Source organism: Cellulophaga baltica (assembly GCF_900102165.1).
Lineage (GTDB): Bacteria > Bacteroidota > Bacteroidia > Flavobacteriales > Flavobacteriaceae > Cellulophaga > Cellulophaga baltica.
In genome coordinates this window covers 346,029-403,361 of sequence record NZ_FNBD01000002.1, presented here as the reverse complement: position 1 = coordinate 403,361, position 57,333 = coordinate 346,029, and the positions used below count along the sequence as shown (strand labels likewise).

Genomic DNA, 57,333 nt, shown 5'->3' with positions numbered 1-57,333 from the left:
AGGAATACGCTGGTATTAATTTAGATAAGTTGCAATTACTTGTAGATAATGGTATCGCTAAAGATGCTATTAATTTAGATGTATTGGTTCAAAATAGATTAGCCCGAAAATCTGATTTAGTTAAAATATTAGGTGGAGGTGAATTAAAAGCGTCTCTTAAAATATCAGCACATAAATTTACTGCTACTGCTAAAGCGGCTATAGAAGCTGCTGGTGGCGAAGCAATAAGTTTATAAGAAATACACTATGAAGAAATTTTTCGAGACATTATCTAATATTTGGAAGATTGAAGAGTTAAAAGGAAGAATCCTTGTTACTCTTGGTTTATTGTTAGTATACAGATTCGGGGCGCAAATTGCGCTCCCGGGTATTGATACAGCGCAACTAGGAGCCTTAACTTCTGGTACAGAAAACGGAATCTTTGGAATATTAAATGCTTTTACAGGGGGTGCTTTTGCAAAAGCCTCTGTTTTTGCATTGGGTATTATGCCTTATATCTCTGCTTCTATTGTAGTGCAATTAATGGGAATAGCTATTCCTTACTTGCAGAAACTTCAGAAAGAAGGTGAAAGTGGAAGAAAGACTATCAATCAAATTACAAGATGGTTAACTATCGGTATCTGTATCTTACAGGCTCCAACTTATTTATTAGGTTTAAGTCAGTTTGGTGTGCCGGATAGTGCTTTTGTTCTTGGTAAAGGTCTTGATTTCATGATTCCTGCGGTTATTATCTTAGTAACTGGAACTGTATTTGCAATGTGGTTAGGGGAGAAAATTACGGATAGAGGTATCGGTAATGGTATTTCTTTATTAATTATGATTGGTATTATTGCTACATTACCTCAAGCCTTTGCTCAAGAAGCTATTTCGAGATGGGAAGGAACAGGAGGTCCAATGTTAGTTTTAATTGAAGTTATTATCTGGTTTGTGGTAATCCTACTAAGTGTTTTATTGGTAATGGCTACTAGACAAATACCGGTGCAATACGCTCGTAGATCTGCTTCTGGTGGATATGAGAAAGATGCTATGGGAACTAGACAGTACATTCCTTTAAAGCTTAATGCTTCTGGTGTTATGCCAATTATCTTTGCACAGGCAATTATGTTTGCTCCTGGATTAATTGGAAAGACATTTAATGAAACAGCATGGGGGCAATGGATGGAAGTTCAATTCCAAGATATTTTTGGATTGGCTTACAATTTGTTATTTGCATTTTTGATAATTGTATTTACATATTTTTATACGGCAATCACGGTTCCGACAAATAAAATGGCTGATGACTTAAAAAGAAGCGGCGGTTTTATCCCTGGAATTAGGCCTGGAGCAGAAACTGGCGATTTTTTAGATAAGATTATGTCTTTAATTACGTTACCAGGATCTATTTTCTTAGCTTTGCTGGCTGTATTGCCTGCAATTGTAGTTAAGTTAATGGATGTTCAACCAGGTTGGGCCATGTTTTATGGTGGTACATCACTATTAATTATGGTTGGTGTTGCAATAGATACAGTACAACAAGTTAATTCGTATTTGTTAAATCGTCATTATGATGGGTTAATGAAGACAGGTAAAAATAGAAAGGTAGCGTAAGTTATGGCTAAGCAATCAGCAATAGAGCAAGACGGTAGCATAATTGAAGCATTATCAAATGCAATGTTTCGTGTAGAGTTAGAAAATGGACATGTTGTTACAGCCCATATTTCAGGCAAGATGCGTATGCATTATATAAAATTACTTCCAGGTGATAAGGTAAAATTAGAAATGAGTCCTTATGATTTGAGTAAAGCAAGAATTACATATAGATATTAAGATAATAGGATGAAAGTTAGAGCATCATTAAAGAAAAGAAGTGCCGACTGCAAAATTGTTCGCAGAAAAGGTAGATTGTACGTAATAAACAAAAAGAATCCTAGATTTAAACAAAGACAAGGGTAGTTATGGCAAGAATTGCAGGTGTTGATATACCAAAACAGAAAAGAGGGGTAATTGCTCTTACTTATATCTTCGGAGTAGGTAACAGTAGGGCTAAAGAAATTTTAGCAAATGCCCAAGTAAGTGAAGATACAAAGGTGTCTGATTGGAACGATGATGAAATCAGTCGTATTCGTGAGGCAGTTTCTGCTTTCACTATCGAGGGTGAACTTCGTTCTGAGACTCAATTAAACATTAAACGTTTAATGGACATTGGTTGTTACAGAGGTATTCGTCATAGATCTGGTCTTCCGTTAAGAGGACAGAGAACGAAGAATAATTCTAGAACTAGAAAAGGTAAGAGAAAAACTGTTGCTAACAAGAAAAAAGCAACTAAATAAAAATTAGACAGTAGTCATTAGTATTTGGACGTTAGAAGAATCTGCTTGAAATCGAAAGGTTTAGGATTCCAATAACTCAGAACTAACAACTAGAAACTTAAAAATATGGCAAAGTCAAATACAAAAGTTGCAAAGAAACGTAAGGTTATTGTAGAATCTGTTGGTGAAGCTCACGTAACAGCATCTTTCAATAACATTATTATTTCTTTGACAAATAAAAAAGGTGACGTAATTTCTTGGTCGTCTGCAGGTAAAATGGGATTCAGAGGTTCTAAGAAGAACACTCCTTATGCAGCTCAAGTTGCTTCTGAAGATTGTGCTAAAGTAGCACATGAAGCAGGATTAAGAAAAGTGAAAGTTTACGTTAAAGGACCAGGAAATGGTAGAGAATCTGCAATACGTTCTTTACATAATGCTGGTATTGAAGTTACAGAAATTATTGATGTAACACCAATTCCACATAATGGTTGTAGACCACCAAAAAGAAGAAGAGTTTAATTATAATTACTAATAGTCCTTTTAAAATAGGATATTTCACAGAAAGTATTGATACGATTATCGAAGGATAAGCCTTAATTCATAATCATACTTTCAAACAACAAGAAGATGGCAAGATATATAGGACCAAAAACTAAAATTGCTCGTAAATTTGGCGAAGCAATATTCGGAGATGATAAATCTTTTGAAAAAAGAAATTTCCCTCCAGGACAACACGGAAACGCTAGACGTCGTGGAAAAAAATCTGAGTATGCTGTTCAGTTAATGGAAAAGCAAAAAGCTAAGTACACTTACGGTATATTAGAAAAACAATTTAGAAACATTTTCGCAACTGCAAAGAGAAAAGAAGGTGTTACTGGTGAAATTTTACTTCAATTATGTGAATGTCGTTTAGATAACGTTGTTTTCAGAATGGGAGTTTCTAATTCTAGAAGTGGAGCTAGACAATTAGTATCACACAGACATATTACTGTTAACGGAGAGTTAGTAAATATTCCTTCGTATTCTTTAAAAGCAGGTGATGTTGTTGGTGTTAGAGAAAAGTCTAAATCAATTTCTACAATACAAGATTCGTTAGCTGCTAACAGTAGTGTTTACGAATGGATGACTTGGAATACTGAAAAAATGGAAGGTACTTTTGTTGCTGTTCCTGAAAGACTTCAAATTCCAGAGAATATCAAAGAACAATTAATCGTCGAGTTATACTCTAAATAAACAACACTGATCCAATTATGGCATTATTTAATTTTCAAAAACCCGATAAAGTTATAATGATTGATTCGACAGATTTCGAAGGGAAGTTTGAATTCCGCCCTTTGGAACCTGGTTATGGATTGACTGTTGGAAATGCTTTAAGAAGAGTATTACTATCTTCTTTAGAAGGTTTTGCAATTACCTCTATTCGCGTAGATAAAGTAGAGCATGAATTCTCTGTTATATCTGGTATCGTAGAAGATGTAACTGAAATTATTCTAAACCTTAAGCAAGTTCGTTTTAAAAGACAAATTGAAGATGTAGATTCTGAAACTGTTTCTGTTTCGGTAAGTGGTAAAAACCAACTTACAGCAGGGGATTTTCAAAAATTTATTTCTGGATTTCAAGTACTTAATCCTGATCTAGTAATCTGTAATATGGATGCTAAAGTTAACTTCAATATGGAGTTAGTTATTGAAAAGGGTAGAGGTTATGTTCCTGCAGAGGAAAATAAGAAGTCTGGTGCTCCAATTGGTACGATAGCTATTGATTCTATCTTTACACCTATTAAGAATGTAAAATATAGTATTGAAAACTTCCGTGTAGAACAAAAGACCGATTACGAAAAATTAGTTTTCGAAATTGAATCTGATGGTTCTATTGCTCCAAAGGATGCTTTAACAGAAGGTGCTAAGGTTTTAATACACCACTTTATGTTATTCTCTGATGAGCGTATCACTTTAGAAGCTGACGAAATTGCACAAACTGAAACTTATGACGAAGAGTCCCTACACATGCGTCAGTTATTAAAAACAAAATTAGTAGATATGGATCTTTCGGTTCGTGCTCTAAATTGTTTGAAAGCTGCGGAAGTAGATACTCTAGGAGACTTAGTTTCTTTTAATAAAAATGATTTAATGAAGTTTAGAAACTTCGGTAAAAAGTCATTAACAGAGCTTGAAGAACTTGTAATCAATAAAGGTTTAAGTTTCGGTATGGATCTGTCAAAATATAAATTAGATAAAGATTAATTTTACTTCTGTTGGAAGAGAAAATCTCGGATAAGGAAGAAAATAGAATAAAGTAATGAGACACGGTAAAAAAGTTAATCACTTAGGTAGAAAGAAGGCGCATAGAGTTGCAATGCTTGCAAATATGGCTTGTTCTCTTATCGAACACAAAAGAATAAACACAACTGTAGCAAAGGCTAAAGCTTTAAAGCAGTTTGTTGAGCCATTGATCACTAAGGCTAAGACTGAGAATAATCAGACTACTGAGAAAGGAACACACAATAGACGTGTTGTTTTCAAGAACCTTAGAGATAAATATGCTGTAACTGAGTTATTCAGTACGGTAGCAGAAAAAATAGCTGACCGTCCAGGTGGTTATACTAGAATTATTAAGTTAGGTACTCGTTTAGGAGATAACGCTGATATGGCGATGATCGAGTTGGTAGATTTTAATGAGCTTTACAATGCTTCTAAAACTCCAGCTAAGAAAACTACTAGAAGAGGAAAGGCTAAGAAATCGGACGCTCCGGCGGCTGAGGCTTCTCAAGAAACTAATCAACCAGAAAGTTCAGAAGAATAAGATGGTTTATAAGTATTAATATTAGAAAAGGATAAGTTGAAAAGCTTATCCTTTTTTTTGTGTTATTTTGTAAAATATTTAATATAATTCCTAAAAATGAAGTATCAAACTAGAAAAAAAGCTCTTATTTTATTAGCTGATGGAACTATTTTTTATGGTAAAGCAGTAGGTGATAAAGAAGGAACAGCATTCGGGGAAGTGTGTTTTAACACTGGAATGACGGGGTATCAAGAAATATTTACGGATCCATCTTATTTTGGTCAATTGATGGTGACAACCAATGCCCATATTGGAAATTATGGAACCAATTCTGAAGAAATTGAATCTGATAGTGTTAAAATATCTGGTTTAATTTGTAAAAACTTTAGCTATACTTTTTCTAGAGCTATAGCAGACCTAAGTTTAGAAGAATTTTTAGATAATAATAAATTGTTTGCGATATCTGACGTTGATACACGAGCTCTTGTGAGTTATATTCGTGACAACGGAGCACAGAATGCAGTTATCTCAACAGAGGTTGATAATATTGATGGTCTAAAGGAGCAATTGAAAAACATTCCTAGTATGGAAGGTTTAGAATTGGCTTCTAAAGTTTCTACTAAAGAACCTTATTTCTATGGTGATGAGAATGCCCCAGTAAAAATATCAGCCTTAGATATTGGGATCAAAAAGAATATTCTTAGAAACTTAGCTAAAAGAGGTGCTTATATAAAAGTATATCCATACAATACTTCTTTTAAAGAAATGCAAGATTTTGAACCAGACGGATATTTCATTTCTAATGGCCCAGGTGATCCTGAGCCACTAACAGACGCGATTCAAACAGCTAAAGATATCATAGCAAATGATGAAACTTTGTTCGGAATATGTCTAGGACATCAAGTTATTGCCTTGGCTAATGGTATTTCAACCTATAAAATGCATAATGGTCATAGGGGAATTAACCATCCCGTTATGAATTTAATTACAGGTAAGGGGGAAATTACTTCCCAGAATCATGGCTTCGCTATTAATAGAGAAGAAACAGAGGCTAATACAGCGATTGATATTACCCATGTACATCTGAATGATAAAACTGTAGCAGGAATTAAAATGAATGCTAAGAATGTATTTTCTGTTCAATATCATCCAGAAGCGAGCCCTGGACCTCATGATGCAGAATATTTATTTGATCAGTTTTTTGATATGATTAAAGTTAAAGCCAACTAAAACGTTATAGTTTAAATAAAGGTTATTTGTCACAGTTTTTAAGGGATTGAGGGCGTTTTCTAACACCTTACTTTTGTATATTTGCTGTGTATTTCAACATTAAAATATAAAAATATATGAGTATCATAATTAGCATTCATGCAAGACAGATTTTAGATTCAAGAGGTAACCCTACTATAGAAGTAGATGTGTTTACTGAAAATGGTGTAATGGGAAGAGCTGCGGTTCCTTCTGGAGCATCAACTGGAGAACATGAAGCTGTTGAACTTCGTGATGGAGGTAAAGCTTTTATGGGTAAAGGTGTTACAAAAGCTATTGCTAATGTAAATACTGATATAGCAGAAGAAATTATCGGAATGTCTGTTTTTGAGCAAAATCTTATCGATCAAACAATGATTGAATTAGATGGAACGCCAAATAAATCAAAATTGGGTGCTAATGCTATTTTAGGTGTTTCTTTAGCGGTTGCAAAAGCAGCGGCAGAAGAATTAGGTATGCCTTTATATAGATATATTGGTGGGGTTAGTGCTAATACATTACCAGTTCCTATGATGAATATTATCAACGGTGGATCGCACTCAGATGCTCCTATTGCATTTCAAGAATTTATGGTAATGCCAGTTAAGGCAGAAAGTTTTTCTCATGCAATGCAAATGGGAACTGAAATTTTCCATAATCTTAAAAAAGTATTACATGACAGAGGTTTAAGTACTGCGGTTGGTGATGAAGGTGGTTTTGCACCAAATTTAGCCGGAGGTACAGAAGATGCTTTAGATACTATTGCAAAAGCAGTAGATAAAGCAGGATACAAACTTGGGGATGACGTAATGATCGCTTTAGATTGTGCTGCAGCTGAGTTTTATGTAGACGGAAAATACGATTATACTAAATTTGAAGGTGATACAGGGGTTATTAGAACTTCTGAAGAGCAAGCACAATACTTAGCAGATTTAGCGGCTAAATACCCAATCATATCTATCGAAGATGGTATGGATGAAAATGACTGGGATGGTTGGAAATCTTTAACAGAAAAGATTGGCGATAAAGTTCAATTAGTGGGTGATGATTTATTTGTAACTAATGTAGAGCGTCTTTCTAAAGGGATTGAAAATGGAATAGCAAATTCTATTTTGATTAAAGTAAACCAGATTGGTACCTTAACAGAAACAATTGCTGCAGTAAATATGGCTAAAAATGCAGGTTATACTTCAGTAATGTCTCACCGTTCAGGAGAAACAGAAGATAATACAATTGCAGATTTGGCTGTAGCCTTGAATACAGGTCAAATTAAGACCGGTTCTGCTTCGAGATCTGATCGTATGGCAAAATACAATCAATTGTTAAGAATTGAAGAAGAGTTAGGTAGTGTTGCTTACTATCCGAAGGATAAAGCTTTTAAGCTAAAGAAGTAATTTTATAATTATTTAAAGCCTTTCTAATTTAGAAAGGCTTTTTTTTTGAGAAAATTTTAATCTATGAATTATTATAGGAATTAAATAATTATCTTGAACATAGATTCTAATGCAATATCCTCCTAAATGAATAATTTTCTTTTTGTTGCCGCTGAAAATGATGCTATACCTAAATGTAAAGCAGGTGGAATGGGTGATGTGGTCAGAGATGTTCCGCGTCAAATTTCACGGAAGGGTGATAGTGCCCATATTGTGGTTCCCGCATATTCAAGGCTTCATAAGGATGGCGTTTTCCTTATGCATTTAAATTTTCAATTAAGAGGGCAAGATTATACGGCAGAATTGTATAGAGTTCAACCTAAAAAGGACTTTGAAAATTTAACACATTATGTAATTCATCATCCTGAAATTCAACCAGGTGATATTGCGCATATTTATCATAATGATCCTACGGAGCCTTTTTTCAATGATGCTGTAAAATATTTTATATTCTGTACAGCTGTAGCAGAAGCTGTAAACCAAAACGCATTTGGTGATTTAGATATTGTTCATCTGCATGATTGGCATTCAAGCTTACTTTTGTTTTTAAGGAAATACCATCCATCTTATGAAAAACTTAAGCAATTACGCTTTGTGTATACCATTCACAATTTGGCGATACAAGGCATAAGACCTTTTGGAGGTAATTATTCGTCTATTCAGAACTTCTTTCCGGAAATTCCTATCGATTATGATAATTTAAGAGACCATAGGTATTGGGATTGCATCAACCTAATGGCTGTAGGGGTACGGCTTGCAGATGCGGTGCATACAGTGTCTCCGTCTTATAAAGAGGATATTTTGGTGCCAAGTAATCCACCAGATTTTATTGGAGGAGAGAGTTTAGAGGCGGATTTGCAAAATGCGGACTTAGAAGGTCGGTTATTTGGTATTCTCAATGGCTCCAATTATAATAATATTAGGGCTGCTGAAAAAGGCAGGCTATATCGTAATATTATAAGAGCTTTATTTGGTTGGTTACAAGAAGAATCAAAGAAATATAAGTATGACTTTTTAGCGCATACGGGTGAGAAGATAATGGACTATGTAGAGCATAAGCCAGATTTTATTGTGTCTAGTGTAGCTAGACTAACAGAGCAGAAGTTTTATTATATTAAACATTCTCCAGAAGCTTTTATTAAGATCTTAGAAAAGTTAGCGAAGGTCAATGGTGTATTTATGTTGTTAGGAACAGGTGCTCCGGAATATGAGGAAATGTTTCGCGAAATTAGCTACAAGCACAAGAATTTTATTTTCACGAATGGCCAGTCAGAAGATCTAATCGATAGCATCTATTTAGAGTCCGATCTTTACTTTATGCCTAGCCTATTTGAACCTTGCGGAATAAGTCAAATGCTCGCTATGAGAAATGGACATCCTTGTCTAGTTCATCACACAGGAGGGTTAAAAGATACCGTTCAACATTTAAAAACAGGCTTTAGTTTTGATGGGACAACTACCGATGAGAAAATTAGAAACATGGTAGATTCTTTTGATTTGGTGTTAGATATTTTCTTAAATGATAAACCTCAATGGAAAAAAATTAAAGCGAATGCAAAAAAAGAGCGCTTTACCTGGGATAAAAGCGTCGATGAATATTATAAATTTCTTTATGCTATAACGATATAGTAGACTTTGGTCTCTATTTGTTCAAAATAAGCAAAAGAATTCTTTATTTGTTAATAATACAATAAATGATTTTTTTTGAATTGTTAATGGCACGCCTTTTTCTTAAATTTACGGAGTACTAAAAGTTAAAAAAACACATGTCAGACAAAGCTATATTAGAATACAAAGGGAATACTTATGAATTCCCTGTTATAAAAGGTACAGAGGAAGAATTAGCAATAGATATCAAAAGTTTAAGAGCAGTAACTGGAATGATCACAATTGATCCAGGCTACAAAAATACAGGCTCTTGTGAAAGTGCTATAACCTTCCTTGATGGTGAAAAAGGAATATTGCGTTACCGTGGATATTCAATTGAAGAATTAGCAGAAAAAGCAGACTTTTTAGAAGTTGCTTATTTACTAATATTCGGAGAACTTCCTAATAAAGAACAACTAGAGAAATTTCATTCAGATATAAAATCTGAGTCTCATGTAGATGAGGAAATGAAAAAAATCTTAGATGGTTTTCCTAAGTCAGCACATCCAATGGGTGTATTATCTTCTTTAACAAGTGCATTGATAGCTTTTAATCCAAGTTCTGTAAATGTAAGTTCTGAGAAAGAAATGTATTGGGCAATAGTTCGTATTATGGCTAAATTCCCAGTTTTAGTAGCTTGGACTTTACGTAAGAAAAAAGGATTGCCATTAGATTACGGAGATGACTCTTTAGGGTATGTTGAGAATATTCATAAAATGATGTTCAAGAAGCCTAATCAAGAATATAAAAAAGATAAAACTATTATTGACGCCTTAGATAAGCTTCTAATCTTACATGCAGACCACGAGCAAAACTGTTCTACTTCTACAGTACGTATAGTAGGTTCTTCTCATGCTGGTTTGTTTGCATCATTATCTGCAGGTATCTCTGCATTATGGGGACCACTTCATGGAGGTGCTAACCAAGCAGTATTAGAAATGTTAGAAGCAATTGAAGCTGATGGTGGTGATACTAAGAAGTACATGGCTAAAGCAAAAGATAAAGAAGATCCTTTTAGATTGATGGGCTTTGGTCATAGAGTATATAAAAACTTTGATCCTCGTGCTAAAATCATCAAAAAAGCAGCGGATGAAGTTTTAGGTGATTTAGGTATTGAAGATCCAATTTTATCTATTGCTCAAGGTTTAGAGAAGGAAGCATTAGAAGATCAATATTTTGTAGATAGAAAACTATATCCTAATGTAGATTTTTATTCAGGAATAATTTACAGAGCATTAGGAATCCCAACAGAAATGTTTACAGTAATGTTTGCTCTAGGTAGACTTCCGGGTTGGATTGCTCAATGGAGAGAAATGAGATTAAATGGAGAGCCAATAGGTCGTCCAAGACAAGTATATGTTGGAGAAAACTTAAGATCTTTTGTTCCGGTAGAAAAGAGATAAATTTTCTTAAAATAATATAATTCTAAACTGCCTTTTTGTTTTTTACAAAAAGGCAGTTTTTTATTATTAGATTCTTATTTTTGCGCTCAATAATTATTAATTATTCAATTTATATTTTTTATGCTTGATTTGAACATTAAGGATGAAACTTCAAAACTAAAGGCAGTCATTTTAGGAACTGCTAAAAGTTGTGGACCTACTCCAAAACCAGAAGAAGCTTACGATCCAAAATCACTAGAACATATCTTAGCAGAAACTTATCCTGTAGAAGCAGATATGATATTGGAAATGGATGCTTTTGAACACGTTTTGAAAAAACACGATGTTCAGGTTTTTAGACCAAAAATTTTGAAAGATTGTAATCAAATCTTTTCAAGAGATATAGCCTTTGTCATTGATGACTTCTTCTTTAAGGCCAATATATTACCAGACAGAGAGGAAGAGTATTTAGCTATAGGAGATGTTATTTCTCAAATAGATCCAGCAAAAGTAATTCAGCTTCCAGAAGAAGCCCATATTGAGGGTGGTGATGTAATGCCTTGGAATGATTATATTTTTATAGGAACCTACACCGCTGAAAACTATTCGCATCATATTACGGCAAGAACAAATAAGATTGCGGTAGAACATATTACGGAACTTTTCCCTCATAAGACCGTAAAAGCTTTTGAGCTTAGAAAGTCAACCAATGCAAGAGAAAATGCATTACACCTAGATTGTTGTTTTCAACCTATAGGAAAAGACAAAGCCATCTTGCATAAAAATGGTTTTCTAATAGAAGAAGAATACCAGTGGTTGCTAGATTATTTTGGAAAAGAAAACGTTTTTGAAGTTACGAGCGATGAGATGTACAATATGTTTAGCAATGTATTTTCAATTTCTCAAGAGGTCATAGTTTCAGAAAAGAATTTTACGAGATTAAATACTTGGTTAAGAGAAAAAGGCTTCACGGTAGAAGAAATACCGTATGCCGAGATTTCTAAACAAGAGGGATTATTACGCTGCAGTACGATGCCTTTAATTCGGGAATAAATTAAGTGAATTTCAATAAGAAAATGCACTTAAAAGTATAATTTTACAAGATATATTAAGGAAATTTATGCAAGTTACCAACACTATTTTAATGATTAGACCTGTCGCTTTTCGTATGAATGAGCAGACGGCTGTAAATAATTTTTTTCAAGAAGATCTTGATCTTAAAAATGTAGAAATTAATAAAAAAGCGCAAGTAGAATTTGATGCTTTTGTTGTAGCTTTAAGAGATAAAGGGATACACGTGGTCGTGGTTGACGATACTTTGAGTCCGGATACTCCTGATTCTATCTTTCCAAATAATTGGATTTCATTTCATAAAGAAGGTATCGTTGGTCTGTATCCAATGTTTGCAGAGAATAGAAGAAACGAGCGTCGTGAAGATGTCTTGGATATTTTAGAGGCAGAAGGTTTTAAAATAAATGATATTGTTGATTATACTTCGGCAGAAGACGATGATTTCTTTTTAGAAGGAACCGGTAGTATCTGTTTAGATCGATTAAATAAAAAAGCTTACTGTGCATTGTCAGACAGAGCAGATGAAGAGCTATTTATTGAGTTCTGCGAAGATTTCGATTATTTCCCTGTAATTTTCACGGCCAATCAATCCGTAGACGGTAAACGTATGCCTATCTATCATACCAATGTAATGATGGCTCTAGGGGAAACGTTCGCAATCATATGTTCTGATACTATTGATGATAAAAAAGAGCGTAAAAGTGTTTTAGATCACCTTCATAATGATGGCAAAGAGATTATAAGAATCACAGAACAACAGATGCACCAGTTTGCAGGGAATATGCTTCAAGTATTAGGAGGAGATAATAAGCGCTATTTGGTCATGAGTTCTGCGGCCTATACTAGTTTAACAGCAGATCAACTAAAAGCAATTAATGCACATTGTGAAATTATTCACAGTTCTTTAGATACGATAGAAACTTGTGGTGGTGGTAGTGCACGTTGTATGATGGCAGAAGTGTTTTTACCTAAAAAATAAAGAATTACTTTTTCTTCAAAATATCTTTTAAGAATACCCGTGCCATAAAAATGCTAAAAAAAGCAAAAGGCAAAGAGGTAATAATTAATAGTTTTTGAACGGCGGTAAGTACATCAATTTCAGGTTTTACATTCCCTAAAACTAATAATGCTATAGTGGCAATCAGAATAATTGCAGACCATAATAATCTGTGTTTTTTACTCGGGTTCTTTTTGCCACTATCCGTAAACATACTCAATACAAATACCGCAGAATCTACAGAGGTTACTAGAAAGCTAGCCAGTAGAAAAAGAGTCACCATATTTAGCATAAAGGCAAAAGGATAATTTTCGAGAAACACGAAAATGGAAGAAAAAACATTTCCAAACTCATTGTTATAACTTCCCCATGTTTCCACAAGTTCAAAAGCAGAGGATCCAAATACCGCAAACCAGAAAAAAGTTCCTAAAGAAGGAATAATTAATACCCCTAATAAAAGCTGTCTAAGCGTTCTTCCTTTTGATATTCTAGCAATAAATATTCCAGTAAATGGTGCCCATGCCAGCCAAAATGCCCAATAATAAAATGTCCAATCAGATAAGAAATTCATTCCAGGGTTATAACTTCCCAAAGCTAAACTCATAGGGATGAAATCTAGTATATAGTGATAGGTGGCACTGAAAAAGTTACTTAGAATTAATGGTATATCACTAAAAACAAACGTAAATACAAGAATACTTAGGGCTGTAATAATATTTAATTTTGATATCATCTTAATTCCTTTATTTACACCCATCCAGGCACTATAGGCGGCTATAATAACAATTATGGTGGTAAGGCCTATAGTTAGACTCAAATCAAAATCTCCCTTAAATACATGATTGATACCTCCTTTAATTTGGGTGGTTCCTAGACCTACCGCTGCAATTAATCCAAAAATGGTGGTGAGTATGGTCAGGATGTCAATTCCGTATAACAGTTTTTTGTTAGGTAAGGTATTAGAAACCGTTTCGCTAATTAAGGTCTTCTTCTTTCGGACAAATAATGCATATGCTATGACCATTGCAAACAAACCATAAAATGCCCATGCTGTAAAACCCCATTGGTAAAATGTGAATTCTAAGGCAAGAATTTCTGGAGCTAAATTTGAGGCGTACGGTGGATTTTGTTGCATATAAATAGGCTCCTGTACTGCTCTTAATAAGATTCCTGCGCCCATTCCTGCGCTATACAGCATAGCTATCCACGACCATAAAGAATATTCTGGCTTTGCATCTTCTTTGCCCAATTTTATTTTGCCTATGGGAGAAAAAGCAATAATAAGTAAGAAAAAGACACAGGCTAAGCCTAAGTATAAATAGAAATACCCAAAATAGGTGCGTACCCATAAAGACCAATCACTGATGATATTATAGCTGCTTTCTGTAGCGAAAAAAGCAATTAGGGATAATAGCAATAATATACCAATAGAAAATGGTAGTAATGGGTTTTTTGTGCGTGCTTTAGGTGCCAAATTAGATGTTATTTTTAGTCGCAATTCCTCGAAGCATTCCTCCAAAAATAAAAAAGTGAAAAGGTAGCACACTATACCAATAGAGCCTACCGCGAAGTCCGCGAGGTCTAAATGTCGCAGTTTGGTGCAACACATTACTTTCGTCAATTTCAAATTCTAACCAAGCTTCTCCTGGTAAGCGCATTTCTGCAAATAAAAGCAAGCGTTTATTTTTTTTATCGGCAAGTAAAACGCGCCAAAAATCAAGGGCGTCACCCGTATAAATCCTGTCTGGATGTGTTCTTCCGCGGCGCAACCCAACACCGCCAGAGAGTTTGTCCATAAAACCCCTTAGTTTCCACAACCAATTGGCATAGTACCAACCTGTTTCGCCGCCAATTTTCCAGATGTTCTGCAATGCTAATTCAGGATCATCAACTTTCATTGATTTTTTATCGGTAAGGACACCGTATTTGGGAACTTGTATATGTTTTTCTAAATTTTTTCTGAAACGCCCACTAATCATACTATCCTTCCAGCTACTCACTACTAAATTCTGTTCAATTTTTTTGAACGCCATGTCTATAGCCTCCATGTAGGAGAAAGGAGTTATTTCTAATAGGTCTTGAAGACGCTGATCTTTTGCAACAACTTCCATTTTCATACTATCTACAAGATTAATAGCAAGCTTGTAAGAAGTAGACGTAACAAAATATAACCAGTAGGAAGATAGTTTTGGAGTCATGATTGGTACCGTAACAATCCAATTTTTAAAACCTCTAGCTTTTGCGTACTGGTGAAGCATTTCTTTATAGGTGAGTACATCAGGGCCCGCAATATCGAAAGAATCGTTATACGTTTCTTTATGACCAATTACGCCTGTTAGGTAGGAGATTACATCTCTTATGGCAATAGGTTGTGTTTTTGTCAGTACCCATTTTGGAGTAATCATAAAGGGTAATTTCTCACATAAATCACGGATAATCTCAAAAGAGGAACTCCCTGATCCAACAATTATTCCGGCTCTTAAAACGGTAAGATTAAAATTCCCATGGTAGAGAATGTCTTCAACATTTTTTCTAGAACTTAAATGTTTGGATAGTTCTGTGTCATTAACTATTCCGCTTAAGTAAATTACTTGTTGCACAGTTGTTTCTGCTAAATAAGCATTGAAATTGTGTGCTGTTATGGCTTCTTGTTTATCAAAATCTTGAGTAGAAGAACTCATAGAATGTATTAAGAAGTAAGCAATATCTATATCTTTTGGTATTTTTCCAGACGAAAAATCTTCTAGTAAATCTAATTCTATAACTTCTATTTGTGCTCTAGTTTCTTTATCTACAGATAAGCGGCGCTCATTACGTACAGCACATACTACCTCATGACCTAACTCCAAAAGCTGTGGCAATAATCGCATGCCAATATAGCCATTTGCGCCAGTGAGAAGTATTTTCATAGGGTAGTTTTAAAGATCTGTTATAGAAGTGGGGGTATTTTCGATTTTAAAATCGAGGATTTTTTTAAAATAATTTTGGATTGCTTTGGTGTCAGATTTCACTTTAATGAAATAATGATCTTTGTAAATAGAATATACCGCAAAATCTCCTTTGTAAATGGTGAGTTTGTAATATGGAATTACTAAAGCAAAAGTTTCTAACAATGATCTAAAGCGAACAATGATTCCCTTTGGTCGCAACTCTACGTTGCAAGAATCTGTATTGTTATCTAGAAGTAATAGATTACGTATTTCAATGCTTGTTTCCGTAATAAATAGCTTAGGAGAGCCAATTCCTTTCATAGCCCACCGCTCTTTTAGCGTAAAAGGCTTACCTACTAGTTTATCTACTTTGCGGGTAATTTCTTTGTTATTGTAGGATACATTAACAAGCATAGATTAGAGTTTTCTGTTTACAGGAACTTTTCTGCCATCAACACGTTGCGCTATGTATTGAACTTTCTTACCAGATGAATCGTTGTCGTCTTTGCAAAATGATGCTATAATCTCATTGAAAAAAGTAGCTATTGATACTGCTATCTGCCTTAAACGAGAAGAACTTAGTTGCGCAATTACTTTTTGTATATCTACCATGATGCAATTTTTCTTATAAAGTTACGCAATTAGGAGTTGTTTAAGTCTTAATATACTATTAAAAGGACAAAAAATGTTTAGTTTTGCAGATTGATAAGTCAAATAATCATGAATATCCAGAACGTATTAGAAACTAAGGTAAAAGAAGCGGTTTCAACATTATTTAAAGCAGAATTACCATCGGTTGAATTTCAACCAACACGTAAAGATTTTGAGGGCGATATCACGATCGTTGTATTCCCAATGTTACGTGTTGTAAAAGGTAATCCGGTACAGATAGGAAATGATATTGGTGCTTATTTAGTAGCGCAAGTTGAGGAAATTATTGGGTTTAATGTAATCAAAGGATTCTTAAATCTGGTAATTAGCGACGCATATTACTTGGCAGATTTTAAAACGATTGATGCGAATACAACTTTTGGTCATGTAGCTCCAGATACGGCAAACGCTGTTATGGTAGAATATTCTTCACCAAATACAAATAAACCCTTGCATTTAGGGCATATCAGAAATAATTTATTAGGTTATTCTGTTGCGGAAATATTAAAAGCATCAGGAAAAAAAGTATATAAAACTCAAATTATCAATGATCGAGGAATACATATTTGTAAAAGTATGTTGGCTTGGCAAAAATTTGGTAAAGGAGAAACACCAGAAGGTGCAGGATTAAAAGGTGATAAGTTGGTGGGAAACTACTATGTAGCCTTTGATAAAGCTTATAAGGAAGAGGTTGCTACTTTAATAGCTAATGGAACGGCTAAAGAAGTTGCAGAAAAAGAAGCGCCAATTTTAGTAGAAGCACAACAAATGCTTCTAAAATGGGAAGCTGGAGATGAGGATGTTGTAGCGCTTTGGAAAACTATGAACCAATGGGTGTATGCGGGTTTTGAAGTTACTTATAAGAATTTAGGAGTAGATTTTGATACCTTATATTATGAGAGTGACACGTATTTACTAGGAAAAGATGTTGTTGCTGCTGGCTTAGAAAAAGGAGTTTTCTTTAAAAAAGAAGATGGTAGTGTTTGGATAGATTTGACAGACGAAGGTCTTGATGAAAAGATTGTATTGCGTTCAGATGGTACGGCAGTCTATATGACTCAAGATATTGGTACGGCTATACAACGTGTAAAAGACCATCCTGATGTTAGTGGTATGGTGTATACCGTTGGGAATGAGCAAGATTATCATTTTAAAGTGTTGTTTTTAATTTTAAAGAAATTAGGTTTCTCTTGGTCAGAGAATTTATTCCATTTGAGTTATGGGATGGTAGATTTGCCAAGTGGAAAGATGAAAAGTAGAGAGGGTACTGTTGTAGATGCAGATGATTTAATGCAAGATATGACAACTACTGCGGGCGAAATTTCTCAAGAATTAGGAAAGCTCGAAGATTATTCTGCTGATGAAAAGCAAGATTTATATAAAATGATTGGCTTGGGGGCATTAAAATATTACATTTTAAAGGTAGATCCTAAAAAGCGCATCTTATTTAATCCGGAAGAATCCGTAGATTTTCAAGGAAATACAGGTCCGTTTATTCAGTATACCTATGCAAGAATACAATCTATTCTACGCAAGGCAGATGAATTAAAGTTGAATGGTTTTGATGGCTTGAAAGAACTTCATGCAAAAGAAAAAGAATTAATTAAACAATTACAAGGGTATCCAGAGACCATTCAATTGGCAGCAGCTAACTATAGTCCAGCATTGGTTGCTAATTATACGTATGATTTGGTGAAAGAGTTTAACTCATTTTACCAGAATGTATCTATCTTAGGAGAGGAAGATGCGGCTAAGAAAGCATTTAGAGTGCAATTGTCTAAAAAGGTGAGTGATGTTATACAGTCTTCTTTTAAATTATTAGGAATAGAAGTTCCTCAACGCATGTAAATTAAAGTAAGAAATATGTGGGTACCTGTTTTTGCTATCATTGTAATAGCGGCATATTTCTTATATATTTTACGTTATGCTTATCGCATATATTTCACGGAATTAGACCCGTTAACCATTTCAGAAAAGAAAATTATTCTTAATAATTTTCCAGTCTATAAAAAGCTATCAAATAATCAGAAGCAAAAATTTGAGTATCGATTACTTCGGTTTAGAAGAGATAAGCAATTTGTATTTCATGGTTTAACGCCGCGACAAGAAGATATGGCGTTGCTTTTAAGTGCTACGGCTACTATTTTAACCTTAGGCTTAAAAAGATATAAGATTCCCGCTATAGAGCGGGTAATCATTTATCCAAATCAATATTTTTCTAAACTTAACCGTCAGAACCATATCGGCGAATACAATCCAGGTTTAAAAACCATTGTTTTTTCTGCAGAACATGTAAAGCAAGGGTTTGAGATCCCTAATGATAATAAAAATCTAGGAGTTCATGAGTTTGCCCATGCTTTAAGCTTTAATGCTGTGTTAGAGCGTAATCCTGAGAATAGGAATTTTAGAAAGCATATGGATCTACTAGCCTCCGTGTACAGTTCTACTTTATTTCAACAAAAATTTGAAGAAAGCACTTATTTTAGAGCCTATAGTAAAACAAATGTTCAAGAGTTTTTTGCTGTTGCTGTAGAAAATTATGTAGAAACTCCTTTAGAATTTAGGCAAGAGTTTCCTGAAATATATTTGATTTTGAGAAAGATGCTGAATTTTGATTTCCAGAAACCTTTTGAGGTCTAATTAGAAGAACATTCGGAAACTAAAATTAGGAGTAATTCCTAATGAAACACTCTCCACAGTTTCTATTTCATCTTGGTCATTTAAGCGGTAATATCTATTCAGGATGTTTTTATGGTCTAATATGTTTAACAGCGATGCGCCTACAGATGCTTTTATATTTTGATTTATTTTAAAATTATAAATTGCAGAGGCATCTATGCGCAAGTATGCTGGTAATCTACTATTATTGGCATCTTCGTAATTTATAGTATTCGGAAAAACTAAGGTATTTATGGCGTTTCCATTTTCTTGAGGCTTGGTATAGGGCCTTCCGGTTCTATGGTTAAGGCCAAGGCCTAACTTTAGATGTTCATACGTATAGGTGCTCGCAAAAGTGATGGTATGTCTAATGTCTAAATTATTAGGAAATGTACTGGGGTTCAATAAATCAAACGTATAATCATTTTTATTATAGGTATAGGTTAGCCAGTTACTTAGATTCTTTGTTTTGTGGTTGATTAAGAATTCGACTCCTCTAGCAGCGTAGGTTCCAATTTCACCATTAAATTGATCTTCATTTTGAAACCCTTGAGTGGTGGTGCTAATACCATTAACATATTTATAAAACCCTTCTATGCCAATATAGATTTTATTTTTATCGTAATTGACGCCCAACGAAACTTGTTTGCTTCTGGTAATTGGTAGGTCTTCTTCATTTGCTAAAACCCATCTTCGTTTTTCAATTCCTAGAAAATTTTGTTTTAAATCAATAACCTGGTTGGTGGTCTGGTTTTTAAATTCGCCTTGTAAATCTACCTTAAGGTTGCGGGCTAATTTGTAATTTAGGTTTAGCCGTGGTTCTAAAATAAGCTTTTCAAAAGTGCCTAAATTTTCTGCGTAGTTTGCGCGTAAGCCCGCTCTGGCCCAAAGTTTTTTATTTTCAGAGGCGTAGGTAAGTTCTGAAAATAGGGCGTGCGTTCTAATAACCCCTTTTATATTACTTCGGAATGGGGGTTGCGTTACATTCGTAAAATTTATAATTCCCACTTCTTTAAAATCATATCCATTTTTCCAAGCCAATTGTTCAGAGAAATGGTAGTTAGATGTGAGTTGAATGGCAGTTTCTAATACTTCGTTATTTTGAAGTAACTGTTGATCGTTTTCTGAATTGAAATTTTCAGAATCTAAATGGTAAGAGGTGTAATACGCATTTAGCTGTGTAGAGAAATTAGAATTCCATGTGCTTTCTAAATAACCGCCGATAGAAAAATTGGTTTGCATTAGTTTACTATTGGTTGTTTCTTGAGTGTTGGTATTTAAAACGGTATATTCTAATAAATTATTGATGGCAATAAAGCTTACACGTGCTTTATGTTTCTGTGAAATATCATATAATAGTTTACCCGTAAAATCATAAAAATAGAAGTCTTCGCTTCTAGCTATATTTTCTTGTTCAGGTTCATTGCCTTTAATTTCAGTATCCTGAAAAGCTCTTTCATAAAACTGGTTGTACGTAGGAGTGTTTAAAAGATCTGTGATAGAACGTCTTCCTGAAAATTGAAATGCCAGATTTTCTTTAAGCGGAATTTGACCGTAGACATCACCACTTAATAAATTAATCCCTGCGCCACCATATAATTCGTCGGTAATCGTATTCTTTGTTCGCATGTCCAAAATACTACTAACTCCATCTCCGTAAGCGGCACTTGAACCATTTTTTATCAGAGTGACTTTATCCGTTAAATAGGGGTTGAATGCAGATATTAAGCCAAAGAAGTGTCCAGATTGATACATTTTTATACCCTCCCAGAGTATCAAGTTTTGGTCATTGGTACCGCCACGAACATTAATATCAGAAACGGTTTCGTCAATACTTTTTATTCCGGGTAGTGCTTGTACGGTTTGTAGAACATCGGGTTCTATTAAACCAGGGAGAATTCCAAAATTGTCAGTATGTAATACAATACTGGCATCATCTTGTTTTTCTAATCCAGTAGTTAAAAACTTATAGATAATAACTTCATCTAATTGTTGAATATTTTGAGCTAATGCTATAATTTGACAAGGCCCTTCCTGGTCTAATTCTTCTGCTTTTATAAACAGGGGTTTAAAACCTACATGTCTAATTTCAAGAATAGAGCTTTTAGGGATGTTACTTAAATAAAAAGCCCCAGTGTCATCTGTAATGGTAGTTATACCTTGTTCTAAAACTTTAATCGTGGCATTGTGTAAGGTGTTTTGCTCAAAATTATCTAGAACTTTCGCGCAAATAGAAATTACCTTTTTGGAAATAGTATAGTATCTATTGTCTATTTTTTTTAAATCTAAGGATATTTCTGTTTCAATATAATGTATGGCGGCTTCAAGTTTATTGAATTCTTGAGGAACAATAGAAAAGGCATTAATGGTGTTGTCTGCGAATGAAAATTTTACAGAAAAGGTTTCTTCTAGTTGATTTAAATACGTTCTAAGCGAAACCTGTGCAGCCCTATTTTCCTGCCCCGAGATTTTTAAGGAGGAGAGAAATATAACGGCAATTAAAAATATAGTTACTATACTACTCAGCGTTTTTAGCATGCAAAATCACTTTATTCCCCTCTAAAGTATATGTTATGTTATTTGGAACACAGATACTTTTTAATGCCGAATCTATATTTTTATTGGTGAAAGTTCCTGTGAACAAGGTGTTCGTATTTATAGAACTAGAGCTTATTGTAACATTATATTGACGTTCTAGTTCTGCTAAAACAAAGTTTAATGGAATACTGGTAAAGGTACTTTCGTTGGTGATCCAAGAAGGCTTATCTGTTTTAGGTGCTTCTGTAGGAATAATTTTATCATTCAAAACTAGGAATGAAGTTCCTGCTGGTAATTTCAGTGTCTTGTTTTTATACGTAACGCTAACTAAGCCTTCAAAGCAGGTAACTTTAAAATAATTAGGCCTATTAGTAACATTAAATTGAGTTCCTAAGACTTGAATGGTTCCGGAAGAAGTTTCTACTGTGAATTTTTTCCCTTTGGCCACTTTAAAATAAGCTTCCCCATTAAGGGTAAGGTGCCTTTTTTGGTCCCAGTTTTTGATGCTATAATCCATTTGTGAATCTGCATTTAAAACCACTTCTGAAGCATCTGGTAAAGTAATAAGTTCTGTTTGTGCTAGGGCTGTTTCTACATGTTCATTGGTATTCATAAAGAAATAAGCTCCGGCAATAAATAGCACGATAGCCGCCGCTATACGCGTAAATATCTTTGAAGGGTTAAGCTTTACAACTTTTCCTTTTGTGGTTTTACGAGCTAGTTTATTTTCAGCAAATGCCTTTTCAATATCAAATTCAGGCGTTTCTAGGGAGCTAGAAACAGTAGCAATTTTTTTGTACGAAGCATACTCGTCAGACTTTTTAAAAGCCTCGAGTTCAGCATCCGTTAATTCGTTGTTCAGCCATTTGGCTAAGTAATTTTCTTGCATAATTTATGCTTTATATAGCTATAACACTCTGCAGGGCAAAAACCCTACTATTTTTATTAATATTAATCCACCATTCGACAAATTTAGATTCCGTCAATTTTTTCCCGCAATGATTTCAATGCTAAATGCATTCTTTTTTCAATGGCTTTGACACTAACTCCTTCCAGCTCCGCAATCTCTTTATATTTTTTTCCATCAATTCTATTCAACAAAAAAGTACTACGTTGGTTTTCTGGTAAATCTGATAAGGCTTGTTCTAATTTTAATTTAAATTGTTTTTCTTCCAAAAGAAATTCAGGAGACTCATGAGTAACTTCTAACGTTTCTTTAGCATGCTTAAAGCGCACTTTTTCGGCCTTAAGTACATTTAAATACAAATTATTAGCAACCGTATATACGAACGACTTCGCTTTTTCTGGAGCAACTTTCTTACAATTTTCCCAAAGTTTTATAAATGCTTCTTGTACAACATCATAGGCTTTCTCTTCGTTTCCGTATTTATAATATAGGTAGTTAAAAACCGTTTTAGAATTGGTTTTAAATAATTCATTATAAACTTGTTCCTCACAAACGTTTTGTTTTGGTGTATCCATCAATCAATTATCAAAAAGTATTTTTCAAAGGTATTTTAAAAATAATTAAAAGTTTTGGTAGGGTTTTTAAAACGTGAGTTGTTTTAATGGTATAATAACAAAAAACCAAATCATTATGAAAAATGTGTTTAAAAATTTTGCATTTATAGGCCTATTGATAAGTGCATTATTTATTTCTTCTTGTCAAGAAGAATTTGAAGAGCTTCCAGATTCGGAAGAACAGTCAACAATTACAGCAAGTTCTAGCACTGCTAAGTTAATTATAGATGCGTCTGCTAACGATGGTTCCTATGATAATATCGTAGATGGCGCTAGTTGTTTAGCGGTACAATTTCCATATAGCGTTTTAGTGAATGGCTTAGAACTAAGGATAGATTCTATAGAAGATTTAAAATTAATTGAAACTATTTTTGATCAATTAGAAGATGATAGTGACCTACTTACTATTGTTTTTCCTATAAAAATTATCTTATCAGATTATACCGAAATTGAAATTTCAAATGCGGCTGCTTTAGAAGAATTAGCAAAAGACTGTATTGAGAATGGTGCTGATGATGATATAGAATGTATTGATTTTGTGTATCCATTAACCTTTTTTACCTACGATACAAATAGCCAGCAAACAGGAAGTGTTGCTGTAGAAAGTGATAAAGAATTAAGATTTTTCTTCAAGGATTTAGGGGATAACGATGTGGTAAGTTTAAATTTCCCTGTTTCCTTAAAATCATATGATGAAACGATAATAACAGTAAATTCTACCGAAGCGTTAGCACTGGCCTTAAACAATGCGAAAGATTCTTGTGATGAGGATGATGATGATGATTACAATGATGATGATTTTAGCAAGGAAGAATTAGATGCTTATTTAATAGACTGCGGCTTTTTAGTAAAAGAAGTTAAAAGATATAATCAATATCAAACAGAACAATATTTTTCTTATACCATGAATTTTAAGGCAGATGGTACTGTAAAAGTGTATAGCAGCTTAGGGAATCTTTTTGAAGGTACTTGGAGCACAAGTGCTAATGATGATGGTGTTTTATTGAACTTAGAAATTTATGAGCTTGTAGATTTTTCATTAGAATGGTCTGTATACGAATTGGAAGCGGGGAGAATAAAGCTTTTTGAAAGTGATGGAGATCGAATTATTCTTAAAAAAGATTGTGACGTACCAGAGGGCAATTCAAATGAGGAACTAGAGGTTGTACTAGAACAATGTAAATGGAAGTTTGCTGTTCCTAGTAGTTCAAGTATTGGATTATATACTATTAAGTTTTTAGAAAATGGAGCTGTAAAATTTGTAGATGACAATGGGGAATTTTTTGAGATAGACACCTATGCCACTTGGGCCATAGTTAATAATTCTATTGTGTTCTACAATATAAACCAAGAGTTGATTGCTGAAAGATGGAAGATTACTGGAAGTTCTAATGCCCAATTAAGTATTGAAATTTATAACGAGAACGAGTTAATTTATGAGAATGTGTTGCTAAGAGATTGTGAAGATCTTAGCACCGTTTGTGAAGAGGCGTATATTTATGATGTCATTCAATCTTGCAGATGGACGATCACAAATCTTGATGGTACTTTCTTTGATGCGCTAGATATAGATTTCTCTAATGAGAACATTCATGTGTACAATGCCAATGAAGAAGTAGTTGAAGAGGGTAATTGGGAAATATCCGGTGCTGTGTTAAAGTTTAATGATCTTTCTATGGCCTTAGCAAATTATGTTGGTGAATGGACGGTTATAGCATGTGCCGATAATTTATTTAAAATACAAAGAGGAGAAGAAGTCCTCCTTTTAACCAAAACATGTAACTAAGAATTTAGGTTTCAGATTTGAAAAAGGGCAGCTGTAAAAAAGCTGCCTTTTTTTTGTGCATATATTTTTGCAATCTAACTTCGGACTTCCCATTGTTATTATTAAATTTGCAGCACTTGATAATTAAGGTAATACTATGTTTGATAATTTAAGCGAAAAGTTAGATAAAGCACTTCATGTTCTAAAAGGGCATGGTCAAATCACAGAAATTAATGTTGCAGAAACTTTAAAAGAGGTTCGACGCGCTTTATTAGATGCCGATGTCAATTTTAAAATAGCGAAAGAATTTACCAATACGGTAAAAGAAAAAGCGCTAGGTCAAGACGTTTTAACAGCGTTGCAGCCAGGTCAGTTAATGGTGAAGTTGGTAAAAGACGAGCTTACCCAGTTGATGGGTGGAGACGTGGAAGGAATCAATTTATCTGGAGACCCCTCTGTAGTGTTAATGTCTGGTTTACAAGGTTCTGGTAAAACTACTTTTTCTGGAAAACTTGCTAGTTACCTAAAAACTAAAAAAACTAAAAAGCCATTATTAGTAGCTTGTGATGTTTATCGCCCAGCGGCAGTTGATCAGTTACATGTAGTTGGTGATCAAATAGGAGTTGAGGTTTTCTCTGACCGCGGCAATACAGATCCTGTAGCTATTTCAAAAGCAGGTATTGCGTATGCAAAAGCAAATGGTCATAATGTAGTGATCATTGATACTGCTGGTCGTTTGGCGGTAGATGAAGAGATGATGAATGAAATTGCTAACATTCATAAAGCAATTAACCCTCAAGAAACATTATTTGTTGTAGATGCTATGACAGGGCAAGATGCTGTAAATACAGCAAAAGCCTTTAATGATATTTTAAATTTTGACGGGGTTATCCTTACCAAATTAGATGGTGATACTCGTGGTGGAGCAGCAATCTCTATTAAATCTGTTGTAAATAAGCCAATTAAATTTATTGGTACAGGAGAAAAAATGGATGCTATTGATGTCTTCTATCCTGCACGTATGGCAGAACGTATCTTAGGGATGGGTGATGTTGTGTCACTTGTAGAAAGAGCTCAAGAGCAGTTTGATGAAGAGGAGAGTCGTAAAATTCAAAAGAAAATTGCTAAAAATCAATTTGGTTTTGATGACTTTTTAAGTCAGATTCAGCAAATTAAGAAAATGGGTAGCATCAAAGATCTTATGGGGATGATTCCTGGTGCTGGTAAGGCATTGAAAGGTTTAGATATTGATGATGATGCCTTTAAACATGTAGAGGCTATTATTCATTCGATGACTCCGTTAGAAAGAGCTACGCCCGCAAAATTAGATGCCAGTAGAAAAAAACGTATTGCTAAAGGTAGTGGAAGATCTATCCAAGAAATAAACCAATTGCTAAAACAATTTGATCAGATGAGTAAGATGATGAAAATGATGCAAGGCGGTGGCGGCAAAAAGATGATGCAAATGATGGGTGCAATGAAAGGCATGCAATAAGTAGAGACAAGCTAAAATAACGACTTAATAAACGAAGCAACCCATACCATGGAAATATTAGACGGGAAAAAAGTATCTAACGAAATTAAACAAGAGATTGCTGTTCAAGTAGCAAAAATGCGTGAAAAAGGGGAGAAAGTTCCTCACTTGGCAGCGATATTAGTGGGTAGTGATGGGGCTAGTTTAACATACGTAGGTAGTAAGGTGAGATCTTGTGAGAAAGTTGGTTTTGAATCTACTTTGGTGAAAATGCCAAGTACTACATCAGAATTAGAACTTTTAAATAAGATTGAAGAATTAAATAAAAATGAGGATATAGATGGTTTTATCGTACAATTACCATTACCTCCACAAATAGATACTCAAAAAGTATTACTAGCGGTTGATCCAGATAAAGATGTAGATGGTTTTCACCCTATGAATTTTGGAAAGATGGCGCTAGATATGAGTACTTTTATTCCTGCAACGCCTTTTGGAATCTTAGAACTTTTAGAACGATATAATGTAGATACTAAAGGAAAGCATACCGTAGTTATTGGTAGAAGTCATATAGTAGGGAGACCTATGAGTATCTTAATGGGAAGAAAAGGCTGGCCAGGAAATTCTACGGTAACCTTAACTCATAGCCATACTAAAAATATTACTCAAATTATTTCTCAAGCAGATATCGTAATTTCTGCACTAGGAGTGCCTAAATTCTTAAAAGCAGAAATGATTAAAGATGATGCGGTAATTATAGATGTAGGTATCACAAGAGTTGCAGATGATTCTTATGAAAAAGGATACTATATTACAGGCGATGTAGATTTTGAGAATGTTAGTAAAAAAGCTAGTTTTATAACACCTGTGCCAGGTGGAGTAGGACCTATGACTATTGCAATGCTTCTTAAAAACACACTATTGGCACGTGATCGTCATAGAAACAGAAAATAATATAGAACGTATTTCGTTGACTATTGAGACTTAATTATTTAAGTCTCAATTTTTTTTTCTAATAGATCAGAATTCATGCCGTATAGTCTGGAACCTTTCTTTGAAAATTCTCATGATCTGCTTTGTATAGCGGGTTATGATGGATATTTCAAAAAAGTAAATCCGGCATTCATACATCTTTTAGAATATTCACAGGAAGAATTGTTTTCAAGAGAAATAAGTGACTTTATTCATGAAGATGATCGTTTAAGAACGGCATCCAATAGAGAAAATCTAAAAAAGAGCCTTCCTTTATTGAATTTTGAAAATAGGTATGTGAGTAAGTCCGGCGCTATTATTTGGTTAGACTGGACCTCTATACCGCTGCCAGGGGAGAACTTAATTTACGCCATTGCGAAAAACATTACGTACAAGAAAAAATTAGAATCTGAGCGTGCAGTGTATTTACTTTCTTTGGATAAGAAGAATAAAAACCTCAAGAATTTAAATTTTAAAACCTCTCATGATTTAAGATCTCCGGTGAACAACTTACTTACGTTGTGTAATATTTTGGATTTAAATAAGATTACAGATCCTGAAACACTGCAGGTATTTAACTTGATTAGAAATGCTACAGAAGGGCTTAGGGATTCTTTAAATAGCTATGTAGACTCCTTAACGCAGACAGAAGAACTTGAGTCTTCTAAAGAGGAAATTTCACTCTCAGAAGTCTTGCAGGTGGTGCAATCTTCGATTAGTGCTCTAATATATGATTCCCAGGTAAAGATAAAGAGCGATTTTCTTGCTTTTGATATGTTGTTGTTTAATAGAACATTTATGGAGAGTATCTTTTTAAACTTGATTACAAATTCTATCAAGTATGCCAGGCCAGATGTTTCACCAAGAATAAATATTGCTACCGCCGTAGTAGGCGGGAAAAAAGTGTTGGTGTATACAGATAATGGCCTCGGATTTGATATGAGTACAGTTGAAGGCAAGATTTTTAATCTTAACCAACGCTTTCATTCCACAAAAGATAGCAAAGGAGTAGGGTTGTATCTAATTTCCAATTATGTTTCTGAAATGGGAGGCAAGATTGAAGTGTCAAGTGCGGTAAATCAAGGCGCAATTTTCACCATTACTTTTCAATAAAGCAAAATTCCTTATTTTGCAAATAGCTGACTCATATCCTTAAATGATTTAAACTCCAAAGCATTACCAGCAGGATCTAAAAAGAACATAGTAGCTTGCTCGCCCACCAAACCTTCAAATCGAATATAAGGCTCAATAACGAATTTAATCCCTTTTGTTTTAAGGGTTTCAGCAAATTGTTGGAATACATCCCAAGGCAATACTACTCCGTAATGTGGTACGGGAACGTCATGGCCGTCTACAGGATTGTGATGTAGGTTTTCTTTGTTAGATTTTGGTTTGTAATGAATTACTAATTGATGCCCGAATAAATTAAAGTCTACCCAATGATCACTGCTACGACCTTCTTCGCAATTTAATACATCGCGATAAAACGTTCTACATTCTGCTAGGTTATGTACAGGGATGGCAATATGAAAAGGAGTGACGGTTGACATGTTTTTTAGTTTAAAAATTTATCTTTTATTATGACTTTAAAAATGCAATAATTTCTTTATTTACCACTTCTTGATGCAAAGAGTGTCCTAAACCTTCTGTTGTAATAAGCTGACTCTCCTCCCAATTTTTATGTACGCTTTCAGAAGAGTGGTAAGGTGCTATTTTATCAAACTTATCGTGTATTAGAAGTCCCTTTTTAGAAATGTCCTTGGCCATTCGTGATACGGAAAAATCATTGATTGTAAATTTAAACTCCCGTATAAATAACTCGTTAATACCAGTTAAAACTTTGGCGTTAAATTTCAAAATCTTTTGGTAATTAGCCATTATTTCTGATAATTCTGAAGGTGCACCTAAAGAGATGACCTTTTCAATAGAATTTATTGGATTTTTATATTGGTTATAAAGGCTGGTCATACCACCAACAGAATGCCCTATGATATATTTAGGAAGGTATGTCTCAATAATTTTTTCTGCACATTTGTTATACAGCGGAACATTAAATATGTGACCAGAAGAATTCCCATGACCAGGAGCATCAAATGCAATAATGGTATAGTCTTCTTTTTTCAAATCATCAATTAAATTGCGCCATCTAAAAACATTACTTTCCCAACCGTGCAGAAGAAGTACGGTTCCTTTAGTGCCTGTCCATTTGTAGGTTTGTAACTGAATCTTATCTACTGTAAGAATGTTATTTTTAGCCTTGTCAAGAAACTCTTTCTGGTGCGGTTTTACTTTGCCACTCCTAGGGGTGCAAAAAAGATCAAATGCTTTCTGCGCCGCTTTTTCTTTAGAGACCAACGCTAAAGAGTTAAAATAGCTTCCGTAAAACAAAGGAATGTATTTATTGAGTATTTTTTTCATCAGGCATCTTCTCTATGAACTTTTGTAAAATCAAAAGCAGGTAAGCATACGGCCAAATATTCACATTCCTCATCAAAAGGATTAGCGTATTGTACGCGCGTATTCTTTTCTATTTTTATAGATTGCCCAGCTTCTAATATGATAGTTTCATCAGCAATCGTAAATTGTTTTTTCCCTTTAATAATATATGTGTACTCATCAAACTCTGGAGTTTGAAAAGGTTCACTCCAACCTGGTGGTGCAATCATATGAGCAATACTAACTTGGTCATCATGAGTGCTAGCCTTGCCAAAATGTTCTTCTATGGTTTTACCATCGGTTGTAGGAACTATAAAAGGCGATTTTTGAATGGTATATTTCTTCATTGGGTTAAGAGTAAACAATAGTTAAAATTTATTCCCAAGCAAGCATCATATATTTGATCTTTGCAGCATCTGGAATCTGTACTTCTTCGATATTTACACTAGAATCATATCTAAGGCTAGAAGGTAATTCTTGTTTATCTATGGTAAAATATAGCCCAGTATCTTTCAATAAAATTACCACATTATTCATCGAGGTAATTATTTTTTTAATGGTGTATTTGTCTTTAATATCTTTAAAGGTGCTAGTCATAGAAACACCTTTATCGGTAACATAGCGTGGGTCATAAATTCTAATATTTTCTATTTTTGGCACACTATCTCTAGTAGGAGTAAGGCTTAATAATTGTTTGCCTCCTTTTTCGTAGATATCAATCTTATTATAGATAAAATTAGATTTTATTATGCGTGTAGTATCCGTATTAGTGTCATTCAAAACTTCATTTTTAAATCCTACTTGTAAATTTAAATTAGGAATACCATTTTCAGCAACTATAGAGTCTTCAGCATAAATGGTTTCTAGGTCAATTACCTTAGTATCTTTTGTAAGTTGGCCAATAACACCAGTACTGATATTAAATTTTTTATCAGCAGATTCACAGTTTAAGAATAGTAAAGAAGTTGCGGCAAGGGCAACAGATAATATTTTTTTCATTCGGTAGTTTAGTTTTTAAATGATTTTTTTAACGCATTACTTTTTTTAACACACCTAAAACTCCACGAATAAAGGTAGCGCTGGTTAACACTTTTATAATAGGGTTTTGTCGTGTACTCGTTCTGCTTCTAGAAGAAGATTTTGTGGTCTTTGGTTTTTCTTTCTCCTTTTCTGCTTGCGCTTCTGCTTTTTCTATTTTTTCATTTAGAAGTTCATAGGCACTTTCTCTGTCTATAATATCTTCATATTTTTTAACCAGCTTAGATTTTTTAATCAGCGTACTTAATTCACTTTCCGTCAAAACATCCATTCTACTCATGGGGGCTCTAAGCATCGTGGCTGCTAATGGCGTAGGTCTTCCTTTTTCATCTAGTGCAGAAATTAACGCTTCGCCAATACCTAAAGACGTTAATACCTCTTTGGTATCGTAATACTCAGAATCAGGGTAATTCTCGGCAGTAAGTTTAATTGATTTTCTATCTCTAGCAGTAAAGGCACGTAATGCATGTTGTACTTTCAAACCTAATTGCGCCAAAACATCATTAGGAACATCGGTAGGGTTTTGAGTAACAAAATAGACACCAATTCCTTTTGAACGAATAAGTTTTACAATGTTCTCTATTTGATCAATAAGCGCTTTTGAAGCTTCATCAAAAATTAAATGTGCTTCGTCTATAAACAACACTAATTCTGGCTTATCACTATCTCCTTGTTCAGGAAAAGTACTATAGATCTCCGCAAGCAAACTCAGCATAAATGTAGAGAATAACTTAGGACGGTCTTGAATATCAGTTAAACGTAATATATTGATGTAGCCGTTTCCGTTTTCATCAAGGCGTGTTAAATCATTGACATCAAAAGATTTTTCTCCAAAGAATAGTTCGGCTCCTTGTTGCTCTAATTCAATTACTTTTCTAAGAATAGTACCTGTAGAACTAGTGCTAATGCGTCCGTAATTTTCTTTGAATTCTTCTTTTCCGCCATCGGTAGCGTATTGTAGTACTTTTTTAAAGTCTTTTAGATCTAAAAGAGGTAATTTATTATCATCACAGTATTTAAAAATTACCGCAACTATACCTTCTTGCGTTTCAGATAAATCTAAAATTCTGGAAAGTAAAATAGGTCCAAATTCAGAAACTGTCGCTCTTAGCTTTACGCCATCTTGCTCCGAGAGTGATAAAATTTCTACAGGGAAACCCTTAGCTTCAAACGGAATGCCAATTTTAGCATGGCGTTCATCAATCTTGGCGTGTCCTGGACTTGGTTGCGCAATACCACTTAAATCACCTTTTAAATCCATCAGCATTACAGGAATCCCTTTTTCAGAAAGATTTTCGGCAAGAACCTGTAGGGTTTTGGTTTTTCCTGTACCTGTTGCTCCCGCAATTAAACCATGTCTGTTTAATGTTTTTAAAGGTATTTTAACAAAGGCATTTGTTACGGTTTCGCCATCTAAAATAGCAGATCCCATAGTGATGAAATCACCTTTTGTTTTATAGCCTTCTTCGATGTAGGAGAGGAATTCGTCTTTGGTACTCATTGAAGTTAATTTTGTATAAAAATAAGGGTTTTTTAGGCAACTTTAAAAATGTAATCTCGCTTAGATTTTTGTAAGGACAAATTTAATTGTTATGCGATAGACTCATAAGTAAAATGTATCTTTGCAGCATGGTAGAAAATGATGTTTTGACATTGGTCAATAAAGGAGAAATGTTGCCGTTAATGGAAGAGTTTTATACGATCCAAGGAGAGGGTTTCCATAAAGGTACTGCGGCTTATTTTATTCGAGTAGGTGGTTGTGACGTGGGATGCCACTGGTGTGATGTAAAAGAAAGCTGGAATGCAGATACACATCCTCCAACAGCAACAGACACCATTATTTCTAATGCAGCAAAATATTCTGACACTATTGTAATTACAGGTGGAGAACCACTAACCTGGGATATGGGGCCTTTAACAAAAGGGTTAAAAGCTAGAAATCTTCAAACGCATATTGAAACTTCTGGGGCGTATCCGCTTTCTGGTGAGTGGGATTGGATTTGCCTATCACCTAAGAAAAATAAATTACCGGAAGGAAGAATCTATGATGAAGCCCATGAATTAAAAATGATCATTTTTAATAAGCACGACTTTATTTTTGCAGAAGAACAAGCCGCAAAAACCAATAAGGATTGTATTTTATATTTACAACCAGAATGGAGTGTTCGTGACAAAATGGTGCCACTTATCGTAGATTATGTAATGAAAAATCCAAAATGGAAAGTATCCTTACAAACCCATAAGTATTTAAATATACCTTAAATTTCTAATTGCTTGGGTTGCCTATAACAGCCAATAGAAGGCGTTAAATTATCTTCCGCCGTTAGCTTTTAGATCACGTAGGCATTCAACATCCAATTCAGGTACTTGTCCGTTTTTAGCAGTTATGGCTTCTTTCATAGCGGCTCCAAACTCTAATTCTGCACGCATTAAACAGCCATCTTGGTTACAATGTTGACTCGGTGTTTCTACACCATCTTCATTCGTAAAAGTTCCTTCATGATCGTTCACCATTTCGGTACCAATATTTACAAGTCCAAGTAAGTGTCCTAATTCATGATGTAAGGTAGCTGTTTCTACAGTAGCCACATCTACACGGAATGATTTGTTGGCTAAATCTATAATCGTAGATTCATAAATTACCAATGAGGTATTTCTAAAGGCAGCACCTAAAGTTACCAAATCTTCTTCAGGCTCGTCTTCATCAGAAGGAGCATCAGAAAAATAAATAAAAAGTGCTAAAGTATCGTCTGTATTGTAGGCAGTTCTTTCTTCTTGGATAATTTCATCTACCTCATTTATCGATAGATTTTCTTTTCCTGAAGAACTTAATTCTAAGTATTGAATTTTAACGGTTTCTTTGAACGTAGTTTCCTTGATAAATTCGATAAAATCATCAATAGCTGTTTCATCTGGTTTAAATCCAGTTACATACCCTATTTCTATTAAAAGCTTATCAAAATTTGTGTTGGATAAAAAATCATTAGCAGAGTCTCCCGTGCCTTGTAAATTAGGAACTTTATTTATAGTTACATTTGGGTCTGTAGATCCAGAACTTTCGGCGTCTGTACTCGTGCTTTTAGAGCAATTAACAAATACCAGTAAGGCTAATAAAAGAACAACGGGGAAACTTTTTTTCATAACGTCATGTATCAAATTAGATCATAGATCAACTAAAATAACGTATTTACGAAAAAACTATTGTTGTTTTAAGGTAAGTTTGGCTAAATAATCAAAATGTTCGCCTTCTTTTACAAGCTCACATTCTAAATTATTAGCTACTGCAGCTCTTTGTAGCGTGTTGTAGTCTAAGTATAACCAATTGAAAGATTCACTTTTTTTAGATTGATATTCCATTTCGAAAGAGACTTCTCCGTAGTATTCAACATCGGGAATCCAATATCCGCCATCCTCATCGGGATCAAACATATATAAGATATCACTTGAATCTAGAAGTATTTGCCCGCCAGGGTTTAAGAATGATTTTAATTGGATTAGAAATTTATTTATTTGATTTAGTTTCCCTGCCAAACCAATACCATTCATTAAAAGAAGTAGGGTATCAAATTTTTGATCTTTAAAGTCATAAAGATCCATACACACTGTTTTTGTAATTCCTCTAGCGTTACATACTTCAATAGCACCTTTAGAACTGTCTAGAGCAGTAACATTTTTGCCGGTTTCTTGCAAATACAAACTATGACTTCCTGCTCCACAACCGATATCTAAAATAGTACCTTTTGCTAGTTGTAATGCTTTTTTTTCTAAGGGAGGCATTTCTGCATACGAACGAAATAAATAGGGAATGGGGATTATATCTTCTTCCTCTAAAGAGGAGTAGGTTTTTATATCGGTAGTATAGTTTCCGTTTTGAAAATCTAAAACTGCTGCGCCTAAAATATCAGTTTGCATTTAATTTGTAATTTGCGGCAAAATTCAGCATTTTAACCCATTAACAAAAATAAAACACGACCAGATGAAACTATTAAAAAATATTTCGGCATTATTCTTACTAATTACATTATCTAGTTGCGGACAAGAAACTACTTTTCAAGAAGATGTAATGACCTATTTAAAGAGTAATGGAACAGCAAAGCAGTACAACTATGCGTATGATGAGTTGTTAAAAATGTTAGGCAATCAATTCCCGAAGACAACAGAAAATACCACAGGTTGGGATTATTTAGAAGCCAACAAGGAAAAACATGTTAGTGAAATATTGAGCCTGTTAGAGCCTGTGTATGTAAAGAACTTTACACACGAAGAAATAAAAAAAATGAATGCCTTCTACCAGTCAGAAGCAGGTAAGCAATTAGTTGCAGATGGAGAGAAATTGACAGAAGACCAGAAAAAAGAAGTGAATGACTTTTATGGTTCTGAAACTGGTAAAACAATTGTAGAGAAGCAACCCATTCTTGCAACTGAAATTGCTAAGGTTTCAGAGGGGTGGAGTAGAGACCTGTATGAAACGGCTTTAAGCATGTTAAAATAATGAAAGAATTTATAGCGCAACTCCCTAAGCTTGCAAAGGACAAGCAGAATGAGAATAAGAAATTCTTTGCTAAACTAAAGAAGAAAACACCAAAAAATTTGGATTATCTCATGCAAGAATTGCATGAAAACGAATTTGAGCGCACAGATTGTTTGGAGTGTGCTAACTGCTGCAAAACTACGGGGCCGTTATTTACAAACGCAGATGTTGAGCGTATATCAAAGCATTTTAGACAAAAACCACAACAATTTATAGATCAATATTTGCGCATAGATGATGAGAATGATTATGTGTTGCAACAGGTGCCGTGTACTTTTTTAGGAACGGATAATTATTGTTCTATCTATGATGTACGCCCAAAAGCTTGCAGAGAATTCCCGCATACGGATCGTAAAAAGTTTCAGCAAATAAGTAATTTGACGATCAAAAATGTAGCCATTTGCCCAGCGGCATATAATATAGTAGAAGAAATGAAGAAACGTATTGACTAAGTGTATGTTAGCGTTCTTTTCGGTTTAATTTTATTTATTTAAACAGATGGAAGCACTTATACATTACTTTGAAACGATACCTTCTTTGCACCGATCCTTCCTTTTAGTAGGTGGGATCTCTTTTTTTTGGCTGTTGGAAGGAGCTATCCCCTTGGTATTTTTTAAGTATAGAAAATGGAAGCATGCCTTACCAAATCTGTTCTTTACAGGAACAACGGTACTCATAAATTTTGCCTTAGCCTTTCTGTTATTAAAAACTAGTGATTGGACGGTAAAAGCTAATTTTGGAATTATTAATTGGTTGCCTTTACCTTACTGGGCGTTTGTGCTTTTAGGTTTGTTATTATTAGATTTTTTTGGTGCGTACTTAGCGCATTATACAGAGCATAAAATAAAATGGTTGTGGAGGATACATTTAGTGCATCATACAGATCATTATGTAGATGCCACTACAGCAAACAGACATCACCCTTTTGAAAGTATTATACGCTTTGCATTTACATTATTTGGTGTTGTGTTAGTAGGAGCGCCAATTGGTATTGTAATGTTATATCAGTCTGTTTCATTGATAGCTACGCAATTTACCCATGCAAATATTAAATTACCTAAAAAAGCGGATAAGGTCTTAAGTTGGGTTTTGGTATCGCCAGACATGCATAAGGTACACCATCATTATATGTTGCCATATACAGATGCTAATTACGGAAATATATTTTCTATTTGGGATCGCATATTTGGCACTTTTATGACCTGTGATCGGGAGGCTATTGTGTACGGTGTAGATACATTTCCTGATGAAGAGGAAAACGGAACTATAAAATCACACTTAAAGCAACCTTTTCATAGCTATAGAAAGCCAACTACTCTAGAAAGGTAATTTAATATTTTAAGAATAGTATATGGTTAGGATTTGTACGGGTTTCCGAAATTTGATAATCATGAGATCCCACAATTTTAAATCCACTTTTTTTATAGAAGCGAATGGCTTTTTCATTTTCTGTCCATACATAAAGCCATAGACCTAATTGGTTTTCTTTTTTTGATAATTCAACGTTATGATTGAATAGTGCAGTTCCTAAATTTTGACCATGAAATTCTTGTAACAGATAGATTCGGTCCAATTTAGTGATGTGTTTTTCAGGAATATTTGGGTGCGTTTGGTTAAACGCAATCTTAGAGTACCCAGCCACAAGGTCATTACTATAGATTAAATAATAAATGTTGTCAGGATTATTTAGCTCATCAAAAAAAGCAGTTTCCGTATAATACTTAGCTGTAAAGGCAGCTATATCTTTTTCAGGGGCACTTTTACCATGGGTTTGTAAAAATGCTTCTTTTCCAATTTCCGATAGCAATTTGCTATGTTCAATAGTAGCTTTAATAATTTTCATTACTTGGCTCTTATTTTTTATTTATTAATTGACTGCCAAAATACAACATAGATAGATTAATTAGGATACATAAAAATAATCCTGATAAAAAACCAGTTACAAATCCAGCAATACTGAGTGTCGCGATAAAGTATAATAGATATCCAAAACCAAATTTTAATAAGCGCTCATTGGAACTCATATTCGGGGTGAAATTGATAATGAATAAAGGGATGAGTATACTGAGTAGTACCATGGCAAACCGGCTGTTAAAGTTAGCCTGTGAATCTATAGTCATGAAACCTAATAATGCGACTAATAGTAGATTCGCAACTGTAAAAAAGAAAAAATTGATAAATTTAGTAGCTATGTTTGGGGATTGATTTTGGTTTGTAGCTAACATTTCTTCTAGATTTAACTCTAGTGTGTTGCATATTAAAGACAGTGTTTTTCCACGAGGATTATTCTCATTGTTTTCAATACGCTGAAGTGTTCTTAAACTAATTTTAGATTGTTCAGCAAGCTCTTCTTGAGATAAACCTTTTATTTTTCTTGTTTCAATAATTTTATTTGCAATTGAATTCATATCGAGGTATAATTTTTATTAAAATTAACCAATTAATTACACTGTATTTCTGTCATTCCAACGACATTTTTATGACTTTTAGATTTGACGGTAATTAATATTGTCAAATACTAAGACGTATTCTTAAGCTTTCTAAGTGTTAAGAAATGTGATGTATAAATAAGAGGGACAATAAAGGCAGGCAAGAATACAAATGGAAATTTCGTGAGCGCTATATTCGGTTGTTTAAAAGCAAATAGTTGAAAAGGTAATGGTGCAGATAAAATGGCAATTAGCACGATGATAGATAGAAAAATAATACCAATAACATTCCAAAAATAAAGAATTTTATTGTTATGGAATGGCTTCCTACAATACATTAATAAGATGATTAAGGCAGATATCCCCATAAAAATATCAAAATTATACCCAAGAAAAGTCATGAGTTTGGGGATTTGATTTTGAAAATATAGTTGCAGTAAGCAAATTTCTATGGGTAGCCTTAAGCTGTGCAAGAATAGAATCATTGTAGTATTGGTTTTCTTTGCCTTAAGTGTTTTCAATACGTATATGCTAAAAAAAATACTTCCAATCAGAACAATGAAAAATCGCGGCGGAGTTTTCGCTGTGTTTTCAAAATAACCATAAAAGGATAATATACCGATACTACTAAGCCAAAAGATACTGATGATTAAAGCCTTTTTGATTTTACCTGTACCTAAATAAAACAGTAGTAAAGATAAAAGGGTAATTGTAATAAAGACCATTTCAATCATTATACGTTTTCAAGAGATTTTTTGAGCAATTGTAAACCTTGTTCGTTGGTTTTTTCCATTTTAGATTTCACGCCAAAAAGCCACATAAAAAAAGCATCCATTAATCCAGATTCGAGCTGAAAATTTTGCGTTACCAATATACCTTCTTTGGTTGTTTTAAATGAATAATCAAAAATAGGTTTGGCTGCAAATGGTTTCTGTATATCGCATATCATTTTAATAGATTTATTTTCTGTGATGCTTACAATTTCTTGTAATCCAAGGTCTTTACCTTTGTTGCCTTCCCAATGGTATTTTGCGCCGATAGTTCCATCAATGCCAGTGATCTTATATTTCTGATTTGGATCTTGTGCCAGAAAAGGAGACCATTTGGGGAAATTATCCAGGTATAGAACCATATCAAATACCTCTTCTATAGAATTATTAATAGTTATAGATTTTGTAATTTGGATGTATTTTAGTTGCCTTGCGTTATACAATCCAAAGACAACAAACACAACTAGGGTGGCGGCAAATAGTGAGACAATCATCATTTTATTCATATTGAGGTTAATTATTAATCAAAGATGCGCCTCAAAAAAAGAATAAATCTTGCCATAGGACAAGAAAAGTTATTCGCTCGAAATTTCTTTGCGAATTCTACTAAGTGAAGTATCCGTAATGCCTAGATAAGTCGCAATATGTTTTAAAGAAACATTTTGGATGATAAGAGGGTTCTCTTTTAATAAATTCTCGTAACGCTCTTTTGCCTGATCTGCAATCATGGAGATATTATGACTTTTTAAATTAAAATAGCTTTTCACTAGCGTAGTACGCCCTTGTTCTCTGAAACTTTCTATGCTATGAAAAAGTTTCTGAAACGTATCAAAATCTAATTGCCAGCAAACACAGTCCGTAAGTGCTTGAATATTTTCTCGAGTAGGGTTTCTCAAAAAAAAGGAAGGCCAATCAATAACAATATCATCAACAGAATAGAAATTGGTAGTAATATCATTCCCTTTAATATCTAACACAAAGGAACGAATAAAACCACTTTCTACAAACCAATACTCATTGGCTGCTTTACCTTGTTCTAGGAGAAATGAATTTTTTTTAAATGCTTTTTGTTTAAATTTTGGGAGTATAGCCTCTAATTCTTCTTTGTTAAAGTCATTTGAATTGAAGATGTTATTTAGAAAATGGGGTTTTGGTTTCTGATGCATAACTAAATGCTAAAAGGTTGGTGTATTTAAAATTATAATAAAACCTTATGACAGTACCTAAATCAAATTTAGGCTTCAATTATACATCAAATATTTCCCTCTAATTTTCTTGAAGTTCACTATATCGGTTTGCCAAGTTTCTCTTATTTCAGCAGCGTTCATTCCGACTTCAATTTGTTTTTGCAGCTTCTTCTTTCCGGCATGTTTTGTAAACCCGCTGGTTAAAAAGAATACGCTTTTATCTTTTGTGTGGGTATAAGCATCAACTATCCATTGAAGATCTACGCTCTTTAAGTCAGAGGTGTTTATTTTTGTTAAGTCTGTTCCATAACAAACTTCACCTTTGTGTTTTGGGTATTTAGCACCAAAATTAGCAATGGGAGTGTAGGAGAAGCTATAATGAGACTGGTCTAGAAAAGGAGCTCCGTAACGTTGAAACTGAAATTCGGTACCACGCCCGGCATTGACATCGGTACCTTCAAATAGCCCTAAGCTTGGATATAATTTTATGGACAGGTCATTGGGTAAATTAGGAGAAGGTCTAATCGGTAAGCTATAAAAGTATTCATGATTATAATGATCCATTGGTACTACGGTTAAGTTGGCCTTCACTCCATCGGCTAACCAACCTTCTTCATTTATCATTTGAGCATACTCGCCAATAGTCATCCCGTATACCAAAGGTATTTGGGTCATTCCTAGGAAACTAGTGTGTTCAGCTTCCATCGTTGGTCCGTCTACATAATGTGCATTCGGGTTTGGTCTATCTAAGACAAGTACAGGAATATTTTGTTCAGCACAAGCTTCCATAACAAGTTGTAGTGTGGCAATATACGTGTAGAATCTAACGCCAACATCTTGAATATCAAATAATACTAAATCAATATTCTTCAATTGTTCTTTGGAAGGTTTTCTATTTTTTCCATAGAGCGATACAAGGGGCAGTCCCGTTTTTTTATCTAACCCATCTTTTACGTGTTCCCCAGCATCTACAACACCTCTAAATCCATGTTCAGGAGCAAAAACCTTAGCAATAGAAACATTTAAGGTGGCTAAGGAGTCTACGATATGTGTGTAGCCCGTCGTGTTAAAAATTACACTAGTCTGGTTGGCAACGATTGCAATGTTTTTGCCTTTTAAGAGAGGTAAATATGCAGCTGTTTTATTAGCAGCGATAACTAAGGGAGTATCTATGGCTTTTATCGCTTTTATATTTAGGCTTTCTTCAGTATTAATTGTCGTCTTCTTTGTCTTTCCACAAGAAGAAATCACTAAAACCAATAATAAAAATGTATTTTTGAGACAAGGAAAAAGCATCATAAATTGAATTTAGAATATTTTATTGCAAAACGACTTTCGTCTGGTAAAGGGCATAAAAATAGTATTTCGGCTCCGATAATAAAAATAGCAATAGCAGCAATTACAATAAGTATTGTAATGATGTTAATTGCCATAGCTACTGGTGGCGGACTCAAAAAAAAGATTAGAGAAAAAATAGCCGCTTTTAATGGGCATATTCAGATTAGCACTTTTGACAATAACAGGTCAGATGTTTCTGTGTCTCCTATTTACTTAGAGCAAGATTTCTATCCGGAATTTAAAAATGTTTTAGGTATACAGCATGTGCAGGCAGTTGCTAGTAAAGGCGGAATTGTACGTACAAAAGAGACTGTAGAAGGTATTTTGGCCAAAGGTGTAGGTCAAGATTATAATTGGAGCGTTTTTGAAGAATTTATAGTAGCAGGTAGGGTTCCTAATTTTTTGGAGGATCGTAGTGATGAGGTCCTAATTTCTAGATTATTGTCTAATAAGTTAAAGTTAAAATTAGGAGACACGTTTATGTCTATCTTTTTACGAGATAATGACCCTTCTAAAATGCCTAATCAGCAAAAATCTACCATTGTTGGTATTTATGATAGTGGTTTTGAAGAGTTTGATGCTACCTATGTATTTATGGATATTCGCCATATTCAGCGTATGAATAAATGGGAAGATAATCAAATTGGAAATTTTGAAATCTTTATAGACGATTTTGATGCTATCGATGAAAAAAGTTTAGAAATAAGTGGAAAAACCTTTTCGCTACTGCAAACAACTACAATAAAAGATAAATTTAGCTTCATATTTCAATGGTTAGACCTTTTTGACTTTAATACGGCATTGATCATCGGAATTATGATTTTGGTAGGGGGTATTAATATGATTACGGCTTTGTTGGTGCTAATCTTAGAGCGTACCACAATGATCGGTATTTTAAAAGCATTAGGTGCCAATGATTGGAGCGTTCGAAAAATATTTTTATACAATGCTGCTTATCTCATTAGTATTGGATTGTTCTTAGGAAATTTTATTGGCTTAGGAATAATTTGGGCACAGGACAAGTATAGAATGTTTAAGTTTCCAAACCCTAAAGAATATTATATAGAGTACATTCCGGTACATATAAGTGTTACGGCTATTGTGGCATTAAATATAGGAGTGATGATTTTATGCTTATTAATGCTAATTATACCTTCCTATATCATTACAAAAATTACCCCAGTGAAGGCTATTAAGTTTGATTAATTAATTTTTAAAATAACGCTATGAAAAAACATTACATCTTCCTTTGTTTACTAGCACTTTCATTAAATGGATTTTCTCAGAAATTATCCAAAACTGAAAAAAATATAATAGCAAGTGTTGAAAGAAATAATGCAGAAGCAAAGCAATTTTTAGAAAAAGTAGTCAATATAAATAGCGGAACTTTAAATCTTGAAGGAGTAAAAGAAGTAGGTATTGTCTTTAAAGATGCCTTTGATGCTATTAACTTCAAAACGAATTGGATAGAAATGCCGGCGGAATTAAATAGAGCAGGTCATCTGTTTGCTGAAACTTCAGGGAAAAAAGGTAAAAAACTTTTATTAATTGGTCACTTAGATACTGTTTTTGAAAAAGATAGTCCATTTCAAAAGTTTGAAATGATTAATGATAGTGTTGCACATGCTCCTGGAGGTAACGATATGAAAGGGGGAAATGTTATAATTCTGTATGCTTTAAAAGCTTTGCATGATAACGGATTATTAAAAAATGCTCAAATAATTGCTGCTTTCACGGGTGATGAAGAGAGTACAGGAAAGCCTTTGACTATTAGTAGAAAAGATTTAGTAGCTGCAGCAAAAGAAAGTGATATTGCTTTAGGATTTGAAACTTCTACAGGATTTAACTATGCAACAGTTGCTCGCCGTGGTTCTTCTAGTTGGGAAGTTGAGGTTACGGGAAAAAGAGCTCATTCTTCCGGAATATTTAATGAAACTACGGGGGCTGGTGCTATTTTTGAAATGTCTAGAATTCTTAACAGTTTCTATGAAGATGTAAAAGGAGCGGAGTATTTGACTTTTAATCCTGGAGTTTTATTAGGAGGTACATTTATTGATTATGATACAAAGACAGGAAAAGGAAGTGCTTTTGGCAAAACCAATGTGGTGGCACAAACGGCACTCGTGAAAGGGGGACTCCGATTTATGTCTGAAGAGCAAAAAGAAAATGCTAGGAATAAAATGCGTGAGATTGTTGCGAATAATTTACCCAATACTTCTGCCACAATATCTTTTGAAGACAGCTATCCTGCAATGGGACCTACAGCTGGTAATTTAAATCTTTTAAAACAATTAAATCAAGTAAGTCTAGATTTAAACCAAGGAGAAGTTATCGCTTATGATCCAGGTAAAAGAGGTGCGGCAGATACTTCTTTTGTTGCTGCGTATGTAGACGCATTAGATGGTTTAGGAACTATGGGTACAGGAGCACATACCCCAGAAGAAACGGTTAATCTAAATACAATAGAAGCATTAACGAAAAGAACGGCAATTTTAATTTATAGATTAATACATCAATAAAATTATGACAACACTTTCTTATAAGAACCAAACGGTACACATTGATGCAGGAGAATTGGTAAGTTATCAAGTAGCGGGCCAAGAATATATTCATCAAAAAGGGAGTCCAGGGTGGCGTAACGCAGATACGGAAATGTTTCCTATCATCGGCCCTACGGCAGATGCTAATTTTAGAGTAGATACACCAAAAGGACCGGCTGTCCAAGATCAACATGGTTTACTTCGTGAAATGAAGTATCAAGAAGTTTCAAGAACTATAACCGATGCTACATTTGAAAAAAAATACAAGGCAGGAACTTTGATTCAGAATTCTAAATATCCAGAAAAATCAACGGAGGAATTCTTGCAATGGCCGTATGATTTTACCTTTAAAAAAATTATAACACTTTCGGAAGAAGGTTTAGAAGTGCGTTTTGTAATTTCAGGAGTTTCAGGAATGCCTTATATGTTAGGGTACCATCCCGCTTTTAACTTAGTAACCGATAATCCAACCATCCATGTGGGGACAAAGGAAATAAGTCTAGAAGATGTTTTAGTCGTAGGGAGTAGAGCCTTACAGGTGGCGCAGTGCAAAGAGATTACCCTAAAAGACAAAAATACCATACATATAAAGACAGAAGGTTTTGGGAATTTTATGTTTTGGACAGAAGTAAAAAATATGGTGTGTATTGAACCTATTACTTTTTATCCGTATGCCGTGAAACAGGAGCATCTTGCGGAGGGCTTTTCCATACTTGGTTCAGAAGATGCCATTTACAAAATGACAATTTCTGTTTCTAATTAAATATTTGAATTCCAGTATTTCATGGGTAACCTAGGTTACTTAGAGAACTAAAAATTAAGCATAAATTTGACGAATGCAAAAATACATTCCGATATTGAAGTGGTTGCCTACCTATGATAAACGCAACCTTTCTAAAGATTTAATAGCAGGTCTTACCGTAGGAATCATTTTGGTTCCACAGGGTATGGCTTATGCTATGATTGCAGGTTTACCACCTGTATTTGGTTTGTATGCGGCACTTTTTCCGGTGTTAATGTATATGGTTTTTGGTACTTCACGGCAAGTGTCTGTAGGTCCAGTAGCTATGGACTCTCTTTTGGTAGCGGCTGGTTTAGGAGCCTTGAGCATTATTGGTATAGAAAATTATGTGGCCATGGCCATCCTATTGGCTTTTATGGTAGGAGTCATCCAGTTTTTATTAGGGGTGCTAAAAATGGGTTTTTTAGTAAATTTTTTGTCACGACCTGTTATCAGTGGTTTTACTTCTGCCGCGGCTTTTGTGATTATCTTTAGTCAGTTAAAACATTTATTAGGAGCGCCAATAGAAAGTAGTAAAATATTTCATCAATTAGTAATCAATGCATTTGATAAATTCGGAGAATCAAATTTGTATGATTTCGCTATTGGCCTATCAGGGATTATAATCATTTTAGTATTTAAGAAAATTAATAAAAAAATTCCAGCAATTTTGATTGTAGTAATTCTAGGTATTTTAGCTGTGTACGGTCTTAATCTAGAGCAGTACGGTGTTCACGTAGTAGGGGCAATTCCTACTGGGCTGCCTATTTTTTCGCTGCCAACAATAGCTTTGGAAAATGTATTAAGCCTGTGGCCCATAGCCTTAACCTTGGCATTAGTAGGATATTTAGAGACTATTTCTATAGGGAAAGCATTGGAAGAAAAATCAGGAGAAGAAACTATAGTTGCCAACCAAGAATTGGTAGCCCTAGGCTTAGGGAATATTGTAGGATCATTTTTTCAATCCTATTCCTCTACAGCTAGTTTTTCAAGATCAGCAATTAACGGTGAAGCAGGAGCAAAGACCAATTTATCAGCCTTGTTCAGTGTTGTTATGGTTATAGGAACCTTACTTTTTCTAACCCCTGTTTTTTATTATTTACCTAAGGCTGCTTTAGCAAGTATAATCATGGTTTCTGTAATTGGATTGATAGATGTGGCGTATGCTAAACAATTATGGCACAAACGAAAAGATGAATTTGTTGTATTATTAATCACCTTTTTTGTAACTCTTTTTATTGGTATTCCTCAAGGAATTTTAATAGGCGTACTAAGTTCTCTCTTATTGATGGTATATAGAACCTCAAATCCGCATTTTGCTGTTCTAGGAAATATAAAGGATACAGATTATTATAAAAATATTACACGGTTTGCAGATGAGGTAATCAATAGAGAAGATTTGCTTATAGTTCGTTTTGACGCACAATTATACTTTGGAAATGTAGGTTTTTTTAAGAACCAATTATTTAAAGAAATTGATAAAAAAGGCATTAAATTAAAAGGAGTAATTCTAAATGCAGAGGCAATTAATTATATTGATTCTACAGGAGCACAAGCTTTGACAAAAGTAATTAGGGAGATTCACGATAGAAATATGCAATTCTATATTGCCGGCGCTATAGGGCCTACCAGAGACATTATTTTTAATAGTGGAATTATCAATGAGCTGCATAAAGAATTTTTATTTGTAAAGATTAAAGAAGCCGTGGCGTGTTTTGATGATCCTAGCTCTGTCTCTAGTTTAAAAGGGAGAGTAGCGTATCAAAATCAGTTTAGAGTGTAACTAATGTTACTGACAACGTATGTAAGTTTATGTACTTTTGAAGTAAGGAGTAGTAGATAAATTAATATAAATTGATTAGTATTCATTAAATTTCAAATGATGGCGCTTATCAAGATAAAATAATAGAGATATGAAGATAAAACAAATATATACCGGATGCTTAGCACAGGGTGCTTACTATATTGAAAGTAAAGGAGAAGTGGCTATTATTGATCCGCTAAGAGAAGTAGGTCCTTATATGAAAAGGGCAGCGAATGATAAGGCGAAAATAAAGTACATTTTTGAAACTCATTTTCATGCAGATTTTGTTAGCGGTCATGTTACTTTAGCTAAAGAAACAGGGGCTGCAATTATCTACGGACCTAATGCAAACCCTTCTTTTGATGCTATCATTGCTACCGATGGTCAGGAGTTTACAGTAGGAGATATCACTATTAAGGTATTACATACTCCAGGACATACTATGGAAAGCTCTACGTTTTTACTAAAAGATGAAAATGGAAAAGACCACGCTATTTTCTCTGGAGACACCTTGTTTTTAGGAGATGTGGGTAGACCAGATTTAGCCCAAAAAGCAGCAGATATGACGCAGGAACAGTTGGCAGGAACACTGTTTGATAGTCTACGTAATAAGATTATGCCTTTGGCAGATGACGTTATTGTATATCCTGCTCATGGTGCAGGATCTGCATGTGGTAAAAACATGATGAAGGAAACGGTAGATACCTTAGGGAATCAGAAGAAAATGAATTATGCTCTTCGTGCAGATATGACGCGAGAAGAGTTTATTAAAGAGGTGACAGACGGACTTTTACCGCCACCGAAATATTTTCCTCTAAATGTGAAAATGAACAAAGAAGGTTATGAGGATTTTGATGAGGTTCTAGAACGAGGAACCACAGCCTTAACTCCAGATGCTTTTGAAGTAGCGGCGAATGAAACGGGTGCTATAGTACTGGATGTTCGTCATCAAAATGATTTTGTAAAAGGACACATACCACGCTCAATATTTATTGGATTAAATGGTGATTTTGCTCCATGGGTGGGTGCATTGATTGCAGATGTAGATCAATCTTTATTACTTGTAACTCCAGAAGGCAAAGAGGAAGAGGCAATTACTAGGTTATCTCGGGTTGGTTTTGATGGGACTATAGGTTTCTTAAAAGGTGGATTTGATGCTTGGAAGAAAGCAGCTAAAGATTATGACACGATTACATCTGTGCCAGCTTCTGAAGCCGTGAAGACCATAGCAGCAAAACATACTCCTGTATTTGATGTACGTAAAGAGACAGAATTTTTATCAGAGCATGTGAAAAGTGCAGAAAACACGCCTTTAAGTTCTTTAAATGATTATCTAGCAGAATTTCCTGAAAAAGAAACTTTCTTTGTGCACTGTGCAGGAGGATACCGGTCGGTTATTGCAGCATCTATTTTAAAGAGTAGAGGAATTCATAATTTAATAGATGTAGCAGGTGGTTTTGCAGCCTTAAAAGCAGATGGAGCGGAAGTAACAGAGTATGTTTGCCCAACAACATTATAGAAAAAATAGAATTTTATAAAAAGACCATCAGCAATTTGTTGATGGTCTTTTTTATCTCTTTTATGATTTTTATCATTTTTATTGGTTGGGGGTAGCACTAATTTTACACGCTAAATAAACCTAATAAATTATGAATATGCTAGCCATATCTTTAGTAAACTGGAACAACGGAATTGTCATGATCGGAATTTTTGCAGCCGTATGTATTTCTTTAGTTTTAATTATTATTGCATTTATCAATAGTGAAAAGAAAAAATAATAGCGGGTTATTTTGTAGCCACACTATAAATATTACCCTCATTTTTGATTACATAATTGGCTATTAATCGTTCTGTTTCAAAAGTATTTTTTTGCGGAGTGATAAACGGTGTTAGGTCGTCAATATTTTCAATCGCTATCTCATTTTCTACAAAGCCATATCCCATATAGGTATTATCTTGAATAAGGATGACTCCAGACTCATCTAGGGTTCTTCCTTTTTCTCTAATGATAAAGTTTACATTTTTAGACTGGATATCGTTTATGGCAGTTTTAACTTTGGTATTGTACGCTTCAATAGGCTCTGTATCTCTGCAGATGCCTTCGCACTCTAAGATATCATAATGTGAACATGCTGTTACATTTTCTTGTAAATGGCAGAATTTAGGACATAGTTTGTAGGTTTTGCAAAGCTCCTGTAAAAAACTTCTGCAATCTGTTTTTGAGTATAAAATATGAAAAGCATTAGGAGCCATTTTCAGGGTGTTCCAAGCTAAATGCATTACTCCGTTACGGTCTTCATACGTAAATATTCCAAAAGGTTGAATCTTTTTTTTCTGCGCTCTATTGTATTCGGGATAGTGCTGTTTGATTGCATCAGATTCCATCAACAATGCCAGTAGTTCACTCCCTGAAAGTTCAAAATCTAGGGCAGAGGTATTTTGACATAACGTAATCTCTTTAGTAGATTTATCATAGAAATGGCTGAGCACTCTTTTCTTTATATCTATAGCTTTCCCTACATATATAATTTTACCCTTGGCATTTTTAAAAAAGTAAATACCAGGTTCATTAGGTAACTTATCAAAATCAGATTTTGGCAATCCGGGCGGTAATGTAGCTTCCTGAGAACGTGCATTTAAAAACGACTTAAATACCTCGTCAGCATCCTCCGCTCGTAGTAATTTTTCAAATAAAATAGTGGTTGCTTCGGCATCACCTCTAGCCCTATGTCTATCTGTAAGCGGTATCTCTAAGGCAGCACATAATTTCCCTAAACTGTAGCTATTATACCCTGGGATTAGTTTTCTAGACAAACGTACGGTGCACAGTTTTTTACGAATAAAGTCTACCCCAATAGATTTAAACTCGTGTTTTATGATATTGTAATCGAAATTTACATTGTGTGCAACGAAGATGGTTTCCTTCGTAATTTCTAATATTTTATCAGCAACTTCAGCAAATTTAGGGGCATTACACACCATATTATTATCGATGCCTGTGAGGCCCGTAATAAAGTATGGAATTTCGGCTTCTGGATTTACAAGCGTTGTAAATTCATCTATGACATCATATCCGTCATATTTGAAAATAGAAATCTCTGTAATTTTATTGCCTTCAATGCCATTTCCTGTAGTTTCAATATCTATAATTGTATACAAAAGCCCTTTTTTTGTAGCAAAGTTACGGTATTTTTAAGCATGAAATATTCTTGAAAATATTTGAAAAACATGTTTGTTTTTTTACTTCATTTGTACTATAATTTTTGTGTTTACCCTAATAGGGAGGGCACCTTGAAGAAAAATATTTATTTCGGGTTTTTGAGTATTTTGAAATCATTCTCAAAAGCATTCCATAGTTTGGAAGACCGATTATTAGGCCAGATTTCTTACTTCAGATCTATTAAAGAATTTCATTTTTTGACTGTGAAAAATGAACGTACTATTCGTATTTTATTATTAAAACCCATTACGAGCAAAGCATAGAAAGCTGTTATTATTACCACTGGCATACCAGGTATGAAGGGTAAGTGTCTATTAATTCAACCAAAAAAATATAATGCTAATTAATTAACAATAACAAATATGAAAATAGCAGCAATTTCCATTTTACTATTAATAACCTCTTTTCTAAAAACAAATCAAGATACTTTAACAGTTACTGCAACCTATGAAGGTGTAGATGACGGGGTGTATTATTTCTCATCAGAAGAAGATTTTAATACCTATGCTTTTAAAGAAATAGAAGATGCAGCTAGTTCTAAATACAACATGGCCGATAGAAAATTAATAGGGATCGACTTTGAAGTTACCTATACATCTGAGGAGTTTTTAGATGAAGAAAACGAGACGTATGAAGTTTTAACGATTACAGATTTAAAACTAATTAAGAAAAATTAAATATATAGATAAGTGGGTATAGCCTTTTTGGTTATACCCTCTTATCACATACCTAAACAGCATAATAAATTGCGAAAAATAATTCAGGTTGAAAAGAATTTTTTATTTATCTCTCGCTGGGGAGAATCATTAGATATTGCTTATGCTACCTTACAAGAAGGTAATGAAGTAAAATTCTACATAGAAGACAAAGCGTCTAAAGAAATTGGATACGGTTTTGTAAAGAAAGTACAGGACTGGAAAAAGCATGTTGATTGGGCAGATGTACTAATTTTTGATTATACCGGAAACGGAAAAGTATGTCAAGAATTACGTGCGCAAGGTAAATTGGTTTTTGGAGGTACGGAATATACAGATGCCTTAGAACTAGACCGTAATTTTGGACAAGAAGAGCTTAAAAGACATAAGATTAATATTCTACCTTTTAAAGAGTTTGAGACTTTTAAAGAGGCTATAAAGTATGTGGAAGGGAATCCTAATGCCTATGTCATAAAACCATCTGGTGAAACACAAGAGTTAAAGCAATTGCTTTTTGTGGGTAATGATGACTCTGGGCAAGATGTAGTCCGAGTATTGAAAGCTTACGAGAAATCTTGGGGAGATGATTTTGGTACCTTTCAACTGCAGCGAAAAGTAAAGGGAGTAGAGATATCTGTTTCTGCTTTTTTTAATGGTATTGAATTTTTAACGCCGATAAACATCACCTTCGAGCATAAAAAATTATTCCCTAAGGAGCTGGGAGTATCAACAGGAGAAATGGGGAGTAGTATGTTTTGGGTCAAAGATTCTCCAATTTTTGATAAAACGCTTAGAAAAATGGAAGCGATACTTGCCAAAAACAATTTTTTTGGACATATAGATTTAAACTGTATTGTAAACGGACATGGCATTTACCCATTAGAGTTTACTTCTCGTTTTGGTTTTCCGCAAATTTTTATTCAACGCGCAGGAATAACAGAGCCCATTGGTGAGCTGTTATATAAAGTAGCTTCTGGACATAAATTTCAACTCCAAGTAAAAAAGGGTTTCCAAGTTGGTGCTTTTGTAGTCGTACCACCATTTCCGTATGAGGATAAAAAAACCTTTGAGTTATTTTCAAAAGATGCGGTAGTAATTTTGAAAAAGGATAGTTTGGAAGGGATACATCCCATGCATTTAAAAATTGTTAACGATCAGTGGCTCATTACAGGAAATACTGGGATAGCCTTGTTAGTAACAGGAACTGGTTTGACGATGAAAGATGCGCAAAAAATGATGTATAATCGTATTAATACGGTCATTATAAACAATTGTTATTATCGTACAGATATAGGTGATCGTTGGTTTGAAGATTCGGATAAATTATGGTCTTGGGGACTCTTATAAAAAAGTATGGCGTTAGATTTTTCTAAATATGTAGGTCCTCCAGGTACTTTTATTGATATGCTACCCTTAGATTGGCAAGATGCGCTAAAAGTAGTTTGGAGCAAATTATCCGGAACTTCAGAAATTGTTGTTCTAAAGGAAGAGGGCGCTATTCTGGCAGGAGGAATTATTTTCAAAGAAATGACTGCAGATATGCAATTGTTTAAAGAAGTAGCAGAAAAGCTATTAGCGTCAAATAGTTATTATATTGGATATTTATGGGTTATAGAGGCTAGAAGAGGAGAGAATTTAGGCTCTCTATGGTTGCAAAATATACGGCAGGAGTATCCGAGCAATTCTTTTTGGTTGACCATTGAAGAAGAAGGCCTAAAACAATTTTATGAGAAAAATGGTTTTCATTTATTTTCGAAAAAAGAGAGCAATGGTGAAAAAGAATGGTTGCTAAAATCAAATTAAAGCAGAAGTTCTTTTGTTGTTATAGGATTTGTCTTACATTTGTTGTTCGTCTTTGATTCTGAATGCTATGAAAATCGACACTGTTTGTATTATTGATGATGATCCAATATTTGTATACGGGACAAAAGTTATTTTAAATAGCAATGGTAAATTCTGCTCTACAATTACGGTTTTTGAGAATGGCCAAGAAGCCTTAGATGATTTGGAGGCATTGCTAAAGTCTAATCAAGAACTTCCAGAAGTAATATTTTTAGATTTAAATATGCCAATTATGGATGGTTGGGATTTTTTAGATGAATTCTGTAAAATTCCAGATATAGAAAGTAAAACAAGAGTGTATATTTTAAGTTCTTCTATTTTTTCTGGAGATATAGAAAAATCAAAAGAATATAGTATTGTAAAAGACTTTATAAGTAAACCCCTTACCGATATAAAATTCGAACATCTTTTAAAGGAGATAGAGAATGAAAGAATAGGTAGAACAGCTTAAGTTCTACCTACTCTTTTTATAGAGTTTTAGCAACTGCTTGTACTTTATCTAAAACACGAAGTAAGTTGCCTCCCCAAAGTTTAGCAATATCTTCCTCAGAATACCCCCTTTTTACCAATTCTAAAGTTACATTATAGGTTTCAGCGGCATCATCCCAACCTTCAATTCCGCCACCACCGTCAAAATCAGAACTTAAGCCTACATGATCAATACCTATCAATTTTACTAGGTAATCTACATGGTCAATAAAATCAGATACATTTACGGCAGGAGGGGCGTTTGTATCTGTCGCCACTAGTTCTTTTCCAATTTTTTTCACTTTAGTATAATCAGCAAAAAAAGCTTTCTTTTCATCAGCACTAAGGGCTCCTATTTCGGAACGCTCATAAAGTTTAAGGTCAAGAGAATCGGCTATTTTAGTGTAAATACCTTTCAGGTAAGCAGCTCTGGCCTCATGCTTTTCAGTATTTAGATAAGAACTAAAAGCTACCGTTTGTATAACACCACCGTTTTCTTTTAATAAAAGAAGTTGTTCATCATCTAAATTTCTACTGTGATCACAAAGTTTACGTGCAGAAGAATGGGAGGCGATGATAGGTGCTTTAGATAAAGCAATCATTTGCTTCATAGCTTCTTTAGATGGATGAGAAATATCAATCATAACCCCGAGCTTATTCATTTCTACAATTCCCTGTTTGCCTAAATCACTTAACCCATTATGAAGCCAAATACTATCATTTTCTCCTGTATTAGAATCAGAAAACTGACTATGGCCATTATGTGATAAGGAGATGTAACGAGCTCCTAAGTCATAATATTTTTTGAAATTAGAAAGGTTTTCTCCAATAGGGTAGGCATTTTCCACCCCAATCATTGCTACTTTTTTTCCTGCTTTATGAATTCTTCGTACCTCATCAGATGTAAGAGCTAATTCAATTTTCTCTGGAGCAATTTTTTCGCATAAAAGATGTATGGCATCAAATTTTTCTAAGGCATTAATTTCTGCTTTTTTATAGCCTGCAGGAGTTAAAGAATCTTGTCCTGTGTAAACAATTAACCAAGAAACATCTAAACCACCTTCTACCATCTTAGGAAGATTTATTTGAGTGTCTAAGCGTTGTGTGTAATTTATGCTATCTGTAAAATGTGCTACATTAATATCATTGTGAGTGTCTATAGTAATTACATTCTGGTGAATACGTTGTGCCTTTTGTTCTATAGTTTCTTCAGCTACTTCTTTAACCTCTTTTGGTTTCTCTTGGCAAGAAAAAAATAGTAAGCTTAGTAGCATAGGAAGGTAGGGAGTTAGTCTTTTTTTCATTTTGGTTTAAAGTTTTGATAGATTAATTAGTTCTCAGTACTAAACTTAAGCTTTTTTAATGGTATACTAAAAAGTATAAGAAAATGTGGACTTGAAATTAAGGGTTTGTAAAAATAGTGATGACACATTATAGTAAACCTATTTTAAGGGGGTAGTTATTGCGAATTGTTATTTAAAAGAAAGTTTAAATAATTGTACTTAGTTCTATTTTAGGACTGTAAATGGCCACTATTAGCAGTAAATACCGCTTATTTTTAGTGAAATAATAATACGTATTTAGAATAGGGAATTTAACTATTTTTAACAACCATATGTTTGTCCACTACGGTTTCATAGTATAATTTTGGTCCCTTGATGAAAAAGGCATTCGGGCAATTTTTACTTCTAATTTGCATTCTAATCACCAACGGATGCAATGCCAGTAACTCCAATGTTGGGGACTCCTTTATATTTCAAAATTTTAATTCTTTAGAACGTTACGGAAACTATTTGAATGACGATCCGTCAATTCTTCAGTTTGTAGAAGCGCAAGATTTCAATGCGCATAAAAGACATTTTGCCGAAATCTCAGATGTTGAAGAAGAGAATGAAGAGCGCGTTTCTTCTCAAGAAAAAATTAGTAACCTTACTTTTTCTGATCACTCTTTTGATCATGATAGTGTAAAACAGCTTTCTTACAAACTTTTAAAAGACATACGTTCTTTTGAAGCTAAATGCGTTGCAGTTTGTTTTAAACACTACGTGCGTTTTCAGGTGTATCGTATCTGATACATTCTTTGGTAGCCAACATCTTCCGTGTGCTACTTAGTATTTCTTTTTAAATTATTTACAACAAAACAGGTGAGTTCTAATCCAAATAGAATTTAGGCTTGCCGCTATTTCAAACTTAAAAAATCATTTATTTTAAACTAGTAAAACTATGAGTAAAACTCCTATGTTTATTGGCTTGCTTGTATTCTTAATGCTTACAAGCTGCGGAGCAAAAAAAGAGGAAAAACATGAAGAAACTAAATTTCTTGTTACCAGTCCTATTAAAAAAGACACCTCAATAACTAAAGACTATGTTAGTCAAATTCATTCTATTAGGCATATAGAAGTTCGTGCTTTGGAAAGAGGATATCTTAAAAACATTTCGGTGGATGAAGGACAAACAGTAAAAAAGGGACAGGCGATGTTCCAAATTATGCCTAATGTGTATCAAGCAGATTTACAAAAAGCAGCTGCAGAAGCAAAAGTTGCAGAAATTGAATTGAAAAACACACAATTATTAGCTGATGGTCAGGTGGTGTCAGAAAATGAACTTTCTATGGCTAAAGCTAATTTTGATAAAGCCAATGCTGAAGTGTCACTAGCAAAAATCCACTTAGGATTTACAAATATCACAGCACCTTTTGATGGGATTATGGATCATTTACATGTACGAGAAGGAAGCTTGTTAGATGAAGGAGAATTATTAACTACACTTTCTGATAATAGTAAAATGTGGGTGTACTTTAATGTTCCAGAAGCAGAATACTTAGATTATATCATGAGCTTTGATAAGAAGGAAAAGAAAGAAGTTAGGCTTCTAATGGCAAATAACAAACCATTTAATCAAAGTGGTATTGTAGAAACTATAGAGGCGGATTTTAATAATCAGACTGGAAATATTGCTTTTAGAGCAACCTTTAATAACCCAGATAGAATATTAAGACACGGAGAAACTGGGAGTATTTTAATGACCACTCCTTATAAAGATGCATTAATTATACCACAGAAAGCAACATTCGAAATTCTAGATAAAAAATACGTGTTTGTGGTAGATCAGGAGAATATTGTCAGACAGACTGAAATTTTTATCGCTGCAGAATTGCCCCATTTATACGTAATAAGTAAAGGTTTGAAGGCTTCAGATAAATTTTTGTTAGATGGTATCCGTATGGTGAAAAATAATGAGAAAATTAGCACTGAATTTATGGAACCTAATGAGGTGATTTCTAAGTTGGCGGTTTACGCTGAGTAATAAAACTAATCCAAAAAAGACATGTTCAGTAATTTTATAAAAAGACCGGTATTGGCAATTGTCATATCGGTAATAATCGTATTTACGGGGCTGCTTTCTATAAAGCAATTACCCATATCACAATTTCCAGAGATTGCACCAACTACCGTAAACATTTTTATAGCCTATCCTGGTTCAAGTGCAGATGTATTGGTTAAATCTACATTAATACCTTTAGAAACGGCTATAAATGGTGTGCAAGGCATGCGTTATATCGCGTCAGATGCTACAAGTGCTGGGGAAGGGACGTTGCGTATCATCTTTGAACCGGGTACAGACCCTAATCAGGCAGTAGTCCGGGTAAAAACAAGAGTAGATCAGGTTATGCCTTTATTGCCAGACTTGGTACAGCGTGAAGGGGTAATTATTACGCCAGTACAACCAAGCATGTTGATGTACGTAAACTTGTATAGTGATAATGTGGATGACCATGAATTATTTCTCTACAATTATGCATATACTAAGATGATCCCTGAAATTCAGCGAATTGATGGGATAGCGAGTGCTCAGATCTTAGGGAGTCGCAAGTATGCTATTCGTGTTTGGCTGAAACCAGATCGCATGCGCGCATATAATGTTTCTGCAGAAGAAATATTAAAAGCAATGGAGGAGCAAAGTATTTTGGCAAGACCCGGTAGAATAGGGCAGAGCTCAGGTAAAACTTCGCAATCTTTAGAGTATGTATTAATGTACCAAGATAGGTATGACGAACCAGAGCAATACGAAGATATTATCATCAAGGCCAACGAGGAAGGGGAGATTTTAAAATTAGGAGACCTAGCGGATGTGGAGCTTGGTAGTGAGTTTTTTGATATCTATTCCAATTTAGATGGTAAGCCTTCAGCATCAATTGTTTTAAAACAAACTTTTGGCAGCAATGCAAGTGATGTTATAGCAGAAGTCAAGGACAAATTAAAAGAGTTGAAGGAGGATTTACCTTCTGGTATGGAGTACAGAATTAGTTATGATGTTTCTAACTTTTTGAATGCGTCTATAGAGCAAGTTATTCATACACTTAGAGATGCTTTTATACTGGTAGCTATAGTGGTATTCCTATTTTTAGGAGATTGGAGGTCTACTTTAATTCCTATCATCGCAGTGCCTGTTTCATTGATTGGAGCCTTCTTTATTATGCAATTGTTTGGTTTGTCAATTAATTTAATAACCTTATTTGCTTTAGTGCTAGCTATTGGTATTGTCGTTGATGATGCTATTGTTGTTGTAGAAGCCGTACATGCAAAAATGGAAGAAACCCATTTAGGTCCTTTTGAAGCCGTAAAGCTAGTCGTAAATGAAATAGGAGGTGCTATTATAGCGATAACATTGGTGATGGTATCGGTTTTTATTCCGATTGCATTTATGTCGGGCCCTGTTGGAGTATTTTATAGACAATTTTCCATAACCATGGCTGGGTCTATCATTTTATCTGCGGTAGTAGCGCTTACATTAACCCCGGTTCTCTGTGCAATGATTCTTAAAAATGATCATGGCAAACCTAAGAAGAAATCACCGATAGATAAATTTATTGCTTGGTTCAATAGAGGTTTTGAAAA

At 34.2% G+C, this 57,333-nt stretch carries 60 protein-coding genes (2 of these 60 running past the window's edge); 38 read left to right on the top strand and 22 right to left on the bottom strand.

The window, feature by feature from the left end; translation table 11 throughout:
• From rplO to ctlX, 15 genes are all read left to right on the top strand, one after another.
• A protein-coding gene (gene rplO, locus BLQ19_RS04895; RefSeq protein ID WP_029445351.1) for a 50S ribosomal protein L15 crosses the window boundary here: on the top strand, positions 1 to 236 show its 3' portion. The gene continues 217 nt to the left of window position 1, outside the view; only the last 236 of its 453 coding nucleotides appear in the window; its start codon lies off the left edge, out of view; the stop codon is at positions 234 to 236.
• A 10-nt stretch (positions 237 to 246) separates the two neighbouring features.
• Positions 247 to 1,587 carry a preprotein translocase subunit SecY gene (secY, locus tag BLQ19_RS04890; protein ID WP_024479367.1) on the top strand — a complete coding sequence of 447 codons (1,341 nt, stop codon included), beginning with the start codon at positions 247 to 249 and terminating at the stop codon, positions 1,585 to 1,587.
• Between the two features lie 3 nt (positions 1,588 to 1,590).
• Positions 1,591 to 1,806: a translation initiation factor IF-1 gene (gene infA, locus BLQ19_RS04885; RefSeq protein ID WP_013549436.1), complete on the top strand. Its 216-nt coding sequence runs from the start codon at positions 1,591 to 1,593 to the stop codon at positions 1,804 to 1,806.
• A gap of 9 nt (positions 1,807 to 1,815) precedes the next feature.
• Positions 1,816 to 1,932, top strand: coding sequence for a type B 50S ribosomal protein L36 (gene ykgO, locus BLQ19_RS04880; protein WP_010181906.1), 117 nt, complete (start codon positions 1,816 to 1,818; stop codon positions 1,930 to 1,932).
• A gap of 2 nt (positions 1,933 to 1,934) precedes the next feature.
• Positions 1,935 to 2,309, top strand: coding sequence for a 30S ribosomal protein S13 (rpsM, locus tag BLQ19_RS04875; protein WP_024479368.1), 375 nt, complete (start codon positions 1,935 to 1,937; stop codon positions 2,307 to 2,309).
• 105 nt (positions 2,310 to 2,414) lie between these two features.
• The gene (gene rpsK, locus BLQ19_RS04870) at positions 2,415 to 2,807 is read left to right on the top strand and encodes a 30S ribosomal protein S11 (RefSeq protein ID WP_024479369.1); all 393 of its coding nucleotides are present in this window, start codon (positions 2,415 to 2,417) and stop codon (positions 2,805 to 2,807) included.
• Between the two features lie 108 nt (positions 2,808 to 2,915).
• The gene (gene rpsD, locus BLQ19_RS04865; protein ID WP_024479370.1) at positions 2,916 to 3,521 is read left to right on the top strand and encodes a 30S ribosomal protein S4; all 606 of its coding nucleotides are present in this window, start codon (positions 2,916 to 2,918) and stop codon (positions 3,519 to 3,521) included.
• A 17-nt stretch (positions 3,522 to 3,538) separates the two neighbouring features.
• The gene (locus BLQ19_RS04860; protein WP_025614031.1) at positions 3,539 to 4,531 is read left to right on the top strand and encodes a DNA-directed RNA polymerase subunit alpha; all 993 of its coding nucleotides are present in this window, start codon (positions 3,539 to 3,541) and stop codon (positions 4,529 to 4,531) included.
• A 55-nt stretch (positions 4,532 to 4,586) separates the two neighbouring features.
• Positions 4,587 to 5,090 (top strand): 50S ribosomal protein L17, encoded by a 504-nt coding sequence (rplQ, locus tag BLQ19_RS04855; protein ID WP_024479372.1) that lies wholly within the window; start codon positions 4,587 to 4,589, stop codon positions 5,088 to 5,090.
• 96 nt (positions 5,091 to 5,186) lie between these two features.
• The gene (gene carA / locus BLQ19_RS04850) at positions 5,187 to 6,299 is read left to right on the top strand and encodes a glutamine-hydrolyzing carbamoyl-phosphate synthase small subunit (RefSeq protein ID WP_029445352.1); all 1,113 of its coding nucleotides are present in this window, start codon (positions 5,187 to 5,189) and stop codon (positions 6,297 to 6,299) included.
• A gap of 116 nt (positions 6,300 to 6,415) precedes the next feature.
• Positions 6,416 to 7,711, top strand: a complete 1,296-nt coding sequence (gene eno, locus BLQ19_RS04845; RefSeq protein WP_024479374.1) for a phosphopyruvate hydratase — start codon at positions 6,416 to 6,418, stop codon at positions 7,709 to 7,711.
• A gap of 126 nt (positions 7,712 to 7,837) precedes the next feature.
• Positions 7,838 to 9,379 (top strand): glycogen synthase, encoded by a 1,542-nt coding sequence (locus BLQ19_RS04840; protein WP_074537589.1) that lies wholly within the window; start codon positions 7,838 to 7,840, stop codon positions 9,377 to 9,379.
• Between the two features lie 137 nt (positions 9,380 to 9,516).
• Positions 9,517 to 10,800, top strand: coding sequence for a citrate synthase (locus BLQ19_RS04835; protein ID WP_074537588.1), 1,284 nt, complete (start codon positions 9,517 to 9,519; stop codon positions 10,798 to 10,800).
• A 120-nt stretch (positions 10,801 to 10,920) separates the two neighbouring features.
• Positions 10,921 to 11,832, top strand: coding sequence for a dimethylarginine dimethylaminohydrolase family protein (locus tag BLQ19_RS04830; RefSeq protein ID WP_074537587.1), 912 nt, complete (start codon positions 10,921 to 10,923; stop codon positions 11,830 to 11,832).
• 67 nt (positions 11,833 to 11,899) lie between these two features.
• Positions 11,900 to 12,829, top strand: coding sequence for a citrulline utilization hydrolase CtlX (ctlX, locus tag BLQ19_RS04825; protein ID WP_074537586.1), 930 nt, complete (start codon positions 11,900 to 11,902; stop codon positions 12,827 to 12,829).
• Positions 12,830 to 12,833: 4 nt separating this feature from the next.
• Here ctlX and BLQ19_RS04820 read toward each other — a convergent pair whose 3' ends face one another.
• From BLQ19_RS04820 to BLQ19_RS04805, 4 genes are read right to left on the bottom strand one after another with little or no spacing between them, the layout of a single operon-like run.
• Positions 12,834 to 14,321 (bottom strand): BCCT family transporter, encoded by a 1,488-nt coding sequence (locus tag BLQ19_RS04820; protein WP_083332189.1) that lies wholly within the window; start codon positions 14,319 to 14,321, stop codon positions 12,834 to 12,836.
• Between the two features lies 1 nt (position 14,322).
• A complete protein-coding gene (locus BLQ19_RS04815) occupies positions 14,323 to 15,756 on the bottom strand; it encodes an SDR family oxidoreductase (protein ID WP_074537585.1) in 1,434 nt (477 codons plus the stop codon).
• A 9-nt stretch (positions 15,757 to 15,765) separates the two neighbouring features.
• Positions 15,766 to 16,191 (bottom strand): hypothetical protein, encoded by a 426-nt coding sequence (locus tag BLQ19_RS04810; protein WP_024479381.1) that lies wholly within the window; start codon positions 16,189 to 16,191, stop codon positions 15,766 to 15,768.
• Positions 16,192 to 16,194: 3 nt separating this feature from the next.
• Positions 16,195 to 16,389 (bottom strand): hypothetical protein, encoded by a 195-nt coding sequence (locus BLQ19_RS04805; protein ID WP_024479382.1) that lies wholly within the window; start codon positions 16,387 to 16,389, stop codon positions 16,195 to 16,197.
• A 108-nt stretch (positions 16,390 to 16,497) separates the two neighbouring features.
• Here BLQ19_RS04805 and argS point away from each other — a divergent pair, with 108 nt between their 5' ends.
• Positions 16,498 to 18,276: an arginine--tRNA ligase gene (gene argS / locus BLQ19_RS04800; protein ID WP_029447989.1), complete on the top strand. Its 1,779-nt coding sequence runs from the start codon at positions 16,498 to 16,500 to the stop codon at positions 18,274 to 18,276.
• A 15-nt stretch (positions 18,277 to 18,291) separates the two neighbouring features.
• On the top strand, positions 18,292 to 19,068 hold the full coding sequence (locus BLQ19_RS04795; protein WP_074537584.1) for a zinc-dependent peptidase: 777 nt from the start codon (positions 18,292 to 18,294) through the stop codon (positions 19,066 to 19,068).
• Here BLQ19_RS04795 and BLQ19_RS04790 read toward each other — a convergent pair whose 3' ends face one another.
• The 3 genes from BLQ19_RS04790 to BLQ19_RS04780 form a co-directional block, all read right to left on the bottom strand.
• Complete coding sequence (locus BLQ19_RS04790) at positions 19,069 to 21,624, bottom strand: TonB-dependent receptor (RefSeq protein WP_074537583.1); 2,556 nt, start codon at positions 21,622 to 21,624, stop codon at positions 19,069 to 19,071. It lies immediately after the preceding gene.
• Complete coding sequence (locus BLQ19_RS04785; protein ID WP_074537582.1) at positions 21,605 to 22,513, bottom strand: FecR family protein; 909 nt, start codon at positions 22,511 to 22,513, stop codon at positions 21,605 to 21,607. Before BLQ19_RS04785 ends, BLQ19_RS04790 begins: the two co-directional genes overlap by 20 nt.
• An 83-nt stretch (positions 22,514 to 22,596) precedes the next feature.
• Positions 22,597 to 23,106: an RNA polymerase sigma factor gene (locus BLQ19_RS04780; RefSeq protein WP_074537581.1), complete on the bottom strand. Its 510-nt coding sequence runs from the start codon at positions 23,104 to 23,106 to the stop codon at positions 22,597 to 22,599.
• Positions 23,107 to 23,221: 115 nt separating this feature from the next.
• On the opposite strand from BLQ19_RS04780, the gene BLQ19_RS04775 reads away from it, so the two are divergent.
• The 4 genes from BLQ19_RS04775 to BLQ19_RS04760 all read left to right on the top strand — a co-directional run bounded on the left by BLQ19_RS04775 (position 23,222) and on the right by BLQ19_RS04760 (position 28,469).
• Positions 23,222 to 24,931 (top strand): hypothetical protein, encoded by a 1,710-nt coding sequence (locus tag BLQ19_RS04775; protein ID WP_074537580.1) that lies wholly within the window; start codon positions 23,222 to 23,224, stop codon positions 24,929 to 24,931.
• A gap of 136 nt (positions 24,932 to 25,067) precedes the next feature.
• A complete protein-coding gene (ffh, locus tag BLQ19_RS04770) occupies positions 25,068 to 26,405 on the top strand; it encodes a signal recognition particle protein (RefSeq protein WP_024479389.1) in 1,338 nt (445 codons plus the stop codon).
• 48 nt (positions 26,406 to 26,453) lie between these two features.
• Positions 26,454 to 27,338: a bifunctional 5,10-methylenetetrahydrofolate dehydrogenase/5,10-methenyltetrahydrofolate cyclohydrolase gene (locus BLQ19_RS04765; protein WP_024479390.1), complete on the top strand. Its 885-nt coding sequence runs from the start codon at positions 26,454 to 26,456 to the stop codon at positions 27,336 to 27,338.
• Between the two features lie 75 nt (positions 27,339 to 27,413).
• Positions 27,414 to 28,469 (top strand): PAS domain-containing sensor histidine kinase, encoded by a 1,056-nt coding sequence (locus tag BLQ19_RS04760; RefSeq protein ID WP_074537579.1) that lies wholly within the window; start codon positions 27,414 to 27,416, stop codon positions 28,467 to 28,469.
• 11 nt (positions 28,470 to 28,480) lie between these two features.
• On the opposite strand, the gene BLQ19_RS04755 is transcribed toward BLQ19_RS04760, so the two are convergent.
• The 5 genes from BLQ19_RS04755 to BLQ19_RS04735 are packed head-to-tail and all read right to left on the bottom strand — an operon-like array spanning position 28,481 to position 32,331.
• On the bottom strand, positions 28,481 to 28,906 hold the full coding sequence (locus BLQ19_RS04755; RefSeq protein ID WP_029445366.1) for a VOC family protein: 426 nt from the start codon (positions 28,904 to 28,906) through the stop codon (positions 28,481 to 28,483).
• Between the two features lie 28 nt (positions 28,907 to 28,934).
• Positions 28,935 to 29,774, bottom strand: a complete 840-nt coding sequence (locus tag BLQ19_RS04750; RefSeq protein ID WP_074537578.1) for an alpha/beta fold hydrolase — start codon at positions 29,772 to 29,774, stop codon at positions 28,935 to 28,937.
• Positions 29,774 to 30,139, bottom strand: a complete 366-nt coding sequence (locus BLQ19_RS04745; RefSeq protein ID WP_029445368.1) for a cupin domain-containing protein — start codon at positions 30,137 to 30,139, stop codon at positions 29,774 to 29,776. The genes BLQ19_RS04750 and BLQ19_RS04745 overlap by 1 nt, the downstream gene beginning before the upstream one ends.
• A gap of 28 nt (positions 30,140 to 30,167) precedes the next feature.
• Positions 30,168 to 30,791 carry a hypothetical protein gene (locus BLQ19_RS04740; RefSeq protein WP_074537577.1) on the bottom strand — a complete coding sequence of 208 codons (624 nt, stop codon included), beginning with the start codon at positions 30,789 to 30,791 and terminating at the stop codon, positions 30,168 to 30,170.
• Between the two features lie 28 nt (positions 30,792 to 30,819).
• Positions 30,820 to 32,331: a helicase HerA-like domain-containing protein gene (locus tag BLQ19_RS04735; RefSeq protein WP_074537576.1), complete on the bottom strand. Its 1,512-nt coding sequence runs from the start codon at positions 32,329 to 32,331 to the stop codon at positions 30,820 to 30,822.
• A 128-nt stretch (positions 32,332 to 32,459) separates the two neighbouring features.
• Here BLQ19_RS04735 and BLQ19_RS04730 point away from each other — a divergent pair, with 128 nt between their 5' ends.
• Positions 32,460 to 33,092, top strand: a complete 633-nt coding sequence (locus BLQ19_RS04730; RefSeq protein ID WP_024479397.1) for a 7-carboxy-7-deazaguanine synthase QueE — start codon at positions 32,460 to 32,462, stop codon at positions 33,090 to 33,092.
• Between the two features lie 48 nt (positions 33,093 to 33,140).
• Here the strand turns inward: BLQ19_RS04730 and BLQ19_RS04725 are convergent, their stop codons facing one another.
• Both BLQ19_RS04725 and BLQ19_RS04720 read right to left on the bottom strand, forming a co-directional pair.
• On the bottom strand, positions 33,141 to 33,971 hold the full coding sequence (locus tag BLQ19_RS04725; RefSeq protein ID WP_074537575.1) for a hypothetical protein: 831 nt from the start codon (positions 33,969 to 33,971) through the stop codon (positions 33,141 to 33,143).
• Between the two features lie 57 nt (positions 33,972 to 34,028).
• Entirely contained in the window at positions 34,029 to 34,742 is a 714-nt protein-coding gene (locus BLQ19_RS04720) for a class I SAM-dependent methyltransferase (RefSeq protein ID WP_074537574.1), read from the bottom strand.
• A 64-nt stretch (positions 34,743 to 34,806) separates the two neighbouring features.
• Here BLQ19_RS04720 and BLQ19_RS04715 point away from each other — a divergent pair, with 64 nt between their 5' ends.
• The 3 genes from BLQ19_RS04715 to BLQ19_RS04705 are packed head-to-tail and all read left to right on the top strand — an operon-like array spanning position 34,807 to position 36,690.
• Complete coding sequence (locus tag BLQ19_RS04715; RefSeq protein WP_074537573.1) at positions 34,807 to 35,322, top strand: DUF2059 domain-containing protein; 516 nt, start codon at positions 34,807 to 34,809, stop codon at positions 35,320 to 35,322.
• Entirely contained in the window at positions 35,322 to 35,813 is a 492-nt protein-coding gene (locus BLQ19_RS04710; protein ID WP_074537572.1) for a YkgJ family cysteine cluster protein, read from the top strand. The genes BLQ19_RS04715 and BLQ19_RS04710 overlap by 1 nt, the downstream gene beginning before the upstream one ends.
• 46 nt (positions 35,814 to 35,859) lie before the next feature.
• Positions 35,860 to 36,690 (top strand): sterol desaturase family protein, encoded by an 831-nt coding sequence (locus BLQ19_RS04705; RefSeq protein ID WP_074537571.1) that lies wholly within the window; start codon positions 35,860 to 35,862, stop codon positions 36,688 to 36,690.
• A gap of 1 nt (position 36,691) precedes the next feature.
• On the opposite strand, the gene BLQ19_RS04700 is transcribed toward BLQ19_RS04705, so the two are convergent.
• The 6 genes from BLQ19_RS04700 to BLQ19_RS04675 form a co-directional block, all read right to left on the bottom strand.
• Positions 36,692 to 37,204: a GNAT family N-acetyltransferase gene (locus tag BLQ19_RS04700; RefSeq protein ID WP_074537570.1), complete on the bottom strand. Its 513-nt coding sequence runs from the start codon at positions 37,202 to 37,204 to the stop codon at positions 36,692 to 36,694.
• A gap of 10 nt (positions 37,205 to 37,214) precedes the next feature.
• Complete coding sequence (locus BLQ19_RS04695; RefSeq protein ID WP_024479404.1) at positions 37,215 to 37,769, bottom strand: helix-turn-helix domain-containing protein; 555 nt, start codon at positions 37,767 to 37,769, stop codon at positions 37,215 to 37,217.
• Between the two features lie 110 nt (positions 37,770 to 37,879).
• Positions 37,880 to 38,515, bottom strand: coding sequence for a DUF8737 domain-containing protein (locus tag BLQ19_RS21875; protein ID WP_496559467.1), 636 nt, complete (start codon positions 38,513 to 38,515; stop codon positions 37,880 to 37,882).
• Between the two features lie 8 nt (positions 38,516 to 38,523).
• Complete coding sequence (locus tag BLQ19_RS04685) at positions 38,524 to 39,066, bottom strand: SRPBCC family protein (protein ID WP_254788240.1); 543 nt, start codon at positions 39,064 to 39,066, stop codon at positions 38,524 to 38,526.
• Between the two features lie 69 nt (positions 39,067 to 39,135).
• Complete coding sequence (locus BLQ19_RS04680; RefSeq protein WP_074537568.1) at positions 39,136 to 39,726, bottom strand: Crp/Fnr family transcriptional regulator; 591 nt, start codon at positions 39,724 to 39,726, stop codon at positions 39,136 to 39,138.
• A 75-nt stretch (positions 39,727 to 39,801) separates the two neighbouring features.
• Positions 39,802 to 41,046, bottom strand: a complete 1,245-nt coding sequence (locus BLQ19_RS04675) for an exo-beta-N-acetylmuramidase NamZ family protein (RefSeq protein WP_074537567.1) — start codon at positions 41,044 to 41,046, stop codon at positions 39,802 to 39,804.
• 3 nt (positions 41,047 to 41,049) lie between these two features.
• On the opposite strand from BLQ19_RS04675, the gene BLQ19_RS04670 reads away from it, so the two are divergent.
• From BLQ19_RS04670 to BLQ19_RS21720, 6 genes are all read left to right on the top strand, one after another.
• Positions 41,050 to 42,291, top strand: a complete 1,242-nt coding sequence (locus tag BLQ19_RS04670) for an ABC transporter permease (RefSeq protein WP_074537566.1) — start codon at positions 41,050 to 41,052, stop codon at positions 42,289 to 42,291.
• Between the two features lie 20 nt (positions 42,292 to 42,311).
• On the top strand, positions 42,312 to 43,604 hold the full coding sequence (locus BLQ19_RS04665) for a M20/M25/M40 family metallo-hydrolase (RefSeq protein ID WP_074537565.1): 1,293 nt from the start codon (positions 42,312 to 42,314) through the stop codon (positions 43,602 to 43,604).
• Positions 43,605 to 43,608: 4 nt separating this feature from the next.
• Positions 43,609 to 44,388 (top strand): aldose epimerase family protein, encoded by a 780-nt coding sequence (locus tag BLQ19_RS04660; RefSeq protein ID WP_074537564.1) that lies wholly within the window; start codon positions 43,609 to 43,611, stop codon positions 44,386 to 44,388.
• A gap of 73 nt (positions 44,389 to 44,461) precedes the next feature.
• Positions 44,462 to 46,189: a SulP family inorganic anion transporter gene (locus tag BLQ19_RS04655; protein ID WP_074537563.1), complete on the top strand. Its 1,728-nt coding sequence runs from the start codon at positions 44,462 to 44,464 to the stop codon at positions 46,187 to 46,189.
• Positions 46,190 to 46,319: 130 nt separating this feature from the next.
• Positions 46,320 to 47,729, top strand: a complete 1,410-nt coding sequence (locus BLQ19_RS04650; protein ID WP_074537562.1) for an MBL fold metallo-hydrolase — start codon at positions 46,320 to 46,322, stop codon at positions 47,727 to 47,729.
• Positions 47,730 to 47,859: 130 nt separating this feature from the next.
• The gene (locus tag BLQ19_RS21720) at positions 47,860 to 47,988 is read left to right on the top strand and encodes a hypothetical protein (RefSeq protein ID WP_302846550.1); all 129 of its coding nucleotides are present in this window, start codon (positions 47,860 to 47,862) and stop codon (positions 47,986 to 47,988) included.
• Between the two features lie 7 nt (positions 47,989 to 47,995).
• Here the strand turns inward: BLQ19_RS21720 and BLQ19_RS04645 are convergent, their stop codons facing one another.
• On the bottom strand, positions 47,996 to 49,369 hold the full coding sequence (locus tag BLQ19_RS04645; protein ID WP_074537561.1) for an exonuclease domain-containing protein: 1,374 nt from the start codon (positions 49,367 to 49,369) through the stop codon (positions 47,996 to 47,998).
• A gap of 423 nt (positions 49,370 to 49,792) precedes the next feature.
• On the opposite strand from BLQ19_RS04645, the gene BLQ19_RS04635 reads away from it, so the two are divergent.
• From BLQ19_RS04635 to BLQ19_RS04620, 4 genes are all read left to right on the top strand, one after another.
• Entirely contained in the window at positions 49,793 to 50,107 is a 315-nt protein-coding gene (locus tag BLQ19_RS04635; RefSeq protein WP_074537560.1) for a hypothetical protein, read from the top strand.
• 69 nt (positions 50,108 to 50,176) lie between these two features.
• Entirely contained in the window at positions 50,177 to 51,472 is a 1,296-nt protein-coding gene (locus tag BLQ19_RS04630) for a phosphoribosylamine--glycine ligase (RefSeq protein ID WP_074537700.1), read from the top strand.
• 6 nt (positions 51,473 to 51,478) lie between these two features.
• Positions 51,479 to 51,928, top strand: coding sequence for a GNAT family N-acetyltransferase (locus BLQ19_RS04625; protein WP_024479416.1), 450 nt, complete (start codon positions 51,479 to 51,481; stop codon positions 51,926 to 51,928).
• Positions 51,929 to 51,995: 67 nt separating this feature from the next.
• Positions 51,996 to 52,418 (top strand): response regulator, encoded by a 423-nt coding sequence (locus tag BLQ19_RS04620; protein WP_024479417.1) that lies wholly within the window; start codon positions 51,996 to 51,998, stop codon positions 52,416 to 52,418.
• 16 nt (positions 52,419 to 52,434) lie between these two features.
• On the opposite strand, the gene BLQ19_RS04615 is transcribed toward BLQ19_RS04620, so the two are convergent.
• Positions 52,435 to 53,739: a dipeptidase gene (locus BLQ19_RS04615; RefSeq protein WP_074537559.1), complete on the bottom strand. Its 1,305-nt coding sequence runs from the start codon at positions 53,737 to 53,739 to the stop codon at positions 52,435 to 52,437.
• 354 nt (positions 53,740 to 54,093) lie between these two features.
• On the opposite strand from BLQ19_RS04615, the gene BLQ19_RS04610 reads away from it, so the two are divergent.
• The 3 genes from BLQ19_RS04610 to BLQ19_RS04600 form a co-directional block, all read left to right on the top strand.
• On the top strand, positions 54,094 to 54,507 hold the full coding sequence (locus tag BLQ19_RS04610; protein WP_074537558.1) for a hypothetical protein: 414 nt from the start codon (positions 54,094 to 54,096) through the stop codon (positions 54,505 to 54,507).
• Between the two features lie 151 nt (positions 54,508 to 54,658).
• The gene (locus tag BLQ19_RS04605; protein ID WP_074537557.1) at positions 54,659 to 55,741 is read left to right on the top strand and encodes an efflux RND transporter periplasmic adaptor subunit; all 1,083 of its coding nucleotides are present in this window, start codon (positions 54,659 to 54,661) and stop codon (positions 55,739 to 55,741) included.
• Positions 55,742 to 55,762: 21 nt separating this feature from the next.
• Positions 55,763 to 57,333 carry the start of an efflux RND transporter permease subunit gene (locus BLQ19_RS04600; RefSeq protein WP_074537556.1) on the top strand. 1,675 nt of this gene lie beyond the right edge of the window, so the window shows 1,571 of its 3,246 coding nt (coding positions 1-1,571); its start codon is at positions 55,763 to 55,765; its stop codon lies off the right edge, out of view.

Excerpts from the sequence above, each read along its gene's own strand:
- secY (WP_024479367.1), top strand. The coding sequence starts at position 247 with ATGAAGAAATTTTTCGAGACATTATCTAATATTTGGAAGATTGAAGAG.
- infA (WP_013549436.1), top strand. The coding sequence starts at position 1,591 with ATGGCTAAGCAATCAGCAATAGAGCAAGACGGTAGCATAATTGAAGCA.
- ykgO (WP_010181906.1), top strand. The coding sequence starts at position 1,816 with ATGAAAGTTAGAGCATCATTAAAGAAAAGAAGTGCCGACTGCAAAATT.
- rpsM (WP_024479368.1), top strand. The coding sequence starts at position 1,935 with ATGGCAAGAATTGCAGGTGTTGATATACCAAAACAGAAAAGAGGGGTA.
- rpsK (WP_024479369.1), top strand. The coding sequence starts at position 2,415 with ATGGCAAAGTCAAATACAAAAGTTGCAAAGAAACGTAAGGTTATTGTA.
- rpsD (WP_024479370.1), top strand. The coding sequence starts at position 2,916 with ATGGCAAGATATATAGGACCAAAAACTAAAATTGCTCGTAAATTTGGC.
- BLQ19_RS04860 (WP_025614031.1), top strand. The coding sequence starts at position 3,539 with ATGGCATTATTTAATTTTCAAAAACCCGATAAAGTTATAATGATTGAT.
- rplQ (WP_024479372.1), top strand. The coding sequence starts at position 4,587 with ATGAGACACGGTAAAAAAGTTAATCACTTAGGTAGAAAGAAGGCGCAT.
- carA (WP_029445352.1), top strand. The coding sequence starts at position 5,187 with ATGAAGTATCAAACTAGAAAAAAAGCTCTTATTTTATTAGCTGATGGA.
- eno (WP_024479374.1), top strand. The coding sequence starts at position 6,416 with ATGAGTATCATAATTAGCATTCATGCAAGACAGATTTTAGATTCAAGA.
- BLQ19_RS04840 (WP_074537589.1), top strand. The coding sequence starts at position 7,838 with ATGAATAATTTTCTTTTTGTTGCCGCTGAAAATGATGCTATACCTAAA.
- BLQ19_RS04835 (WP_074537588.1), top strand. The coding sequence starts at position 9,517 with ATGTCAGACAAAGCTATATTAGAATACAAAGGGAATACTTATGAATTC.
- BLQ19_RS04830 (WP_074537587.1), top strand. The coding sequence starts at position 10,921 with ATGCTTGATTTGAACATTAAGGATGAAACTTCAAAACTAAAGGCAGTC.
- ctlX (WP_074537586.1), top strand. The coding sequence starts at position 11,900 with ATGCAAGTTACCAACACTATTTTAATGATTAGACCTGTCGCTTTTCGT.
- BLQ19_RS04815 (WP_074537585.1), bottom strand. The coding sequence starts at position 15,756 with ATGAAAATACTTCTCACTGGCGCAAATGGCTATATTGGCATGCGATTA.
- BLQ19_RS04810 (WP_024479381.1), bottom strand. The coding sequence starts at position 16,191 with ATGCTTGTTAATGTATCCTACAATAACAAAGAAATTACCCGCAAAGTA.
- BLQ19_RS04805 (WP_024479382.1), bottom strand. The coding sequence starts at position 16,389 with ATGGTAGATATACAAAAAGTAATTGCGCAACTAAGTTCTTCTCGTTTA.
- argS (WP_029447989.1), top strand. The coding sequence starts at position 16,498 with ATGAATATCCAGAACGTATTAGAAACTAAGGTAAAAGAAGCGGTTTCA.
- BLQ19_RS04795 (WP_074537584.1), top strand. The coding sequence starts at position 18,292 with ATGTGGGTACCTGTTTTTGCTATCATTGTAATAGCGGCATATTTCTTA.
- BLQ19_RS04790 (WP_074537583.1), bottom strand. The coding sequence starts at position 21,624 with ATGCTAAAAACGCTGAGTAGTATAGTAACTATATTTTTAATTGCCGTT.
- BLQ19_RS04785 (WP_074537582.1), bottom strand. The coding sequence starts at position 22,513 with ATGCAAGAAAATTACTTAGCCAAATGGCTGAACAACGAATTAACGGAT.
- BLQ19_RS04780 (WP_074537581.1), bottom strand. The coding sequence starts at position 23,106 with ATGGATACACCAAAACAAAACGTTTGTGAGGAACAAGTTTATAATGAA.
- BLQ19_RS04775 (WP_074537580.1), top strand. The coding sequence starts at position 23,222 with ATGAAAAATGTGTTTAAAAATTTTGCATTTATAGGCCTATTGATAAGT.
- ffh (WP_024479389.1), top strand. The coding sequence starts at position 25,068 with ATGTTTGATAATTTAAGCGAAAAGTTAGATAAAGCACTTCATGTTCTA.
- BLQ19_RS04765 (WP_024479390.1), top strand. The coding sequence starts at position 26,454 with ATGGAAATATTAGACGGGAAAAAAGTATCTAACGAAATTAAACAAGAG.
- BLQ19_RS04760 (WP_074537579.1), top strand. The coding sequence starts at position 27,414 with ATGCCGTATAGTCTGGAACCTTTCTTTGAAAATTCTCATGATCTGCTT.
- BLQ19_RS04755 (WP_029445366.1), bottom strand. The coding sequence starts at position 28,906 with ATGTCAACCGTCACTCCTTTTCATATTGCCATCCCTGTACATAACCTA.
- BLQ19_RS04750 (WP_074537578.1), bottom strand. The coding sequence starts at position 29,774 with ATGAAAAAAATACTCAATAAATACATTCCTTTGTTTTACGGAAGCTAT.
- BLQ19_RS04745 (WP_029445368.1), bottom strand. The coding sequence starts at position 30,139 with ATGAAGAAATATACCATTCAAAAATCGCCTTTTATAGTTCCTACAACC.
- BLQ19_RS04740 (WP_074537577.1), bottom strand. The coding sequence starts at position 30,791 with ATGAAAAAAATATTATCTGTTGCCCTTGCCGCAACTTCTTTACTATTC.
- BLQ19_RS04735 (WP_074537576.1), bottom strand. The coding sequence starts at position 32,331 with ATGAGTACCAAAGACGAATTCCTCTCCTACATCGAAGAAGGCTATAAA.
- BLQ19_RS04730 (WP_024479397.1), top strand. The coding sequence starts at position 32,460 with ATGGTAGAAAATGATGTTTTGACATTGGTCAATAAAGGAGAAATGTTG.
- BLQ19_RS04725 (WP_074537575.1), bottom strand. The coding sequence starts at position 33,971 with ATGAAAAAAAGTTTCCCCGTTGTTCTTTTATTAGCCTTACTGGTATTT.
- BLQ19_RS04720 (WP_074537574.1), bottom strand. The coding sequence starts at position 34,742 with ATGCAAACTGATATTTTAGGCGCAGCAGTTTTAGATTTTCAAAACGGA.
- BLQ19_RS04715 (WP_074537573.1), top strand. The coding sequence starts at position 34,807 with ATGAAACTATTAAAAAATATTTCGGCATTATTCTTACTAATTACATTA.
- BLQ19_RS04710 (WP_074537572.1), top strand. The coding sequence starts at position 35,322 with ATGAAAGAATTTATAGCGCAACTCCCTAAGCTTGCAAAGGACAAGCAG.
- BLQ19_RS04705 (WP_074537571.1), top strand. The coding sequence starts at position 35,860 with ATGGAAGCACTTATACATTACTTTGAAACGATACCTTCTTTGCACCGA.
- BLQ19_RS04700 (WP_074537570.1), bottom strand. The coding sequence starts at position 37,204 with ATGAAAATTATTAAAGCTACTATTGAACATAGCAAATTGCTATCGGAA.
- BLQ19_RS04695 (WP_024479404.1), bottom strand. The coding sequence starts at position 37,769 with ATGAATTCAATTGCAAATAAAATTATTGAAACAAGAAAAATAAAAGGT.
- BLQ19_RS21875 (WP_496559467.1), bottom strand. The coding sequence starts at position 38,515 with ATGGTCTTTATTACAATTACCCTTTTATCTTTACTACTGTTTTATTTA.
- BLQ19_RS04685 (WP_254788240.1), bottom strand. The coding sequence starts at position 39,066 with ATGAATAAAATGATGATTGTCTCACTATTTGCCGCCACCCTAGTTGTG.
- BLQ19_RS04680 (WP_074537568.1), bottom strand. The coding sequence starts at position 39,726 with ATGCATCAGAAACCAAAACCCCATTTTCTAAATAACATCTTCAATTCA.
- BLQ19_RS04675 (WP_074537567.1), bottom strand. The coding sequence starts at position 41,046 with ATGATGCTTTTTCCTTGTCTCAAAAATACATTTTTATTATTGGTTTTA.
- BLQ19_RS04665 (WP_074537565.1), top strand. The coding sequence starts at position 42,312 with ATGAAAAAACATTACATCTTCCTTTGTTTACTAGCACTTTCATTAAAT.
- BLQ19_RS04660 (WP_074537564.1), top strand. The coding sequence starts at position 43,609 with ATGACAACACTTTCTTATAAGAACCAAACGGTACACATTGATGCAGGA.
- BLQ19_RS04655 (WP_074537563.1), top strand. The coding sequence starts at position 44,462 with ATGCAAAAATACATTCCGATATTGAAGTGGTTGCCTACCTATGATAAA.
- BLQ19_RS04650 (WP_074537562.1), top strand. The coding sequence starts at position 46,320 with ATGAAGATAAAACAAATATATACCGGATGCTTAGCACAGGGTGCTTAC.
- BLQ19_RS21720 (WP_302846550.1), top strand. The coding sequence starts at position 47,860 with ATGAATATGCTAGCCATATCTTTAGTAAACTGGAACAACGGAATTGTC.
- BLQ19_RS04635 (WP_074537560.1), top strand. The coding sequence starts at position 49,793 with ATGAAAATAGCAGCAATTTCCATTTTACTATTAATAACCTCTTTTCTA.
- BLQ19_RS04625 (WP_024479416.1), top strand. The coding sequence starts at position 51,479 with ATGGCGTTAGATTTTTCTAAATATGTAGGTCCTCCAGGTACTTTTATT.
- BLQ19_RS04620 (WP_024479417.1), top strand. The coding sequence starts at position 51,996 with ATGAAAATCGACACTGTTTGTATTATTGATGATGATCCAATATTTGTA.
- BLQ19_RS04615 (WP_074537559.1), bottom strand. The coding sequence starts at position 53,739 with ATGAAAAAAAGACTAACTCCCTACCTTCCTATGCTACTAAGCTTACTA.
- BLQ19_RS04610 (WP_074537558.1), top strand. The coding sequence starts at position 54,094 with ATGAAAAAGGCATTCGGGCAATTTTTACTTCTAATTTGCATTCTAATC.
- BLQ19_RS04605 (WP_074537557.1), top strand. The coding sequence starts at position 54,659 with ATGAGTAAAACTCCTATGTTTATTGGCTTGCTTGTATTCTTAATGCTT.